General features: G+C 64.3%; 50 protein-coding genes and 5 tRNA genes (2 of these 55 only partly in view). 24 read left to right on the plus strand and 31 right to left on the minus strand.

Annotated elements, in window-relative coordinates; translation table 11 throughout:
• The 6 genes from AB5Y95_RS03645 to AB5Y95_RS03670 form a co-directional block, all read left to right on the plus strand.
• Positions 1–679 carry the 3' portion of an MATE family efflux transporter gene (locus AB5Y95_RS03645; protein ID WP_017764378.1) on the plus strand. It extends 701 nt beyond the left edge of the window, so only the last 679 of its 1380 coding nucleotides appear in the window; its start codon lies beyond the left edge, outside the window; it ends in the stop codon at positions 677–679.
• 161 nt (positions 680–840) lie between these two features.
• Positions 841–917 (plus strand) — tRNA-Val (locus AB5Y95_RS03650).
• Between the two features lie 12 nt (positions 918–929).
• Positions 930–1006 (plus strand) — tRNA-Val (locus AB5Y95_RS03655).
• 16 nt (positions 1007–1022) lie between these two features.
• Positions 1023–1099: transfer RNA gene (locus AB5Y95_RS03660), tRNA-Val, on the plus strand.
• 37 nt (positions 1100–1136) lie between these two features.
• Positions 1137–1213 (plus strand) — tRNA-Val (locus AB5Y95_RS03665).
• 37 nt (positions 1214–1250) lie between these two features.
• Positions 1251–1327 (plus strand) — tRNA-Val (locus AB5Y95_RS03670).
• A 136-nt stretch (positions 1328–1463) separates the two neighbouring features.
• Here the strand turns inward: AB5Y95_RS03670 and AB5Y95_RS03675 are convergent.
• Positions 1464–3902: a DNA polymerase II gene (locus AB5Y95_RS03675; RefSeq protein WP_368159560.1), complete on the minus strand. Its 2439-nt coding sequence runs from the start codon at positions 3900–3902 to the stop codon at positions 1464–1466.
• Positions 3903–4097: 195 nt separating this feature from the next.
• Between AB5Y95_RS03675 and AB5Y95_RS03680 the strand changes: the two genes are divergently transcribed.
• The 3 genes from AB5Y95_RS03680 (at position 4098) to AB5Y95_RS03690 (ending at position 6571) form a co-directional block, all read left to right on the plus strand.
• On the plus strand, positions 4098–4592 hold the full coding sequence (locus AB5Y95_RS03680; RefSeq protein WP_017779720.1) for a prolyl-tRNA synthetase associated domain-containing protein: 495 nt from the start codon (positions 4098–4100) through the stop codon (positions 4590–4592).
• Positions 4593–4793: 201 nt separating this feature from the next.
• The gene (locus tag AB5Y95_RS03685) at positions 4794–6032 is read left to right on the plus strand and encodes a GGDEF domain-containing protein (protein ID WP_025201656.1); all 1239 of its coding nucleotides are present in this window, start codon (positions 4794–4796) and stop codon (positions 6030–6032) included.
• Positions 6029–6571 carry a GNAT family N-acetyltransferase gene (locus AB5Y95_RS03690; RefSeq protein WP_215269107.1) on the plus strand — a complete coding sequence of 181 codons (543 nt, stop codon included), beginning with the start codon at positions 6029–6031 and terminating at the stop codon, positions 6569–6571. Before AB5Y95_RS03685 ends, AB5Y95_RS03690 begins: the two co-directional genes overlap by 4 nt.
• Positions 6572–6623: 52 nt before the next feature.
• Here the strand turns inward: AB5Y95_RS03690 and AB5Y95_RS03695 are convergent, their stop codons facing one another.
• The 4 genes from AB5Y95_RS03695 to AB5Y95_RS03710 all read right to left on the minus strand — a co-directional run bounded on the left by AB5Y95_RS03695 (position 6624) and on the right by AB5Y95_RS03710 (position 10984).
• A complete protein-coding gene (locus tag AB5Y95_RS03695; RefSeq protein ID WP_017782756.1) occupies positions 6624–7484 on the minus strand; it encodes a PA4780 family RIO1-like protein kinase in 861 nt (286 codons plus the stop codon).
• A gap of 110 nt (positions 7485–7594) precedes the next feature.
• Positions 7595–8590, minus strand: coding sequence for a lauroyl-Kdo(2)-lipid IV(A) myristoyltransferase (locus tag AB5Y95_RS03700; RefSeq protein ID WP_192897156.1), 996 nt, complete (start codon positions 8588–8590; stop codon positions 7595–7597).
• 170 nt (positions 8591–8760) lie between these two features.
• Positions 8761–9750 (minus strand): lauroyl-Kdo(2)-lipid IV(A) myristoyltransferase, encoded by a 990-nt coding sequence (gene lpxM / locus AB5Y95_RS03705; protein WP_010633861.1) that lies wholly within the window; start codon positions 9748–9750, stop codon positions 8761–8763.
• 253 nt (positions 9751–10003) lie between these two features.
• Positions 10004–10984 carry a TDT family transporter gene (locus AB5Y95_RS03710; RefSeq protein ID WP_019840565.1) on the minus strand — a complete coding sequence of 327 codons (981 nt, stop codon included), beginning with the start codon at positions 10982–10984 and terminating at the stop codon, positions 10004–10006.
• Positions 10985–11083: 99 nt separating this feature from the next.
• Here AB5Y95_RS03710 and AB5Y95_RS03715 point away from each other — a divergent pair, with 99 nt between their 5' ends.
• A complete protein-coding gene (locus AB5Y95_RS03715; RefSeq protein ID WP_123246210.1) occupies positions 11084–11992 on the plus strand; it encodes a LysR substrate-binding domain-containing protein in 909 nt (302 codons plus the stop codon).
• A 114-nt stretch (positions 11993–12106) separates the two neighbouring features.
• Here AB5Y95_RS03715 and AB5Y95_RS03720 read toward each other — a convergent pair whose 3' ends face one another.
• The 3 genes from AB5Y95_RS03720 to AB5Y95_RS03730 form a co-directional block, all read right to left on the minus strand.
• Positions 12107–13096 (minus strand): Gfo/Idh/MocA family protein, encoded by a 990-nt coding sequence (locus AB5Y95_RS03720; protein WP_368159526.1) that lies wholly within the window; start codon positions 13094–13096, stop codon positions 12107–12109.
• A gap of 33 nt (positions 13097–13129) precedes the next feature.
• Positions 13130–13975, minus strand: coding sequence for a deoxyribonuclease IV (nfo, locus tag AB5Y95_RS03725; protein WP_368159527.1), 846 nt, complete (start codon positions 13973–13975; stop codon positions 13130–13132).
• Positions 13976–14135: 160 nt separating this feature from the next.
• Positions 14136–15089: a LysR family transcriptional regulator gene (locus AB5Y95_RS03730; protein ID WP_042889003.1), complete on the minus strand. Its 954-nt coding sequence runs from the start codon at positions 15087–15089 to the stop codon at positions 14136–14138.
• Positions 15090–15214: 125 nt separating this feature from the next.
• Between AB5Y95_RS03730 and AB5Y95_RS03735 the strand changes: the two genes are divergently transcribed.
• Positions 15215–15970 (plus strand): SDR family NAD(P)-dependent oxidoreductase, encoded by a 756-nt coding sequence (locus tag AB5Y95_RS03735; RefSeq protein ID WP_368159528.1) that lies wholly within the window; start codon positions 15215–15217, stop codon positions 15968–15970.
• Here the strand turns inward: AB5Y95_RS03735 and AB5Y95_RS03740 are convergent.
• Positions 15967–17277: an HD-GYP domain-containing protein gene (locus tag AB5Y95_RS03740; RefSeq protein WP_368159529.1), complete on the minus strand. Its 1311-nt coding sequence runs from the start codon at positions 17275–17277 to the stop codon at positions 15967–15969. The genes AB5Y95_RS03735 and AB5Y95_RS03740 overlap by 4 nt on opposite strands.
• Positions 17278–17520: 243 nt before the next feature.
• The gene (locus AB5Y95_RS03745; RefSeq protein WP_368159530.1) at positions 17521–18954 is read right to left on the minus strand and encodes a glycoside hydrolase family 1 protein; all 1434 of its coding nucleotides are present in this window, start codon (positions 18952–18954) and stop codon (positions 17521–17523) included.
• Positions 18955–19111: 157 nt separating this feature from the next.
• On the opposite strand from AB5Y95_RS03745, the gene AB5Y95_RS03750 reads away from it, so the two are divergent.
• On the plus strand, positions 19112–19984 hold the full coding sequence (locus tag AB5Y95_RS03750) for a LysR family transcriptional regulator (RefSeq protein ID WP_219325676.1): 873 nt from the start codon (positions 19112–19114) through the stop codon (positions 19982–19984).
• Between the two features lie 44 nt (positions 19985–20028).
• Here the strand turns inward: AB5Y95_RS03750 and AB5Y95_RS03755 are convergent, their stop codons facing one another.
• The 4 genes from AB5Y95_RS03755 to AB5Y95_RS03770 are packed head-to-tail and all read right to left on the minus strand — an operon-like array spanning position 20029 to position 25152.
• On the minus strand, positions 20029–21198 hold the full coding sequence (locus AB5Y95_RS03755) for a glycosyltransferase family 4 protein (protein WP_368159531.1): 1170 nt from the start codon (positions 21196–21198) through the stop codon (positions 20029–20031).
• The gene (locus tag AB5Y95_RS03760; protein ID WP_368159532.1) at positions 21195–22460 is read right to left on the minus strand and encodes a glycosyltransferase family 4 protein; all 1266 of its coding nucleotides are present in this window, start codon (positions 22458–22460) and stop codon (positions 21195–21197) included. The genes AB5Y95_RS03755 and AB5Y95_RS03760 overlap by 4 nt, the downstream gene beginning before the upstream one ends.
• Positions 22457–23845 carry an O-antigen ligase family protein gene (locus AB5Y95_RS03765; RefSeq protein ID WP_368159533.1) on the minus strand — a complete coding sequence of 463 codons (1389 nt, stop codon included), beginning with the start codon at positions 23843–23845 and terminating at the stop codon, positions 22457–22459. Before AB5Y95_RS03765 ends, AB5Y95_RS03760 begins: the two co-directional genes overlap by 4 nt.
• Complete coding sequence (locus AB5Y95_RS03770) at positions 23833–25152, minus strand: lipopolysaccharide biosynthesis protein (RefSeq protein WP_368159534.1); 1320 nt, start codon at positions 25150–25152, stop codon at positions 23833–23835. The genes AB5Y95_RS03765 and AB5Y95_RS03770 overlap by 13 nt, the downstream gene beginning before the upstream one ends.
• Positions 25153–25471: 319 nt before the next feature.
• On the opposite strand from AB5Y95_RS03770, the gene AB5Y95_RS03775 reads away from it, so the two are divergent.
• The 4 genes from AB5Y95_RS03775 to AB5Y95_RS03790 all read left to right on the plus strand — a co-directional run bounded on the left by AB5Y95_RS03775 (position 25472) and on the right by AB5Y95_RS03790 (position 30538).
• On the plus strand, positions 25472–26248 hold the full coding sequence (locus tag AB5Y95_RS03775; protein WP_201989136.1) for a DapH/DapD/GlmU-related protein: 777 nt from the start codon (positions 25472–25474) through the stop codon (positions 26246–26248).
• Positions 26245–27444 carry a glycosyltransferase gene (locus tag AB5Y95_RS03780; protein ID WP_368159535.1) on the plus strand — a complete coding sequence of 400 codons (1200 nt, stop codon included), beginning with the start codon at positions 26245–26247 and terminating at the stop codon, positions 27442–27444. The genes AB5Y95_RS03775 and AB5Y95_RS03780 overlap by 4 nt, the downstream gene beginning before the upstream one ends.
• Before the next feature lie 89 nt (positions 27445–27533).
• Positions 27534–30023 (plus strand): hypothetical protein, encoded by a 2490-nt coding sequence (locus tag AB5Y95_RS03785; protein ID WP_368159536.1) that lies wholly within the window; start codon positions 27534–27536, stop codon positions 30021–30023.
• Positions 30024–30034: 11 nt separating this feature from the next.
• Positions 30035–30538 carry a hypothetical protein gene (locus AB5Y95_RS03790; RefSeq protein WP_368159537.1) on the plus strand — a complete coding sequence of 168 codons (504 nt, stop codon included), beginning with the start codon at positions 30035–30037 and terminating at the stop codon, positions 30536–30538.
• On the opposite strand, the gene AB5Y95_RS03795 is transcribed toward AB5Y95_RS03790, so the two are convergent.
• Together AB5Y95_RS03795 and AB5Y95_RS03800 are read right to left on the minus strand one after the other, a co-directional pair.
• Positions 30513–30965 (minus strand): hypothetical protein, encoded by a 453-nt coding sequence (locus AB5Y95_RS03795; protein ID WP_211050248.1) that lies wholly within the window; start codon positions 30963–30965, stop codon positions 30513–30515. The two genes, AB5Y95_RS03790 and AB5Y95_RS03795, sit on opposite strands and share 26 nt — an antisense overlap.
• Positions 30949–31770: a hypothetical protein gene (locus tag AB5Y95_RS03800; RefSeq protein ID WP_042006394.1), complete on the minus strand. Its 822-nt coding sequence runs from the start codon at positions 31768–31770 to the stop codon at positions 30949–30951. Before AB5Y95_RS03800 ends, AB5Y95_RS03795 begins: the two co-directional genes overlap by 17 nt.
• A gap of 94 nt (positions 31771–31864) precedes the next feature.
• Between AB5Y95_RS03800 and AB5Y95_RS03805 the strand changes: the two genes are divergently transcribed.
• Complete coding sequence (locus AB5Y95_RS03805; protein ID WP_368159538.1) at positions 31865–32713, plus strand: DUF1194 domain-containing protein; 849 nt, start codon at positions 31865–31867, stop codon at positions 32711–32713.
• A 140-nt stretch (positions 32714–32853) separates the two neighbouring features.
• Here the strand turns inward: AB5Y95_RS03805 and AB5Y95_RS03810 are convergent, their stop codons facing one another.
• From AB5Y95_RS03810 to AB5Y95_RS03825, 4 genes are all read right to left on the minus strand, one after another.
• On the minus strand, positions 32854–33282 hold the full coding sequence (locus tag AB5Y95_RS03810) for a hypothetical protein (RefSeq protein ID WP_368159539.1): 429 nt from the start codon (positions 33280–33282) through the stop codon (positions 32854–32856).
• A gap of 140 nt (positions 33283–33422) precedes the next feature.
• Positions 33423–34079, minus strand: a complete 657-nt coding sequence (locus tag AB5Y95_RS03815; RefSeq protein ID WP_368159540.1) for a hypothetical protein — start codon at positions 34077–34079, stop codon at positions 33423–33425.
• Positions 34080–34375: 296 nt separating this feature from the next.
• The gene (locus AB5Y95_RS03820) at positions 34376–34879 is read right to left on the minus strand and encodes a hypothetical protein (protein WP_203976382.1); all 504 of its coding nucleotides are present in this window, start codon (positions 34877–34879) and stop codon (positions 34376–34378) included.
• Positions 34880–35191: 312 nt separating this feature from the next.
• Positions 35192–36595, minus strand: a complete 1404-nt coding sequence (locus AB5Y95_RS03825) for a GumC family protein (RefSeq protein WP_368159541.1) — start codon at positions 36593–36595, stop codon at positions 35192–35194.
• Positions 36596–36755: 160 nt separating this feature from the next.
• Here AB5Y95_RS03825 and AB5Y95_RS03830 point away from each other — a divergent pair, with 160 nt between their 5' ends.
• The 3 genes from AB5Y95_RS03830 to AB5Y95_RS03840 are packed head-to-tail and all read left to right on the plus strand — an operon-like array spanning position 36756 to position 39726.
• Positions 36756–37856 (plus strand): glycosyltransferase, encoded by a 1101-nt coding sequence (locus AB5Y95_RS03830; protein ID WP_319870383.1) that lies wholly within the window; start codon positions 36756–36758, stop codon positions 37854–37856.
• A 44-nt stretch (positions 37857–37900) separates the two neighbouring features.
• Positions 37901–39094, plus strand: coding sequence for a glycosyltransferase family 2 protein (locus AB5Y95_RS03835; RefSeq protein WP_368159542.1), 1194 nt, complete (start codon positions 37901–37903; stop codon positions 39092–39094).
• Positions 39091–39726 (plus strand): sugar transferase, encoded by a 636-nt coding sequence (locus tag AB5Y95_RS03840; RefSeq protein WP_010633836.1) that lies wholly within the window; start codon positions 39091–39093, stop codon positions 39724–39726. Before AB5Y95_RS03835 ends, AB5Y95_RS03840 begins: the two co-directional genes overlap by 4 nt.
• Before the next feature lie 476 nt (positions 39727–40202).
• On the opposite strand, the gene AB5Y95_RS03845 is transcribed toward AB5Y95_RS03840, so the two are convergent.
• The 6 genes from AB5Y95_RS03845 to AB5Y95_RS03870 all read right to left on the minus strand — a co-directional run bounded on the left by AB5Y95_RS03845 (position 40203) and on the right by AB5Y95_RS03870 (position 46331).
• Entirely contained in the window at positions 40203–41204 is a 1002-nt protein-coding gene (locus AB5Y95_RS03845; protein ID WP_368159543.1) for a glycosyltransferase family 4 protein, read from the minus strand.
• A gap of 75 nt (positions 41205–41279) precedes the next feature.
• Positions 41280–42767 carry a SpoIIE family protein phosphatase gene (locus AB5Y95_RS03850; protein WP_368159544.1) on the minus strand — a complete coding sequence of 496 codons (1488 nt, stop codon included), beginning with the start codon at positions 42765–42767 and terminating at the stop codon, positions 41280–41282.
• Between the two features lie 10 nt (positions 42768–42777).
• Positions 42778–43446, minus strand: a complete 669-nt coding sequence (locus AB5Y95_RS03855) for a CpsD/CapB family tyrosine-protein kinase (RefSeq protein ID WP_005301417.1) — start codon at positions 43444–43446, stop codon at positions 42778–42780.
• 1 nt (position 43447) lies between these two features.
• On the minus strand, positions 43448–45553 hold the full coding sequence (locus AB5Y95_RS03860) for an SLBB domain-containing protein (RefSeq protein ID WP_201880760.1): 2106 nt from the start codon (positions 45551–45553) through the stop codon (positions 43448–43450).
• A gap of 17 nt (positions 45554–45570) precedes the next feature.
• Entirely contained in the window at positions 45571–45987 is a 417-nt protein-coding gene (locus AB5Y95_RS03865; protein ID WP_010633832.1) for a hypothetical protein, read from the minus strand.
• Positions 45984–46331, minus strand: coding sequence for an STAS domain-containing protein (locus tag AB5Y95_RS03870; protein WP_005301420.1), 348 nt, complete (start codon positions 46329–46331; stop codon positions 45984–45986). Before AB5Y95_RS03870 ends, AB5Y95_RS03865 begins: the two co-directional genes overlap by 4 nt.
• Before the next feature lie 341 nt (positions 46332–46672).
• Between AB5Y95_RS03870 and AB5Y95_RS03875 the strand changes: the two genes are divergently transcribed.
• Complete coding sequence (locus tag AB5Y95_RS03875; RefSeq protein WP_005301421.1) at positions 46673–47164, plus strand: molybdopterin-dependent oxidoreductase; 492 nt, start codon at positions 46673–46675, stop codon at positions 47162–47164.
• Positions 47165–47172: 8 nt separating this feature from the next.
• Entirely contained in the window at positions 47173–48996 is a 1824-nt protein-coding gene (locus AB5Y95_RS03880) for an ATP-binding protein (RefSeq protein WP_226008529.1), read from the plus strand.
• Positions 48997–49104: 108 nt separating this feature from the next.
• Here the strand turns inward: AB5Y95_RS03880 and AB5Y95_RS03885 are convergent, their stop codons facing one another.
• Together AB5Y95_RS03885 and AB5Y95_RS03890 are read right to left on the minus strand one after the other, a co-directional pair.
• Positions 49105–50133: an MBL fold metallo-hydrolase gene (locus AB5Y95_RS03885; RefSeq protein ID WP_226008530.1), complete on the minus strand. Its 1029-nt coding sequence runs from the start codon at positions 50131–50133 to the stop codon at positions 49105–49107.
• A gap of 119 nt (positions 50134–50252) precedes the next feature.
• On the minus strand, positions 50253–51236 hold the full coding sequence (locus AB5Y95_RS03890; protein ID WP_226008531.1) for an aldo/keto reductase: 984 nt from the start codon (positions 51234–51236) through the stop codon (positions 50253–50255).
• Between the two features lie 193 nt (positions 51237–51429).
• Here AB5Y95_RS03890 and AB5Y95_RS03895 point away from each other — a divergent pair, with 193 nt between their 5' ends.
• Entirely contained in the window at positions 51430–52410 is a 981-nt protein-coding gene (locus AB5Y95_RS03895; RefSeq protein ID WP_368159545.1) for a LysR substrate-binding domain-containing protein, read from the plus strand.
• Positions 52411–52457: 47 nt separating this feature from the next.
• Here the strand turns inward: AB5Y95_RS03895 and AB5Y95_RS03900 are convergent, their stop codons facing one another.
• The 3 genes from AB5Y95_RS03900 to AB5Y95_RS03910 are packed head-to-tail and all read right to left on the minus strand — an operon-like array spanning position 52458 to position 55042.
• The gene (locus AB5Y95_RS03900; RefSeq protein WP_139397125.1) at positions 52458–53096 is read right to left on the minus strand and encodes an SDR family oxidoreductase; all 639 of its coding nucleotides are present in this window, start codon (positions 53094–53096) and stop codon (positions 52458–52460) included.
• 49 nt (positions 53097–53145) lie between these two features.
• Positions 53146–54075, minus strand: coding sequence for an alpha/beta hydrolase (locus AB5Y95_RS03905; protein WP_139397127.1), 930 nt, complete (start codon positions 54073–54075; stop codon positions 53146–53148).
• A 49-nt stretch (positions 54076–54124) separates the two neighbouring features.
• Positions 54125–55042 (minus strand): alpha/beta hydrolase, encoded by a 918-nt coding sequence (locus AB5Y95_RS03910; RefSeq protein WP_258119444.1) that lies wholly within the window; start codon positions 55040–55042, stop codon positions 54125–54127.
• Between the two features lie 123 nt (positions 55043–55165).
• Between AB5Y95_RS03910 and AB5Y95_RS03915 the strand changes: the two genes are divergently transcribed.
• On the plus strand, positions 55166–55498 hold the beginning of the coding sequence (locus AB5Y95_RS03915; protein WP_368159546.1) for a LysR family transcriptional regulator. 588 nt of this gene lie beyond the right edge of the window; the window shows 333 of its 921 coding nt (coding positions 1–333); it begins with the start codon at positions 55166–55168; its stop codon lies beyond the right edge, outside the window.

Here is a 55498-nt window from a genome sequence, read left to right on the forward strand (position 1 = left end):
CTGGCGCCTGTTCAGGTTGGGTTTCCCCATCGCCATGGCCATCTTCTGCGAGGTGACCCTGTTTACCGTGGTGGCCCTGATGCTGGCCCCCTTTGGCGCGGAGACGGTGGCGAGTCACCAGATAGCGCTCAACTTCTCCAGCCTGGTGTTCATGCTGCCGCTCTCCATCGGGGTGGGCGTCACCATCCGGGTCGGTCACAGCATCGGCGAAGGGCTGCCTGATCACGCCCGGGTCGCCGCCCGCACCGGCCTGATGCTGGGCATGACGGTGGCCGCCGCCACCGCCGCCCTCACCGTGCTGCTGCGCGAGCAGATCGCCACCATCTACACCGAAGACCTGCAGGTGATCACCCTCGCGGCCACCCTGCTCTTCTTCGCCGCCATCTACCAGATCTCAGACTCGGTACAGGTGGTGGCGGCGGCGGCCCTGCGCGGTTACAAGGACACCAAGGCGATCTTCTACGTCACCATCGTCGCCTACTGGGGACTGGGGCTGCCCACCGGCATGATCCTGGGCCTGACCGACTGGGTGGTGCCGCAGATGGGACCCCAGGGGTTCTGGGTCGGCTTCATCGTCGGCCTCACCTCCGCCGCCCTGATGCTGGGTACCCGGCTGCGCTACATCTATGGTCGCTTTGCCAGCCCGGAGGCATGCAGCGCCCTCTCCAAGGCGCAATAAGGGGAAACTCGCCTGCAAAATCAACAGGCTGCGCAAGAACTGGGCAAACAGTCTCCTTTGTGCGTGCGGCCTGTTGACAGCCTTGGGGGGCATGGGTAGTATGCCGACCACGCCAGCAGTGCTGGCGGGATAAAACGGGTTTTCAATCCGGTTTATGAAGTGGGTTTATAGCTCAGTTGGTTAGAGCACTACCTTGACATGGTAGGGGTCGTTGGTTCGAATCCAATTAAACCCACCACTTTTCCGCGATGCGTCCTTAGCTCAGCTGGTTAGAGCACCACCTTGACATGGTGGGGGTCGGTGGTTCGAATCCACTAGGACGCACCATCCGGAACACTGTTATGCGTCCTTAGCTCAGCTGGTTAGAGCATCACCTTGACATGGTGGGGGTCGGTGGTTCGAATCCACTAGGACGCACCATAACAGTTTGAATAAATTGCAGATATGAATTTGATGTGGGTTTATAGCTCAGTTGGTTAGAGCACTACCTTGACATGGTAGGGGTCGTTGGTTCGAATCCAATTAAACCCACCACTCCCCTGCAATCACACAAAGTCGCCTTGCGCACCCTGCGTCCTTAGCTCAGCTGGTTAGAGCATCACCTTGACATGGTGGGGGTCGGTGGTTCGAATCCACTAGGACGCACCAGATTAGAAAAGCCCGCTCCTCGAGCGGGCTTTTTGCATTTCTCTTCTCTGATTATCCCTTCTCTCCCCTCTCATCTGCCTCCTATTGACCCGCTGCGGCCATTGTCGGGCCATGGCCGCAGCGTTCCCTTGCCCAGTCAGAAGAGATCGAGCTGCTGGCCGCAGATCCGCTCGAACGACTCGCCGATAAAGGGGAGGATGGCATCGGCGATGGGTTTGAGCTGCTTGTCGATGTAGTGCTCGTAGTCGATGGCGCTGCGCCGGTATTCGAGCGGCTCGGGGCCATTCAGGGTCACCAGGTAGGCGATGGAGCCCCTGTGCTGGTAGCGCTGGGGCAGACCGCGGCGCAGGTTCTCCTCGTCCGCCAGGCGCGCCGCCCGCACGTGGGGTGGCACGTTCTTCTGGTACTCCTCGAGTTTCTGGCGCAGCCGCTTGCGATAGACCAGCAGCTCGTCGTGAAGGCCGGCGCGGGTCTCGTCCACCATGGTGCGCACATAGCCGCTGGGATCCTGGTCGTGAAACACCATCTCGTAGAGGCGGGTCTGGAATGCCTTGGCAAGGGGCGTCCAGTCGGTGCGCACCGATTCTAGCCCCTTGAACACCAGCTGCTCCTCTTCACCTGCCTGATGGCCTGCCACCAAGCCCGCATAACGCTTCTTGCTCCCCTTCTCCAGCCCGCGGATGGTGGGCATCAAGAAGCGGCGATAGTGGGTCTCGTACTGGATCTCCAGATAGCTCGGCAAATCGAACTCCCGCTTGATCAGCGCAGTCCAGTTGTCGTTGATCATACTGGCCAATCGCCGGCCGATCTCGTCCGCCTGGGCGGGGCTGGTCTCGCGCCCCAGGTGGACGAAGGTGGAGTCGGTGTCGCCATAGATCACCTCGAAACCCTCCCCTTCGATCCACTCCCGGGTCTGCTGCATGATGCCGTGACCGCGCAAGGTGATGGAGGAGGCAAGCCGCGGGTCGTAGAAGCGGCAGCCCCCCGAGCCCAGCACCCCGTAGAAGGAGTTCATGATGATCTTGATGGCCTGGGAGAGCGCCTTGTTGCTGGCCGCCTTGGCTCTATCCCGCGCCGCCCACAGGGTGGCGATGAGATCCGGCAGGAAGTGGCGCTCGCGGGAGAACAGGGCGCCGCGAAAACCCGGGATGGCATGGTCGGGATGCTGCAGCCCCTCGATGAGCCCCATGGGGTCGATGCAGAAGGTGCGGATGATGCTGGGATAGAGGCTCTTGAAATCGAGCACCAGCACGTGGCGATAGAGCCCAGGTTTGGAGTCCATCACATAGCCGCCAGGGCTCGCGAGCCCCCCATCGGCGGGCAGGTTGGGGGCCACGTAGCCGCCGCGGTGCAGCCGTGGCAGATAAAGATTGGTAAACGCTGCCACCGAGCCCCCTACCCGGTCGAGCTCGAGGCCAGTGAGGGAGGCGCGCTCGATGGCAAAGGGGATGAGGTGGCAGTAGTCGAAGATCTCCCACACCAGCTTGCAATCCTCCAGGTTGTAGCGGGCCAGCGCCTCCTTGTCGGAGTGGAACAGCTCGGTGATCTTCTCCCCCCGGTTGGCCACGTCCTCGATGTCCTTGCCCCGGCCGAGCAGCTCGCTCGCCACCGCATCCAGGCTGTAGCTGGGGAACTGCCAGGTGGCGCTTTTGAGGGTGTCGATGCCATCCAGCACCATGCGCCCCGGGATGATGACGCTGCCGCTCTGGGGGTCGTTGCGCGATGAGCGCCAGAAGCAGAGCTCGTGGCCACGGCCGAGTCGCAGCCGCCGCTTGTTGAGCTCGGCACGGCGCAGCAGCAGGCGAAAGTCGAAGTTCACCACGTTCCAGCCGATCACCAGATCCGGGTCGTGCCGCACAAACCAGCGCTCCAGCGCACTCAGCAGGGCGCTCTCGTCCGCCACCCACTCGACCTGGGTCCCCCAGCTGTCGGCATCGGCCTCCGGCACGCCGATCATGATGACCCGCGCATCCTCGGGGCTGTAGAGCCCCACCGAGAAGAGGGCCCCGTCCATGGCGCACTCCACGTCCAGCGACACCCAGGAGAGGGTCGGCGTCACCGCCTGGGGCGCGCAGCGCGCCTCGTTCACCTCCCAGTAGCCCTGCTTGCCCCCCTTCTTGCGCGCCCGCCCCTCGAAGCGCACGCCGGCGGTGATGAAACGCTCCATCAGGAAGCGCTCAGGCAGCCGGATATCCGCCTCGAAGTGCTCCAGCCCGCGGATGAGCAGCAGCTCGATGGCGCGGTGAAAGGCGCTCAGGGTGGCAAAATAGCAGCCCACCACGGCACGGCCGTCGAAGGTGTGCATGGGCAGGCGGCGAAACCGCCCGCTCACCCCGGCCCCCTTGAACAGCTCCGCCGCCTCCGCCATATGGCTCTGCGGCAGGAAGAAGACCGGCTCCTGCCCCGGCACCACCACCCGCACCGGCCCCTGTTCGCTCCAGAGCCACATCACGATCTCGGTGCGCTCCGGCTGCTCACCGCGGCCGCGCACATCCCGCCCGTGACGGGTCAGGATAAAGCCGTCGCGCGGCGGGGTAACGGGAGGGATGGGGGGGTGGTCGGTCATGCCAGTCATCGGGATCAACATAGGTGTGGGACTATTGTACGTTCATACAGTGCTTTACTGCAATTGGCACGCCAGGCTGCCATTGCCACGCAGGCTGCCAGGGGCAGCGCAAACTGGTATGCTCGGCCAGACGGGCACGCACTGCCGGTGGCAGTGGTGTTCGCCCATCGACTCACCCCGCTTGTCAGCCAACATCAGGAGGTCATGGTGGCGCTTTATTCTCTGCTGGATCAGCTGGCCATTCCCTATCAGCGCATCGATCACGCCCCCGTCTTCACCTGCGAGGAGGCCAGCCGGCTGTTGCCCAACCTACCCGCCGCCAAGACCAAGAACCTCTTCCTGCGCGACCCCAAGAGCGAACGGCTGTTTCTGGTGGTGACCCCTGAGCAGAGCAGAGTCGATCTCAAGGCGCTGGCAAGCGCCCTTGGCGTCAAGCGGCTGAGCTTCGGCTCGCCCGAGCGACTGGAATCCGTGCTTGGCCTCACCCCGGGCTCGGTCACCCTGCTCGCCATGGTACGCGACAGAGAAAGCGCGGTGGAGCTGGTGGTGGATGAGACGATCTGGCAGGCCGAGCGGGTGCAGTGCCACCCGCTGGTCAATACCGCCACCTTGCTTATTCGCCTCGACGACGTGCGCCGTCTGCTGGCCCACCTCGGCCGGGAAGCCACCGTCATGCGGCTGCCGGTGGTGGTCGACTGAGGTCGACGTGTGGGGGGATGGCCCTTCGTCACTCCCCGTCCCTGATTAATCGTGTCAGCCGCCGGCAACTGGGGGTGTTGGCACTATCCTGCCCAGACCATCCAAGCCATTGCTCAGCGGCACAATTCATGCTGTGATCCGCCCCACTCACCCGGCCCTGAGACCACAGCGCCGTTACCGGCAGGAAGAGCCCACCCCTTGATGCAGAGTCTGTTTTCCTCGGCCCAGTTGCTGAGCCTGGTGCTGTTTGTCAGCCTGTCCCACGTCGGGGTCGCGGCCATTTTCGCCTACCTATGGCATACCCAGCGACCGCTGCGCGCCCTGCTCTACTGGTCGGCCAGCGAGCTGGCCATCGCCGCCGCCTTTGGTTGCCTGCTGCTGCGCCCCCTCACGGGGGAGACGTCCCTTGCCAATATCCTGCTCACCAACCTGCTGATCATCGCCACCCCGCTGCTCTATGAGCGGGGCCTGCGCCACTTTTTCCGGCGCGAGGCCGACCGCTTCGGCTGGCTCTGCCCGCTCCTCGCCCTCGCCGGCTTCCTGCTGTTTGCCCTGGTGGCCTCGCAGCAACCGCTGGCCGATGTGCACAGCCGGATCATCACCCTCTCCGGCGTGCTCTCGCTGCAGATTGGCCTGCTGCTGTGGCAGCTCTGGCGCTACCAGCGCCTGGCCCCCGCCTACCGGGTGCTGCGCTTCGCCATCCTGCTGCTCGCCCTGCAACTGGCCCTGCAGCTGCTCAGGATGGCCAAGCATCAGTGGTGGCCGGAGTCGGCAGCCTCCAGCCTGACCGACCCCCTGCTCGGCCCAGTGATCCTGCTCAGCCTGCTCTTTACCATTGCCCGCAGCTTCATCCTGCTGAGCCTGGTGCACACCCGCCAGCAGCAGGCCATGCTCGCCACCCAGCGCGAGCTGGAGCGGCGCGCCAACCAGGATGCCCTGACCGGGCTGGACAGCCGTCACCATTTCGAGCAGCAGCTGGCGGCGCGGGCCTGCCGCAGCGCCCGCCCCTGGCAGCTGCTGCTGATCGACCTGGACAACTTCAAGCAGATCAACGACCGCCACGGCCACCCCGCCGGCGATGCCATGCTGCGGGCGGTGGGGCGAGTGATCCGGGAGAGCCTGCCACCGGCGGCACTGGCCGGGCGCCTCGGCGGCGACGAGCTGGCGCTGCTGGTGATGGAGACGCCGCAGACGCTGCCAGGCTACTGCCACGCCCTGCAGCTGGGGGTCACCGAGGCCACCCGCCCGCTGGCGGGCGGCCCCATCGGCCTCAGCATGGGGCTGACCTCGCTGCAGACGGGAGAGAGCTTCGAGCAGGCCTATCTGCGGGCGGATCAGGCGCTCTATGCCGCCAAGCAGAGCGGGCGCATGCGCGCCTGCATCCGCGAGGCCCACCACAGCGAGCCACGCCTGCTGCAAGCGGCAGAGCTGCACCCGTGACAGCCGTCATCGAGTGTCGGGCCGCGCAACCTGCCGATGGCCCGGCCTACCGCCGCTATGTGGCCGAGTGTGGCGCCGCCGGCCTGCCCCTCTATCAGGTGGCGCAATTCGACCCGGATCAGTGGCTGCAAGATCTGCTCGCCCATGCCGCTGGCGAGCGCCTGCCGCCGGATTACCCGCCCACCACCACCTACTTTGCCCTCGAGGGAGCAGAGATCCTCGCCACCTTGCGCCTGCGCCACGGCGACACCCCGGCAACCCGCCAATGGCTCGGCCATATCGGTTACGAGACCCGCCCCTCCCGCCGCGGTGAAGGGGTGGCCCGCACCCTGCTCGGCTGGCTGCAACGCCATGTTCTGAGCGGCCCCGTGCTCATCAGCTGTGACGAGGCAAATTCCGCCTCGCTCAAGGTGATCGCCAGCGTCGGCGGGCAATGGCTGGATCGCCGCTACCATGCTGGCGATCGCTGCTGGGTGAACTTTTACCAGATCCAGCCCCACCCCGCCCGCCAGCAAGGCGCCGCTGACTCGCAGCCATAAAAAAGAGCGCCCGCAGGCGCTCAGTCGTCTCTTGGTTGCAGGAGCCTGGGCGTCAGTAGCCCTCCTCCTGCTCCGCCTTCAGCCGCGCCTGGCGGGCCAGGGCCTCCTCCTCGGCGCTCTCGATTTCGTGCAGTACGGCGTCAAGATCCACCCGCTCGTTGCTCTCTTCGAACAACCCGGTCAGTTCGCTGTCGGGAGTGAGCTTGCCATCTTCATAGAGGGCCCACATCTCCCTGGCGTAACGGGTCTTGAGCAGCTCGGGGGCATACATGCCGTAGTAGTTGCGCATGTTGTCGACGTCCCGCTCCAGCATGGCCTTCGCCTGGTTGTTGGCGGCGGCATCCACCACCTGGGGCAGATCGATGATGACGGGCCCCTCTTCATCCACCAGCACGTTGAACTCCGACAGGTCGCCGTGAATGAGGCCGGCGCAGAGCATGCGCACCACGTAGCGGATCACCCTGGCGTGGTCGGCCAGCGCCTGTTCGCGGCTGAGGGCCACGTCGTTGAGGCGGGGCGCCACGTTGCCATCGGCATCGGTCACCAGCTCCATCAAGAGCACGCCGTCGAGGCAGACATAGGGCCGTGGCACCCGCACGCCGGCGGCGGCCAGCTTGAACAGGGCATCCACCTCGGTGTTCTGCCACACCTCTTCGTGCTGCTTGCGGCCGTACTTGGAGCCCTTCTCCATGGCGCGGGCATCGCGGCTGCTGCGCACCCGGCGCCCTTCCTGATAGACCACCGCCTGCTTGAAGCTGCGCTTGGCTGCCTCCTTGTACACCTTGGCGCAGCGGATCTCGTCGCCGCAGCGCACCACGTAAACATCGGCCTCTTTGCCGCTCATCAGCCGGCTGATCACCTCGTCAACCAGGCCGTCGTCAACCAGAGGTTGGATTCGATTTGGAGTTTTCATGCCCGCCCTTTCACCCTGTGTGCGCCCCCGAAGATAGCCTCTTCCGGTGCGCTTGCCTATTCCAGATTGTGCCGTGTCACCGGCGCCCGGGCGCCGGTCCTTCCATTGCGTCAGTTTTCGGGGGGCAGGTCGCCGCGGATCCGCTTAATGCCCTCTTCGTAGAAGCCCTCGTGCCCCTGAGGATGCTCCATGGTCTCGAAGATCTTGAGGAACCACATGTACTGCTCCGGGTGCTGGCGCAGCTGCTGCTCCACCATGTCGTTCATGGCGCGAACGTCGGCCTCCAGATCGGTGCCTGGGTAGGGATCAAAGGGGGCCTCGATCTCCAGCCGGTAGCAGCCCTCCTCCTCGTCATAGCAGGCGAGGATGGGCACCGCCTTGGCGCCGGTCAGCTTGACCAGCTTGGGCAGGGCCGGCAGGGTCGCCTTGGGGTGGCCGAAGAAGGGCACGAAGATGCTGGCCTCACGGCCGTGATCCTGATCCGGCAGGTAGAAGAAGCTGGCGCCGCCGCGGATCGCCTTGATGGCCGGCTTGATGCCGGCACTGCGCTCATACACCTTGCCCCCCTTGGCCCGCTCGCGGTTGATGTACCAGTCGAAGACCTGATCCTTGGCGCTCTTCATCATGGTGCACATGGACATGCCCCGGATGGCGAAGTAGCGGCCTATCATGTCCACCGCCCAGGTGTGGGGCACCACCAGGATCACCGGCCGGCCGGCGGCCTGCTCTGCCTCGATGTGCTCCCAGCCGCGCACCTTGATGCGGCCGGCCAGGTGATCGGCGCTGCGCAGGGTCAGCTCGGCAAAGCCCATGAAGGTCTTGAGCCCCACCCGGATCGATTTGAGCAACAGGGCCTGACGGCCCGCCTCGTCAAGCTCGGGAAAGCAGATCTTGAGGTTGGTGTCGGCGATATAGGCCTGCTTCCTGGACAGACGCAGCAGGGGGGGAGCCAGCCGGTCGGCCAGCCGGTCGCGCAGACCATGAGGCAGCAGCCCCAGCAGGCAGAGCAGGCCGAGCGCCAGCCAGCTGCCCCACCAGCGCGGATGGAGCAGACGGGGATGAAATGAGGTGTCGAAAACCGGATCGTGTGAGGACATGGCCGCCATCAAGTCATAGAAAATAAACGGTTATTTTAATTATCCTGACAAAATTTTCCACTTTGGGCTGGCGCGGGCCCGGTTGGGGCAGGCGCCGGCTCGACGCCTCGCCCAGCCAACCGGCAGAGTGCCAATAAAAATGGCCCCGCAGGGCCATAGTTCCAACAAGGAATTGCTCATCAGGAGAGCGGCTGCAACCCGCGGCGGATCCGCTGGATCCCCGCCTCGTAGCGGCCATCCAGCCCGACCTGATCCTCGCGGGTATCGAAGATCTTGAGAAACCACATGTACTGGCCCGGATCCCGGCTGAGCTGCTGCTGCACCATGTCGTTCATCCGGCAGGTGTCGGCCATCACATCGTCGGTGGGATAGTTGTCAAAGGGGGCGTCTATCTCCAGCCGGTAGCAGTGATGCGCCTCGTCATAGCAGGCCAGCAGCGGCACCGCCTTGGCGCCGCTCACCTGCACCAGTCGCGGCAGGGCCGGCAGGGTTGCCTTGGGCTGACCGAAGAAGGGGGCGAAGATGCTCTTCTCGCGGCCATGATCCTGATCCGGCAGATAGAAGAAGCTGTTCCCCTCCTTGATGGTGCGGATCACCGCCTTGATGCCGGCGCTGCGCTCATAGACGCGGCAGCCATTGCGGGCACGGGCACGGTTCAGATGCCAGTCGAACACAGGGTTGCGCGCCCGTTTCATCATGGTGCACATGGGCACCCCGCGTTGTGTGAAGTAGTAACCGGCCGCGTCCACCGGCCAGCTGTGGGGCACCACCAGGATCACCGGTCTGCCGGCCGCCTGCTCCGCCTCGATATGTTCCCAGCCAGTGACCCGCATCCGCTTCATCAGATAGGCGGGGCTGCGCACCGAGAACTCGCCAAAGCCGAGCAGGCTCTTGAGGCCGACCCGGATCGAGGTCATCAGGATGGCGTCGCGCTCGGCCTCGCTCTTTTGCGGGAAACAGAGGGCCAGGTTGGTTCTGGCGATGTAGACCTGCTTTTTCGAGATGCGAAACACCAGCGGCGCCAGGGCGGCGGCCAGCCGATCGCGCAGCCTCACCGGCACGAAGGCCAGCAACATCAGGACGCCAAGCGCCAGCCAGCTGAACCAGTAACGCGGATGCAGGAATCGGGTCTCGAAACGAGAGTCAAACACGGGATCATGGGAAGACATGGATGGGGTCAAGCATGGGAAAGGGAGCTGCATTGTATTCATCCTGACAGGTAATACCAGTTAAATTCATCATGGCTTTGGCGAGAGGGCCACCCCAGTCGGGGCCAACAAAGCGGGCAGGTTTGCGCAGGCAAGCCCATAAAAAAAGCGCCCCACCCGAGGTGGAGCGTCTTGTCGTCATCTGTTCGGTGGCGTCCGTCTTGTGCGGACCTGCTCACCGGACCCTTTATCCCGGCCCTCTTGCGGCCATTTCCTAGCGACGAACCATGCCGGATGCCAGCTCGTCGCTGCCCAGCGGCAGGAAGAACATCAGGTAGCGCAGGGCCACGTAGCCGACGATCAGGGTGGCGGCGCCCAGTTCGAAATGGGCCAGCAGCCGGATCTGCTCGACGTACTCGGCTGCCTGGGGCCACTGCTCGACAAGATGGCTCACCTTGAACAGGGCGGTGGCACCGATCACCAGCGGGAAGGTGAAGGCGGCATAGCCCGGCGAGAACGGCAGACGCAGCAGCTTGATGAAGGCCAGGTAGATGATGCCGGTCATCAGCACGGCGATCCCCAGCAGCACGGCTACCAGCAGCAGAGACGGCTGCTCGCTCACGGTCAGGTAGCCGGCCAGTGACAGGCTGGCGGGTGCCGCCAGGATGGCGATGGTCGGTTTGGCGGCATCCGGTACCTCATGGCTGAAGATGAGGCGATAGAGCATCAGCGGCAGCATCAGACCGTAGCAGAGCATGCCGAACCAGAGCAGGCCGTTGGCCAGCGCGGCATATTGGCCGCCCGGGAAGGCGACGTCTGCGACTATTATCCCCACCGGCGGCACGAACCAGCTCGGCACCATGTGGTGGATCTCAAACTGTTTGGCCCGATGCCAGACGAAGGTGGCCAGGAACCCCAGGTGCAGCAGCACCGCAAACAGCCAGAGCCCCTCCCCCAGACCGGCGTTGAGCATGCCGACCGCCTTGGAGACCACCATGGTGCCCATGGCATAGGTGGGCACCACGCTGCCGACCACGGGGTGAGCCAGATCCTGCCACAGCAGGCGCGGGTGCAGCAGAAACTTGAAGGTCAGGATCACCAGCAGCACGGCGGCAACGGCGGCACCCAGCAACTGCAGGCGGCCATCGAAGTGACCGGCATTTTCCCAGCACCAACCGAGACTGGCGATCCCGAGCGCCAGTCCTGCCATGGGGGTCGGAGCAGCGGCCAGGGATTGACGGGTTCTTGCGATCATGTCTGAAACCTCATGTGAGAGACGATGGGCATAGGATAATGAGCGGCCATCGTTTACGATATCTAAATGAATTAAATCAATCGTTCAGAATTTCCAAACATGAAGCTGACCCTGCAACAACTCAAGGTCTTTGCCACCATCGCCCGTTACGGCAATCTGGGGCTGGCCGCCAATGAACTGTGCCTGAGCAAGGGCGCCGTCTCCCAGTCGTTGCAGGAGCTGGAGCGTCAGCTCGCCACCCCGCTGTTCGATCGCATTCACCCCAGGCTGCAGCTCAACAACGAGGGGCGCCTGCTGCAACCGGCGGCCGAGGAGCTGCTGACCCGGATGCAGGATATCGAGACCCTGTTCAGCCCGGATGCCGAACCGAGCGGCCAGCTGCGTCTGGGCGCCAGCCAGACCATAGGCAACTACCTGCTGCCGGCCCTGCTCGCCACCAGCAAGCAGGAGCTGGGACAGCCGCCCAGGGTCACCATCACCAACACCCACCAGCTCTGCCACCTGCTGGCCAACTTCGAGCTGGATCTGGCGCTGATCGAGGGGGAGAACCACCACCCGGACCTGGTCAGCGAGCCCTGGCTCCACGACGAGATGCTGATCGTGGCCCAGCCCGCTCACCCCCTCGCCGGCCGCCATCGCCTCTCCCTCGCCCAGCTGAGCGATGAGACCTGGGTGCTGCGCGAGCCCCAGTCCGGCAGCCGCGAGCAGTTCGAGCAGCAGATCCAGCCCGAGCTGCCGCGCTGGCAGGCGGGGCTAGAGCTCAACACCCTGGAGGCGGTGATGCTGGCGGTCGAGAAGGGGCTCGGTATCTCCTTCATCTCCCACCTGGCGGTGTCGGATCGGCTGCAGGCGGGCCGTCTGGTGGCCCTACCCCTCGCCCGCCGCTTTCCCCGCCAGCTCTCCCTCATCTGGCACCGGCAGAAGTATCACTCCGCCGCCCTGCGCCGCTTTCTGCAATTTTGCCGCGCCCAAGAGGATGTGTTGTCCAGCCAGATCAGCAGCACCTGAGCCAATGGGATGATCGGGCAGCCTATTGCCCGGCATGGCCCTTGCCGCCAGGTATCGGCAGCAATGGAAGAGGGAGAGCCCTGGCTCTCCCCCTTGGTCATTCTGCCTTGTGACTCAGCGTTTCGCGGGCTGCAATCCCCGCTCGACCCAGCCCAGCACCTGTCTGGTCAGTGCCTGCGGCACCCAGGGGGAGTCGGTGATGCCCGCCCTCACGCAGGCGGCAAAGTGATCCGCCTCGTGCTGCATGCCACCGCCCGCCACCGGCAGCGCGATGTCCTGGGGCCAGGCCGGCAGAGGTTCACCACCAAGCCAGACGATCTGCTGGGGGTTCCACCACTTGCCCACCAGCTCCAGCGCCCAGCCGGGCCCGGACAGCCAGGCCGACTTGTCGAGATCCTCGACGATGGAGGCCACCAGCTCGGCCTTGAGCGGGCCGGCAAAATCAAAGCGGGCGGCTTCATCCACCTCGCCCTCACGGCGAGACAGCGTGACCTCGGGCTCACCCGCCGCCAACCCCAACTGGTGACAGAGGGCGGCATAGAGCCAGAGCGGGTAGACCCCCACATCCCAGGCGGCGCCGCCATCCAGCGCCGGATCGAACAGCTTGCCGTCCCGCGTCTGCACCGAGCCGAAGGCCGCCTTTAGCCTGTCGGGGGCTGGCATGGCCGACAGTCGCCCCAGCAATGCGCGCATGGCGGGGAAGCACATCACCTTCATCGCCTCCATCAGCAGCAGGCTCCGCTCGGCGGCGAGCCGCACCAGCCGATCCCAATCTGCGACGCGAGTCACCGCCGGTTTTTCCACCAGCACGTGCTTGCCCGCCAGCAGCATGCGTTCGATCAGGGCAGCGTGCTCCGGGTGGATCACCGCCACGTAGACCGCCTCCACCAGGGGATCCGCCGCCAGCGCCTGATAGCTGCCATGGGCGTGGGGCAAGCCCTGCTCGTCGGCAAAGGCCTGCGCCCGCGCTTGATCACGGGCGGCGATCGCCACCACCCGGCTGCCACTGGCGTGTCCGTTCACATCCTGACAAAAACGGCGGGCGATCGCCCCTGCGCCGGCAATACCCCAGCGCAGCGGCTGCTCGCTTGTTCTCTCTTGCATCCCTGTCTCCTTATGCGCTCTGCCGGTCAATCATCATGCCTGCGCCAGGCTGCGCAACCAGCGGATCTCGTCGCCCCAGATGGACTCGTCAATGGTCTCCAGGATCAGCGGAATGCCGTCGAAGCGATGGTCATTCATGATGTGATGGAACACCGCCTCCCCCAGGTTCCCCTCGCGCAGGCTGTGGTGACGATCGACCCGGCTGCCGAAGGTGCACTTGGCGCCGTTGATATGCATCCCCTTCAGATACTGGAAACCCACCGCCCGGTCGAACTCGGCAAAGACGGCAGCACAACTCTCCGCGGTGCGCAGATCGTAGCCGGCGGCAAAGGCGTGGCAGGTGTCAAAGCAGATGCCGACCCGGCTCTTGTCTTCCACCCCGTCGATGATGGTGGCCAGGTGCTCGAACGACCAGCCGAGGTTGGTGCCCTGGCCGGCGGTGTTCTCGATCACCGCCGTCACCCCTTCGCTACGCTCCAGCGCCCAGTTGATGGATTCGCTCACCAGCTTGAGGCTGGCCGCCTCCGGGACCTGCTTCAGATGGCTGCCCGGATGAAAATTGAGGTAGCAAAGCCCCAACTGCTCGCAACGCTTCATCTCGTCCAGAAAGGCATCGCGGGACTTGGCGAGGCCATCGGGGTCGGGATGACCCAGATTGATGAGGTAGCTGTCGTGGGGCAGGATCTGCTCGGGGCGAAAGCCCCCCTTCTCGCAGGCCAGCTTGAAGGCGCGAATGCTGGTCTCGGAGAGCGGCGCCGCCTGCCACTGGCGCTGGTTCTTGGTAAACAGAGCGAAGGCGTTGGCCCCGATGGCCTGAGCGCGGGCGATGGTGTTCTCCACCCCGCCGGCCGCACTGACGTGGGCTCCGATAAATTTCATCACATCTCCTCTGCACTGTTGCTGGGTCTGGCCGCGCAGCAAAGGGGCGGCCAACCCGTGTGGGGCGCCATTATGCCAAGCCACCCGGCCGGCGCCAAACCGGGATTGTCGATGGCAGCCATAGAGAGACCCGCCGCAGGTGGGGATTAGCGTCAAGCCATCAATCGGCTGCGTCCATCCCTGCCCGCGTCGCCAGGCCATCGCGCGGGCCGTCAGGGCCCAGCGCTGACGCCAGGATGCCGCTCAGCCACTGGATGAAGGCCTGCACCCGGGGGGCCAGCTGACGGCGATGGGCATAGAGGGCGTGAATGGGCAGCGGCGGCGCCTGCCACTTTGGCAGGATGGCCACCAGCTCGCCGCTGGCCAGCAGTGGCTCCACCCCGACTCGCGGCTGCTGGATGATGCCAAGCCCGGCCAGCGCCGCCGCCAGATAGGATTCGCTGTCGTTCACCGTGAGCGCCCCGCTCATCGCCAGCACGGCGCGCGAGCCATCCGCCTGCAGATACTCGAAACCGCTCTCTCTGGGCCCGCTGCTGCTGCCGTAGTGCACCAGCCGATGGCCGCTCAGCTCGCTCAGGCTGCGGGGCGTTCCGTAGCGGGCCAGGTAGGCGGCGCTGGCGCAATTGATCTGGCGGTAGTGGCCGAGGGGGCGCGCCACCAGACTTGAGGGCTCGAGCGCCCCGACCCGGATCACGCAGTCAAACCCCTCTCGCACCAGGTCGACCCGCCGGTCCGTGCTGCTCAACATCAACTGCAAGGCGGGATGCGCCGCCAGAAAAGTGGGTAGCGCCGGCATCACCAGATGGCGGGCCATCCGGCCCGGCATGTCCACCCGCAGCTGGCCGCTCAGCTGCCCCTGCTGGCGAAACAGCCCGTTGAACTCCTCCATGTCCGCCAGCAGATCCTGACAACGGGCATAACAGAGCCGGCCATCCGTGGTCAGCTGCACCCGCCGGGTGGTGCGCTGCAGCAAGCGGGTGCCCATCTGCTCCTCCAGCCGGCGGATGGCCGCCGAGAGCGTCGCCTTGGGGACTCCTAACTGTTCGGCACTGCGGGTAAAGCTCTCCAGCTCCGCCACCCGTACAAACATCCTCATCGCATCCAGTTGATCCATGGCGCCATTGTCTCGCTAATCGGAACAGTGCATTCATTATCGCCTTATTTATCCAATCAACAACGGGCAATAGAGTGATCACACCGGCTCATCCCGAGCCCATGACCACAGACAGGAGTCCTCTCATGACCCATCCCATCGCACTCATCACCGGCGCCAGCCGCGGCCTTGGCAAACAGGCGGCGTTGGCCCTCGCCGCCCGCGGCGTCGACCTCATCATCACCTATCGCAGTCAGGCCGATGAAGCGGCGGCCGTAGTGGCCGAGGCGACCGCCCTCGGCGTCAGGGCCTATGCCCTGCCCCTCGATGTGGCCGACAGCAGCAGCTTTGCCGCTTTCGCCAGCCAGGTGCGCGAGCAGCTGGGCGCGTGGCAGCGGGATCGGTTCGATTTTCTGGTCAACAACGCCGGCATCGGCATTCACGCCAGCATCGAGCAGACCAGCGAGCAGCAGTTCGACACCCTGTTCAACGTTCACCTCAAGGGGGTCTTCTTTCTGACCCAGCAGTTGCTGCCGCTTCTGCGCGATGGCGGGCGCATCCTCAATCTGTCGAGTGGCTTGACCCGCTTCGCGCTGCCCGGTTATGCCGCCTATGCAGCCATGAAGGGAGGGGTCGAGGTGCTGACCCGCTATCTGGCCAAGGAGCTGGGGCCGCGCGGCATCGCCGTCAACGTGGTGGCGCCGGGAGCCATCGAGACCGATTTTGGCGGGGGTGTGGTGCGGGACAATCAGGCGGTCAACGACTTCATCGCCAGCCAGACCGCGCTGGGCCGGGTGGGCCAGCCGGAGGACATCGGTGGCGTCATCGCCGCCCTGCTCTCCCCCGACAGCCGCTGGATCAATGCCCAGCGCATCGAGGCCTCCGGCGGCATGTTCCTCTAAGGCGTCCGCTCACCGATACCGAGGTCTCTCTGGGCCGCCTGGGTCTGACCGCTGGCGGCCTGGTGAGCCTCGGGCAGGTGCGCCGCCAGGGTAGCCACGGCGTCGACATCGACCCGCCCCTGGCTCGCCAGCTGTTGCAAGAATGCGAGCGCCGCGTCGGCGCTCAGCCCCGCCCGGTAGGGTCTGTGCTGCACCATGGCCTGGAAGATGTCGGCCACCCGCAGGATCCTCGCCTCCAGCGGCATCGCCTCGGCGGTCAGGTGGAAGGGGTAGCCGCAGCCATTGGGCTCCTCGTGATGATAGGAGGCCCACAGAGCAATCTCCTCGAAACCGTCAATGTGGCGCAAAATCTGATAGGTTTCAAAGCTGTGGGTGTTGATGATGGCCCGCTCCCGCTCATCGAGTTTTCCCGCCTTGTCGAGGATCTCGTCGGGTACCCGCAGCTTGCCGAGATCGTGCAGCAGCCCGGCGATCTCCAGCTGCTCACAGCGCCCCTCCTCAACCCCCATCCATTGGGCCAGCCGCCGCGCCAGCCTGGCCACCCCGAGGGAGTGGGCCACGGTGAAGGGGCTCTTGGCATCGACGATGGCCGAGAAGATGCGTGCCAGCTGCTTGAGCTCGCCGTTGCTGGTGAGGCAGGGCTCCCGCTCGCTCAGCATGCCGCGCATGTAGTCGGTGATGGCGCGCCCCTCCAGCTGCAGCCAGAATGCCTCCGGCAGGGAGGCCCGCAAAAATGCCGCCACCAGTTCGGGGTCGAAGAACTCGCCGGCGCACGCCTCGATCCGCTGCCGGATCTCCTGGGTATGCATCAGCAGGGAGCCGTCCCCATAATGCGAGGCCGCCAGGGCATCGACCCGGTCCACCAGAAAGATGAGGTTGGCCTGGCGCCGCACCGTGGCTGTCACCCCCTGCTGCAGAACAAGTTGATGCCAGTGGGTATGGTGATAGCGGATGGGCTCCGCCAGCGGGGCCAGCGGCGGGAAATCCTTGAGCAGATCGTAACCGACCTCGCAATGACGCTGGGAAGACTCCCAGTCGAACTCGCTGACCAGATGGCTGTGGATAAAGGTGGAGGAGACGCCGATGTCGTGCAGCACCCCCAGCTCGAACAGGCAGGCCTGCTCGCTCTGACCGGCCCCCAGAGCCTTGCCACACTCGGCGGCCATGATGCCGACCCGCTTGCCGTGTGCCACATCGCCGATGCCGACCAGATCCAGCGACGCCGACAGGGCATATACCAGCTGGCGCAGATCAACCTGCTGGGCAACCAGCCCGCCGCAGCGGGGATGAGAGCTGTTGTGGTGCATGATGCGCTTCCACCTCTGCCAAGGTGATAGATCCCTCTTCGGGGCCGCGTAAACATATTGAATCTAAACCAGATTGCCCCTCCCGCCGGTTTGCAGCCGCCATCCGCACACGCTAATTGACAAAAAGATGAGTTGGATCAATCCGGCAAGTGCCATGCCCGGATGCGGCGCGGGTCGGCCCGGCAGACGGACAAAAAAACGGGCCCCGCCAGTTGGCGGGGCCCGTCGAGGCGATGGATTGGGTTACAGTGTCTTGCCGCCCGAGCTTATCACCGTCTGGTACCAGTAGAAGCTGTCCTTCTTGAGGCGGCGCAGGGAGCCCCCCTGCTCGTCCCGCTCAACATAGACGAAGCCGTAGCGCTTCTGGTAGCCGTTGAGCCAGCTCAGGATGTCGGTGAACGACCAGGCGCAATAGCCCAGCAGCTCGACCCCGTCCTGCAGCGCCTCCTGGCACGCCTTGACGTGGCTGCGCAGATAGTCGATGCGGTAGTCGTCGTGCACCCTGTCCCCTGCCGCCAGCTTGTCGAACTCGCCGAGGCCGTTCTCGGTGATCATCAGCGGCAGGCCGTAGCGGGAGGAGAGCCGGCGCAGAGCGATGCGCATCCCGGTCGGGTCGATGGCCCAGTCCCAGTTGCTGGTCTCCAGGTGCGGGTTGGGGGCCGTCTTGTAGAGGCCGGGAATGCCGCTTGGCGGCGTAGTGCCCTTCTTGCCCGTGGTGTTGATGCGCTGCATCGTCTGGCCGCCGAGCGGGTTGTCGGTATAGGTCAGGGTGTAGTAGTAGTTGACGCCTATGTAGTCGGGGGTTCCTTCGCGCAGCAGCTCGAGATCGCCCGGCAGGATCTGGGGCGCCTCGCCGGTCTCCCGCAGGTAGGCGAGCGCCGCCTGGGGGTAGCGGCCGAAGCAGTAGGCATCCAGCCACCAGAGGTTGGTGAACTCCTCGGCATTCTCGTAAGCCAGCATGTCTTTGGGATCGCACGAGGCCGGATAGGCGGGAGAATAGGCAAAGCTTGGGCCGATCAGCCCCCCCGGCACGTGCTGGCGAAACGCCTTGATGACCCTGGCGTTGGCCACAAACGCGATGTGGTTGGCGGCAAAGAAGCGCTTGCGGTCTTGCACTGCAGGCGGATGGGTGCCGAGCTGATAGGCGTTGGTCAGGTTGTAGTTCTGTTCGTTGAGCGACACCCAGTACTTCACCTTGCTGGCAAAGCGTTGGTAGAGGGTCACGCAGTAGCGCTCGAAATCGGCGATGATCCGTCTGTCTTCCCAGCCGCCGTATTCGTCCTGCAGCGCCTGGGGCAGGTCCCAGTGATAGAGGGTGAGCACCGGCTCAATCTGGTGGGCCAACAGGGTGTCGATGAGTTTTTCATAGAAGGCGAGCCCCGCCTCGTTCACCTCGCCACGGCCGGTCGGGTAGATGCGCGGCCAGCTCACCGAGAAGCGATAGGCCTTGAGCCCCATCTCGGCCATCAGCGCCACGTCCTCCTCCATGCGGTGGTAGTGATCCACCGCCACGTCGCCGTTGCTCCCCTCAAAGGTCTTGCCCGGCAGCTTGGTGAAGCGATCCCACACCGAGGGCCCCTTGCCATCGGCGTCCCAGCCCCCTTCCACCTGATAGGCGGCAGAGGCGGCGCCCCACAGAAAATCTTGCGGGAAGTCGTTGAACTTGTGGTGATGCATCTGGGGTTGCTCCTTCTGCGGCGGTGGCGCTGGCCACCTTGATCGCACCGACTGGCGGTGCCCAATGGAATTGGCATTAGCATCGAACAGTTCTAAAATTCCGTCCAATGACAAATTTAACCATTTAACATTCCAAACAGGAATCACAGGAGCCGACATGGAGTTGCGGGATCTGAAGGCCTTCGTCACCCTGGGGGAGGTATTGCACTTCGGTCAGGCGGCGGTGCGCCAGCACGTCACCCAGTCGGCGCTGAGCAAGCAGATCCGCCGGCTGGAAGAGGAATTTGGCGGCGAGCTGTTCGAGCGCAATGCCAGCAGCACCCGTCTCACCGTGCTGGGGCGCGCCCTCTATGAGGATGCCCGCGCCCTGGTGGCGGCCAGCGAGCAGCTAGCACGCAGCGCCCGCGACGTGCTGGCTGGCAACAGCGGCACCCTGCGCATCGGCTTCGGGGTCGCCACCAAGCTGCTGGTGCCCGCCGCCATCGCGCAATTTCGGGCCGAACGCCCCCAGGTGACCATAGAGCTCAACGATCTCTCCACCCACCATCAGTTGCTGGCCCTGAGCGAAGGCAAGCTGGATCTCGGCTTCTGCCGCCTGCCCGCCCCCAAGGGGTGGCCGTGTCTGCCGGTGGTGCGGGCCCATTTTGTCGCCGTGCTGCCCGCCAGTTACGCCGGCGTGAGCAAGCTGGCTGATCTGGTGGACAAACCGCTGGCGATCCTGCGCCGGGACAAGGCCCCCTCGTTTTACGATCACCTGATGCACTACCTGGCCCAGAGCGGGCTGCGTTTTCGCGATATCCAGTACGTCAACGACTTCGCCGCCGGGGTCGCCACCGCCGCCGCTGATATCGCCTGGACCCTGGTGCCCTCCTCCACCACCATAGAGCACCCGGACGTGCTGACCCTGCCGCTGACCGAGGGGGAAGCCTGCTGGACCATAGGCCTTATTCGCCCGCCCCACAGCAAGGGGCCGCTGATCGACGCCTTCTGGCAGACAGTCGCCAGCATGAGCGAGCCGGACCTGCCATAAGGTCAAAGCCCGGGCAAGGTCGCGATGCAGGGAGTGACGCGCCGCTACAGCGCCGGGCCAGGACGCTTCGCGGCGCACTCAGGCCCGGCCCGCTCAAGCAGTCGTGCCAACCCCGCCACCATCTCTCTGCCCGTCTCGCTCGCCTTGTAATGCGCCGCCGCATGCAACCTGGCATTGTCCCCTATGGCCATGGCCACCGCAGGGGCCTCCTGCAGCGCCGCCAGCACGCGCGCCAGTTCATCGGCGCTGTCCGGTTGATATTTGCGGCAGTTCACCCCGTCGGTCAGGTGGCGATCCCACCAGGCGCCATCCGCCGGAATGACCACGCACAGGCCGGCGGCCATGGCCTCCAGGATGGAGAGGCCAAAGGGCTCCTGATGGCTGGTGGAGACGAAGATGCCGCAGCCGGCCCTGATCTCGTCAAGGTTGCCGGGGTTCTCATGCCAGCGGGTATCGGGCAGATCTGGCCGGGGTTCGCTGCAAGGCTGCAGTATGTTTCTCGGTTGCAGATAGCAGACGGTCAGCGGCGCACGGGGCTCGGCAAGCTGCTGATGCGCCGCCAGCATGGTCTCCAGCCCTTTCCACTTGAGCAAGGAGGCGGCCCACAAGATGCCGGATCCGCCGGTCGTGGCCGTGGGCCAGCTCGCCTCGCACAGCCCGTTGATGAAGGGCTGCCAGCGGGGCGGAAAGTCGCGCTCGCCAAGGCGGGCGATCAGGGCCGAGAGCGAGGGGCGGGCGGCCTCCAGATAGAAGACCTGGCTGGCGCGCCACAGGGCCCTTGCCGACATGCCGGAGCAGCCCACCGGGCCGTGAATAAGCTGCACCACCGGGATCCCCGCGATCCGAGCCGCCCAGTAACAGCAGAGATCCACCCCGGGGCCGGAGGCCGCCAGCAGGCCGCGCACCTCCCCCAGCCGCCATATCAGCCAGAGGATCATCAGGGTCTGCCACCCCTGTTTGAGCAGATACCCCAAGCCCGACTCGCGCCCCCGCAGCAGGGCGGGCACCCAGAGCGAATGGTGACGACATCCGGGCCAGGAGTCCAAGTCCGGCGTCAAAACATGCAGCGCCAGGGCCGGCAGGCGGTCGGCCAACCCCGCCAGGATCACCTCGGTGGCCACCTTGGAGCCGCCGCGAAAAGAGATGGGATCCACCACCAGCAGCGTCTCCCCCTGCCCGGCCTTGCCAGCAGTCGACTCATGGTGCGACTTCATGATGGTGCTCCTTCATCCGACCCGATCGCCGCCCTGCGCCCGCCAAGCAGCTCCCCTTCCCCCGCCAGACCCACCCTGGCCAGCAGCCGCTGGCCGAGCCAGCGCACCATGCGCCCATAGGGGGGGAGCGCGGGATTGTCCCAGCGCCCCGAGAGGGTCGCCGACCAGAGCTCGCTCACCTTCTCCACATAGCGTTTGACCGTGAACAGCTGGCTGGCGCGCAATTGCCCCGCCCGCCCCAGCCGGTAGCGCAATCCGGCATCGCCCAGCCGCTGCCAGTGGGCAGCCATCTGGCGCCAATCACCAGGGTCGGCCAGAAGGCCCGTCACCGTGTGTTCCACCACCTCAGGGATCCCCCCCACCCGATAGGCACTGACCGGCAGCCCCAGGGTGCCGGCCTCGGCCAGGGTCAGGCCGAACACCTCCTCACGGGCACCGGAGACCAGCAGATCCACCCCGCCGCGCAGGATGGCGGCGCTGTCAGGCCGCTCGCCGAGAAAGTGCACCCGCTCGGCCACTCCCAGTTCAGCGGCCAATGCCGTGAGCGCGGCCAGCTCGGGGCCGCTGCCAATCACCAGCAGCTGCGCCTTGCCCCCCTGAGCGCAGAGCTCGGCCAGGGAGCGGATCAGCAAGTCCACCCCCTTGCGCTTGATCAGCGACCCTATGGTGGCCAGGATCAGCTCCCCCGCCGGCAGCCCGGGCAGGCTGCTGACGGGCCAAGGCGCGTCACGATTGAGCCGCCCCCCATCCACCCCGTTGGCGATGTGAACCAGCCGTCTGTGCTCGCAGCCATCCTCCCGCCAGGGGGCCAGCACCGGCTGGCTCACCCCGATCAGCACGTTGGCCTGATGCACCCGCAGGGTAAACCTGTCTCTGGGCTGATAACGGGCGTGCAGATGGCACACCAGCGGCACCTTCATCTTGCGGCACACCCCGGCCAGCCACTGGCAGGGGGCGGCGCTGTTGGCGTGCACCAGGGTGATGCCGTGCTCGCTTATCAGCGCCTGCGCCCGCTGGCACAGGGCCCGGTGGGCGGCCAGATCGAAGCGGGGGGACTGCCAGCCCAGCAGCAGGGCAAAGGGCTCGACCACCGCCTTCACCCCGAGCAGGGCGGCCTCCTCTGCCAGCTGCTGGCTGTTGCACCAGAGCAGGGGGGCAAAGCGGCTGCGATCGAGGTGGGCCAGCAGATCCAGCAGGCAGCGCTCGCTGCCACGGATCCAGTTCTCGCCGTAATGCACCAGCAAAATGGGGGTTGCGCTCATGACTCTGCTCCCTTTTCCTGTTTATCCCGCTCCGCCTCGGCCATGGCCATTTCCGCTTCCCTGGCCTGCCGGACATATTTGATGGCTGCCACCGCCAGCGACAGCTCCAGATAGATGGGCCAGGTAAAGCCCTGGGTCAGGAAGGACCCCGAGATGACGAACCCCACCATGCTCGCCATCACCCCCTGCATGGCTGTGACTACTGCAGGAGGCATGCCATCCAGGCGGCAGTGCCACGCCCGGTAGAGGGTCACCGCCACCATGCCGACAAACAGGGTCAGCCCCACGAAGCCGGTCTCCGCCAGTACCCCGAACCAGGTGGAGTGCACCGCGTGGTTGAGGCCGTCCCAGTGGGGGCTGTAGAAGAAGTAGTTGTAGTAGAAGTTGGAGAGCCCCACCCCGATGAGCGGATGGGCCAGCGCCATGCCCCAGGCGGCCTGCCAGGCATAAAGCCGCCCCATGGCCGAGGCATCCACCCCGCTCTCCGCCGCCCCGCCGGAGGCCCTGTCGCTTATCCCGGCGGCGGCGAACAGCACCAAGAGCGCCAGGGTGCCGCACAGGATCAGCACGGTTTTCGACTGCACCCGCTGCCAGGCAAAGAGGCCGCTCACCGCGCAGATCCCGAGCAGGCCGCCTCGACTCTGGGTGGCGATGATGGCGGCGGCCACCAGCACGAACCCCACCGCCCCCAGGATGCGCCCGGCCAGACCGTTGCCCCGGTTGAGCAGCAGGCTCAGGGAGAAGCCGGCGGGAAACAGCAGCACCAGCGCCAGATCGTTGGGATCCCCCAGCACAGAGCCGAGCTCGCGCCCTATAGTGACCCGGGTCCCCTCCACCAGCCCGATGCCGCTGCTCTTGTTGTAGAGCGCCACCAGCGCCACCATGCAGCCTGCCACCACGAAGGCCCGCACCGCCAGGGCGAAGTCCTCTGGCCTTCTCACCAGCCAGGCGGTGGCCAGCGTCATCAGGTAGATCTTGCTGTAGCTGCCGGTCCAGGTGGCGATCGCCTCCCCCCGGTTGCTGGCAAACAGCACCCCGATGGAGACGACGATGAAAAAGGCGGTCAACCAGCTGAGGGGCTGGCTCCAGTAGGGCCTGATGCGGCCGGTGAGCAGGGTGTGCCAGATCAGGGCGCCGATCGCCGCCAGCGAGAAGAGCAGCGGGATCTTGAGGGGATAGAGCTGGGGAAACACCTCGTGCAGCCGGAAAAACGAGAAGGTAACGAACCCCAGCACCATCAGAAACGGCCAGCGCAGGGCAAACCAGATGGCGGGAATGGCCAGCCCCAGCACCGGCAGTAGCAGCGGGTGCGGCAGCCGCCACCAGAGCCCGGCCACCAGCAGGGTGGCGGTCAGCCCCCAGAGGGCGTGGCTCAGGCGGCCCATTGCCCTGCCCACCACTGGCCGAGCCACATCATGGCAAGGGAGCCGGCACCACTCGCCCACAGCGCCGAGAGGCGGTAAGGCAGCGGCAGCAACCGCTGGCTCACCAGATAGAAGGCGAGCGCCCGCACCAGGTAGACCAGCAGCAGGGTCCAGATCACCCCGGCCACCCCGAAACGCGGAATGGCAAGCAAAAAGCCAAGGACGCCGAGCAAACTGCATCCCAGATTGATAACCATCTGGGCCTTGCTCTCCTCCCCGCTGAAGCAGCCGACGTTGAGCAGATCAGAAACGTTGCGCACCGCCATCCCCAGCACCAGCAGCGGGATATAGGCGATGGCCCCGTGATAGCTCTCTGGAGTGAGCCAGCGAATAAGTAGGGGGGCGGTGAGCCCCACCACCCCGGCGGTGGCAAACCCCAGCACGGAGCCCAGCACGCTGTAGTGGGCGTTGAGGCGCAGGCCGTCCGGCTCCTTGAGCAGCATGAAGCGGCGCGGATACCACCAGAGGGCGAAGGGCTGCAGCAGAAGCCCCACCGCCAGCGCCAGCTTGCCCGCCACCGCGTAGTAGGCCAGCAGCGCCTCGCCGACGTGCTCGGCCAGCAGCCAGCGATCCAGCCCGCTCAGGGCAAAGCCCGCCAGCCCGCTCACCACCAGCGGCAGGCCGTAGCGCAGCAGGGGGCGGTAGTGTTGCCAGTCAAAGCGGATGCCGCCATCGCGCCACTGCCAGAGGCTCAGCAGCAGCGCCAGCGCGACACAGGTGAGGGTGCCGGAGGCAAGCACTCCGCTCACTCCCCAGCCAAGCCAGAGCCACCAGGCGGTCAGCAGGGACTGGATCACCGCCTTGCCGGCGGTGGCCATGAAGAAGAGACGGGCCTGATTGCGCATCCGCAGCCAGGCCAGCGGCACCCCGATCACCCCCTCGAACGGCAAAGCGCTGAGCACCCAGCGCACATCGGCAAGGCGGGTTTCGGTTGGCAGCAGCCGCTGCACCAGGGGCGCCAGCCACCAGAGCAGCACCAGGCTGGCCAGGGCGATGAGCCAGACCAGGCCAAACACCCGCGCCACCACCTGCTTGCGCTCGCCCTCATCTGCTGCCATCCCGGCGAAACGATAGAGGGCGTCCACCAGCCCGAACCCCAGGATGAGGGAGCCCAGGTTGATGATGGTCAAGAGCACCTCCAGCTGACCATACTCCCGCGGCGCTAGCAGGTGGGTCAGCACCGGCAGCATCAGCAGGGAGATCCCCTTCATCAGCAAGAGGCCGGCGGCGTAATAGAGCATGGCTATCTGGTTTACTCCGAGTCTCATAGGGCCTCCCAGCCACCAGGCAACGGATCTTGGGTCATCTGTGGTCAGCCAATGCAAGGGGCACGCCAGCCGGTGCAATTCCCCGTGCTGCCCTGCATGTCGCGCTCTCGACCTTCACAGCAACGCACATCAGGCCCAAAATGAATCTGATTTTTGCGTTTTGCAGCCCGGCCGGCGCAATTTGCACAGCGCCTTGCCATCCCACCCCCTTGCTGGCGGCCGGCGCGAGCCGGCAGCGTGCTGAGCGTCAGTTGGCCCGATCCCTGCTAGTGCCTGACTGGTCGGCCATGACGGCAGCAGAGCCAAGGGAGAGCACACCATGAACAGCATCAGCCTGTACCGGATGAAAACCTGGGCCAAGCAAGGGGAGACGCCGCTGGCCCGCCTGCTGTGGCGCCTCGCCAAGGGGGCCCGCAGCTGGAGCTTTCCGCTCATCCCGCCCCTGCACGGCCTGCTCTATCGTCTCTATCGGCTGGCAAGCCAGACACTCGCCACCCTGACCCGCACCCTCTGGTGGACGCCGCTGTTCCAGTCCCGCCTGCGTGCCCCCGCCCCCCGCCTCTACCTTTACGGCGGCATCCCCTTTATCAGCGGCCCCGTGTCAATCGAGGTGGGGGAGGATTGTCGCCTCAGCGCCGCCATGACCATCAGCGGCCGCCCCTCGAGCAAGGGGCCCGCTCTCAGGATTGGCAACAACGTCGGCATCGGCTGGCAGACCACCATCGCCGTGGGCAGCCAGGTGGTGCTCGGCGACAACGTGCGCATCGCCGGGCGCGCCTTTCTCGCGGGCTACCCTGGCCACCCGCTGGATGCCCAGGAGCGGGCCCGGGGGCTGCCGGATCGGGACGAGCAGGTCGGCGATATCGTGCTCGAGCACGATGTCTGGCTCGGTACCGGCGCCATGGTGATGGCAGGGGTCACTATAGGCGCGGGCACCGTGGTCGCCGCCGGCAGTATCGTGACCCATAGCCTACCCGCCGGGGTGCTGGCCGCCGGGGTGCCGGCCCGGGTGCTGCGCGCCCTCGATGCGCAAGATTGCCGCGACGCGCTGGCAGAGAGTGCCGCCAGCCGCCTGAGTGAGGAGAAGCAGCCATGAAGCCGTCGAGCGCACAGCCCCAACTGGTGGTACTGGGGGAGGACTGGGGTCAGCACCCCTCCAGCACCCAGCATCTCATCAAGCGCCTGCTGCCGGACTATCGGGTGCTCTGGGTCAACTCCATCGGCCTGCGCCGCCCCCGCCTCAATGTGCGCGACCTCGGCCGGCTCGGCCGCAAGCTGGGGGCCGTGCTGCGCCGCCCGGCCAAAGGCGAGGCGCAGGCCGCCGCCATCCAGAGCGGGCCGACCCCCCAGGTGATGCCGCCGCTGGCGCTGCCCCTGCCCGGCAGCCCGTTGGCGGGGCGGGTCAACGGCCACTGGCTGGCGGCCCAGATCCGCCGCCAGCTGCCCGAGCTCGACAGGCCGCTGCTCTGGATCTCCCTGCCAAGTGCGGTGGATCTAGTGGGCAAGCTCGGCGAGCGGGCGGTGATCTACTACTGCGGTGACGACTTCTCGGCCCTGGCGGGGGTGGATCACGCCGCCATCGCCCGCTGCGAGGCCAGGCTGGTAGAAAAAGCGGACCTTATCCTGGCCGCCAGTCCGGCGCTGGCCAGCCGCTTCCCCCCCCACAAGACCCGGCTGCTGAGCCACGGGGTGGATCTCGGGCTCTTTATGCCCCCCCAAGCCAGGCCGGCGGATCTGCCGAGCGGGCGCCCCATCGCCGGGTTTTACGGCAGCCTGAGCGACTGGATAGACGTCCCCCTGCTGGCGGAGACCGCCCGCGCCCTGCCCCACTGGGATCTGGTACTGATAGGGCCCAGGCAGACTGACCTGAGCCCGCTCGCCGGATTGCCGAACGTGCACCTGCTCGGCCCCAGACCGCACCACACCCTGGCCGCCTACGCCCAGCACTGGCAGGTGAGCCTGCTGCCCTTCGTCGACAACGCCCAGATCAGGGCCTGCAATCCGCTTAAACTGCGCGAGTATCTGGCGACCGGCCGGCCCGTGGTCAGCACCGATTTTCCGGCGCTGGACGGCTATCGGCAGCTGGTGCATCTACCCCGCCCGGGCGACAGCCTGGCCCAGGCCATCCAGCGTGCCGCCCTTGACGCCCCCGCCCAGGACTGGTTCCAGCGCTACGAGTGGGAAGCGCTGACTCGCAGCGAAGGGCGCCAGAGTCGCCAGCAGGCAGTGGCGCAGCAGAGCTGGGATCACAGGGCCGACGAGCTGAAAAACTGGCTGGCGGGGCTGCTCTGATGATCTGGCTGGCGGCGTATTTGCACAGGGCATGCTGGCTGCAGGTACTCGGCCTGCTCACCCTCAGCCTGCCGGCCCTCTGTTTGACAATGGGAAGTTTGGCAATAGGAAGCACTGTGCTGGCGGCGAGCCGCCTTGATGGCCCCACCCCCTTGCCACTGAGTGGCGAGCAGACGCCCCAGCGGCTCACCTTCGAGCGCCTGCCCTGGCCCGTCGAGGCGGATGACGAACTGGTGATCGAGGGTCACAATCCCGCGGCAGGCCCCCAGACCCTGATCCTGCGGGTCGATGACGCCGCCTCGGTCAACTACCGCAGCCGGGTTAATCTGGAGCGGATCATCCCCCCGGGCCCTTTTACCCTGCGCTTTTCGTTAAGCGACTGGCGCACCGCCCAGCCCAGGGCCCTGGCCCTCGACCAGCTCACCAGGCTCTATCTCTTTATGGCTGACGGGGCGACGCCGCTCACCCTGACACGCTGGTACTGGTCCCCCGGGCTGACCCTGCCCGCCGGCACCATTGCCTTCGATCTGGGGGCGAGCGATGCCCCCCGCTTCACCGGTTTCGAGACCCTGGCACCGGGGGATCAGCGTCTGCTTGGCCACCCCAGCCCCATCTTGCGCCCCTCCGGCGATGCGCTGATCCGCGACGGGCTGCGCAACCTCGACGGCGTCAGGCTGGAGGTGCCCAAGGGGCGCTACCAGCTCACCCTCTGGCTCGACGATCCGGGCGAGTGGGAGTACCTGCCCCACCCCCTCGAGCGCAGCGTGTTGATCGATGGCGAGCCGGTCTGGGCCGAGCGGTGGCAGCCGGACGAGTGGCTGGCCCAGCGCTATCTCGCCGGCCAGCAGCAGGAGGCGCTGCCCAATCCCGACCCCTGGCTGCTGTTTGGTGCCCGTCAGGGGGGGCCGGTCAGCCTGGTGCTCGAGCACCCGGGCGGCCCGCTCACCCTCACCCTGGGGGGCAATTCGCCGGATGCGAAATTTCTCGCCGGCCTGCTGCTGGCCCCCTATCCGGCGGCGGACAAGCAGGCTGACGCCAAGACGGGCGCTCCTGCGCTGGCCGAAGCCACCCGGTTGGTGCTGGCCAAGCAGCGCCAGCTCTTTACGGAAAAGTGGGCCCTGGCCCCCTATTCGCTGCCAGAATCCCCCGCTCGTCTCACCTTGACCCCCATCGCGCCGGGGCAACCGACCTTGAGTACCAGGGCCAGCCCGGCAACCCCCGCCACTTCCGTACTGGCCGCCCGGGGCAGCCAGCTGCTGCTGGAGTTCGTCATCGAGACGCCCGAGGATGACGCAGCCCCGCTGCTGGTGATCCAGCCGCCGGCGGCCAATGGCGTTACCCTGCCGCTGACCCCCTACCACAGCCAGTGGCATCTGGTGCGCCCCCAGGCGAGCGGCACCCTGCTGCTCCCCTCGGATCAGGATCTGGTGGAGGGGGTGGCGGGGCTCACCCTCAAGCGCCGGGTGCCAAGGCGCCTGGTGCTGCATCTTCCCATCCCGAAGGATGCGCCGGCTGGGCGCTATCAGGGCAATATCCAGCTGCTCAGCCACCAGCAGCTGGTGCAACTGCCATTGGACGTCGAGGTGCTGCCCCTGATCCTGCCCGCCGCCAGCAAACCGGTCGGCATCTACCTCGACACGCCCCCCTACCTTGGCTGGTTCGGCCAGGGCCCGGAGCTGGCCAACGCCCAGCTGGCCGCCAGTCGCTGCGATCTGACGCGGCTTGCCGGGCTTGGGATAAGCGGCGTGGCCCCCGCCCTGCCCCAGGATGAAGCCGGGATGCGCACCACTCAGGAGGAGGCCATCGGCCTTGGTTTTCACATGCCGCTGCTGGCCTACGCTTCGCTTAAGCGCTGGGGCAGCGACGCCAACAGCCGGCTCGATGCCTGGCAGCAGCGCCAGGCCGCCTTTCGCGCCCAGGGGCTGCCGCCCCTGGCCTGGAGCCTGTTTGACGAGCCCGATCTCGGCGCCCTGCCCGCCATTCAAGCCATGGCCCGCGAGATGAAACACAGGGATCCTGCCGTGGTGCGGGCCGGTCACTTCAACCACCCCGCCCAGGCGCCTTTGCTTGGCGAGGTGGAGATTGCCCTGATCAACGCAGGCTTTGGCGCCGACAAGGCCGATGTGGAACGAGTGAGGGCCGCCGGGGCCGCCCCCTGGTTTTACAACCTCGGCACCCCGCGTGCCGCCGGCTTCTACCTCTGGCAGAGCGGGGCCGAGGGCTATCTGCAGTGGCACGGACGCATGCCCACCGCCCTGCCCTACGACCCCACCGACGGGCGCGAGAGCGATTTTCTGCTGCTGGGTCCGCAGGCCTGCGAGGCTCATCGCCTCTCCTACGATCTGCTGCTGCTGCAACAGGGCATCGAGGATCTGCGCTGGCTCGCCTGGCTCGAGCAGGCGGCACGCCAGCAGGTGGAGGCGGCCCTGCTGCTGCAGCGGCTGCGCGAGGCGGTGCCCACCCGCTGGCAGCAGGCCGAAGCGCTCCCCGCCAGCCGCTGGGCCAGCTTTCGCGGCGAGATTGAACAACTGGCCAAGCGCTTGAAAACATTGCAAACTGGAGCCAATTCATCCCCCTGACTGGCCAGCTTATGCCGCATCAGAACGTCACCAACATAAAGGCTTACGGGCGCCAGCGTGCCGCGTGCCGCCCCCGCCAGAGCGGGCTCGCCGCAGGCTTGTTGCTCTCTTTGCTACTTGGCGGTTGTGCCCGCCAGACGCCCACCGAGGATCCCCTGCCCATGCTGGCACAGCTGCGCCAGCAGCAGCTGGCCGAGCAGGCCCAGCTGTCGCTGACTTATCAGGAGGAAGCGGTGATGCTGGCGGCGGATCAGGAGCAGCAGCTGCACCAGTTTCTCGGCCAGCGGGATCCGGCGAAGATAGCCCTTATCAGCGGCCCCGGGCCGCAGACCGACCTTCTGGAGAGTGCGCGCCTCGCCAGCAGCCGTCTTGGCAAGCTGACCGGCCTGCTCAGTGCCCGCGCCATCGAGATAGAGCCGCGCTACGACCCCATGCTGGCCCCGAACAGCCTGCTGATCCGGGTGTTGCCCGTCGACACGGCGAGCCCTCTCAGCGAGGCTCGCCAGGCGCAATAAGGGCAAGACAGGCCGCAGGCAGCGCGACCCGATAGAGGGGGGCCGGCGCGTCGCCCCACAGCTTGTGCCAGCCCTGATTGAGCCGATACGCCAGCAGTGGCGGCTCCGGGTGCCACTGCCCCCGAAACATCACCCCCTGCAGCTGGCCAGCGCCTGCGAGTCTTACCGACATGGCCTCCCGATCCGGGGCCACCGCCATCGCCTGCAAGATCCCGTCACAATCGGGGTGGCGCAGCCGGTAGCCCACATAGGTGCCCCCCAGCAAGGGGCTGGCCCCCTGCCGCTGCCAGCCGAGCTGGCGGAGCTCCTGCAGCATCTGGCGCGCGCCATCCACCGGTTGGCGGTGCTGATAGCGCCACCCCATGGCGCCGGTGGAGGCCAGTGCCAGCAGCACCAGCCAGAGATAACCCCTAATCGGTGGTGACATGGCGCCCCCTGTTAAACAGCAGTGTCATCAGCAACAGCAGCACCAGCCACTGGTAGAGCTGGGCGAGCGTGCCGGTATGCAGCCAGCCGTACCAGCGCAGATCCAGGCTCATCAGCACCAGCCGCAGCTGGTTGCTGCCGATATAGAGCAGCAAGACCAGCCCCAGCAGGGGCAGCTGACGGTGCAGCGCCCGCCCGGGGGCGAGCCAGCAGGAGGAGACCAGCCAGGCCAGCGCCACCAGATAGAGCTGGGAGAACGAGGAGCAGCCCTTGAGCACGATCAAGGCATGGCCCCCCACCCGCTCGATGCGGTTGCCGCTTTGCACCGTCTCCCACCCCAGCAGTTGCAGCCACTGGCCCACTCCCCAGGCATCGAGCGCCAGCACGGGGCCGGAGCAGAGGGCAAAGAGCTGCTGCCCCCACAGCACGGCCAGGGTGAAGGCCACCACTATCTGTAGTGCGGCGCGCTCGTCCCAAGGCTGCTGGCGCCGCCACAGGCTCGCGGCCAACAGCAGGCAGGCCAGCGCCTTGCAACTTGCGCTCGGGATCAACAGCAGCAGCGAGAAGAGCAGCAGAGCGGCGCGGCCAGGTTGCCAGGCTGGCGCAACCCGCGATGCAATTTGCCACCAGATGGCAATCAGCAACACCACCAGCAGGTTGAAATGGCCCGTGTTGAGCCACACCATGGCCCACTGATTGAGCAGCCCCAACAGCAACCAGTTGGGCGCCCACTGCCAGGGACGGATCTCCATCGCCTCACCCCGCACTTGTTCGTTTTCATCCTGTGCGAAGACCGCAAATTTCATGCCCGCTGCTGATACCTGCAAAGTGGCACGCTTTATTCATTCTCCCCATCGGCACTGAGGATCAGGGCCAGGCCCCAAAGAGAAGGAGTGAATTATGAGACTAAAACCGTTGGCTGGGCTGGTGGGGATGCTGCTGGTCAGCGCCCCCGCCTACGCTTTGACCGAAGTGGATACCGAGCTGCAACTGCTGATGGACGTGTCAGGCAGCGTCAGCGCATCCGAATTCAACCTGCAGTTGCAGGGTTATGTGGATGCGTTTTACAGCCAGGCGGTGCAAGACGCCATCCTGGACACCAGCGACGGCAAGCTGGGCACCATCGCCGTGCAGATGGTGATGTGGAGCGGCTCCACCCAGCAGGCGGTGATGACCGACTGGTTCTACCTCTATGACATGACCTCCATCAACGAGTTTGCCGCCACCCTGGACGCCCTGACACGCCCCTACTCGGGGATGACGGCGCCGGGCTCGGCCATGCAATTCGGTGCCCTGCAGTTCGATACCAACGATTTCACCGCGACGCGCCAGGTGATGGATGTCTCAGGTGACGGGATCCAGAACGCCGGGCTGGATACTTCCACGGTGCGGGATCAGCTGCTCGCCTCCGGCATCGATACCATCAACGGCATCACCATAGGCCAGGACTACCCCGATGGGGTGCTGCAGGATTGGTATCTGAACAATATCGCCGGCGGCGAGGATGCCTTCGTCATCAACGCCACCACCTTCGCCGATTTTGGCAGCGCCCTGGAGCTGAAACTCGCGGCCGAGATTGAGGGGGGGATCATTCCGGAAGGCGCGCTGGCCGCCCCCATCGAGGAGATCCCGCTGGCGGCACAGCTGCTGCTCGGCATGCCCCTGCTGCTGGCCTGGCGCTATCAGCGCCGGACTCAAGGTCACAACCAGCAGAACGCCGGATGGCAACGGATACCGGTCATCGGATAGTTAATCACCCCTTGTGCAGAGATTAGGGAGCGGATGCTCCCTGATTTATTGCTGCAACCATGACGCTGCGGACCATGGTGCTATGACCAACTGGTGTTAACGGTCCCTCTTATGCATTTGTTATATGAATGGTGGCACACTCAAACTTTATTTTTTATTGCTAAAGTAATCAGAGCCGATGACACCCCCACAATAATACTAATAAATGCAGAAAATACTCTCTCATTTCGCTTCGCTCTCAGCTCATCAAAGTAAAGCTGGGTTTTTGCTGTCATAGTAAAAATTTTATCTGTATATCCTTTTTTACCGCTTTGGTTATGGAAGTTGTTGACCACTTTTTCACCAGAAACTTTTGCATAAAATATTGATGCAAGTAATCGTTCTTCATATGGCTCACCTGATGAGCTGCGAACCTCACAAGCTACATATCCACTTACAACAAGGCTAGCTAATGGAAAGTAATCGCGAGAATCACCATATTTATATTCTATAACAGAGCTAAGATCTTCAAGACTAGCCTCACGGTTAGTTATTACCCGTTTAAGTAACTTATGACCACTTGATTTCAAAATAAAACCCTTAAGCTAAATATATAACACCACCTTAAGAAAGGCAGGCACGTAATATAAAATGACAGCATCACACCTTAGTCACTAAAAGCTGCAAACTGAACATGTCATGTACGCCGAGTCTTTTCTTGAAAACTTTATCAGGAGAATAATTTCCATTGTTCTTCATGCCTTAAATTTACAGAGTACATATCTTTAAAGCTGTCGATAGCATCGATATAAGGCCATGCATCAAAAATCATAGCCATAGAATCGATAGCTGATTGATAAGCCCACAAGGCAAAGGCCTTCGTATTAACCACACGTTCCCAATCGAAAGGGTCATCGGAAACTTTGAAGCCATTCGAACGTAATTTATTTACTAATTTCATTTCCTTTGGTGGTAATGAAATACCGTTTGGAGACAATTTTATTGTTGATGCTTTAGGGTGAGTTAATTCATTTCTAACATCTATGACTATTTGTAGCCTTTGGATTGGTTTGGTAGCTTTAACATTGAAACCACTACCTTTAAGTGCACGATAAGCAATATCGAATTTACATAATATTGGCTTTCGTTCAGCCCTTTCAAGGTCAACAGCCATTCGCACAAGAGGATTTTTTAATCCATGTCTGAGGGCTTTGTACCCATTGCCAATTTGAACAATTTCATTTAAAAAGGCCTCAACAGCCGAAATAGATGTTGATATGGCATATAGACCATCTCTGTTAGAATCATCTATTTTAGAAATTAAACGCCGCGTATCATTAAGTAATGCAGGCGCTTTAATCATATACGCGTGTGCAGATTGACTCATTCTTTCTCCATTGCCTAACAGGGCCGTAGGTTCGATTAGCAAAGCGTAGTCGGATATTCGTGGCTTTTCAATAATATGCTTCTTTACTCACCCAAACATCCATCTTATATTGCCACTTATATGCCTCGAAACCCACTCTCTAACAAGCAGTAAAAATCACCGTTATGGACGTGCTTATCACATTATCTGAAAGTATTACCACAAGCGTCCGCTTATGCTTTGCTAATCGAACCTACGAGCTACTCCCTGAACCGACCGAAAAAGCGCAGCTGTTTTGTGACGGCTGGATATGATTATTATGTTGCCGTGTAGTTTATATAGCGCATTACAAATGAGACCAGCAGGGCCAGAAAACCGAGACCAGACATTGGTCCTTTTTCAGTACTTGTAAGGAATGTGGTAATACCTCGGAATACACCGCCAACTCCCAAAGGAACCAGTAATGGCATAATGATGTTGAGCAGCGTCAAAAAGCCTCCAGCTACCAATAATAGGTAAAGAAAACCAGTAATGAGTACAACCTCTGACTTAAAATCACCAGAATATGCGCTGCTCATTTTAAGCAAAAGGTAAGCTAGGCCAAATGAAAATAATGAAATCACAATCTTGGTCATGGAGTCTTTAAGAAATGACCATGCGCCGACTATATCTTTATCGACGTTTTGCTGAACACCACCGAAATAGCGTCCAAGAAATTCATCCATTTGCTGGCGCCATGACTTAGGAGTGAAGTAATCCCAGCCCATCAATGCAGCAGCAGCCATCTGGAAGTAAAGAATTGTTAAATCACTAAATGGCACCTACGTTCTCCTTGCAACATAAAGTAGTTAGATAGAAAGCGTGATTAATTTGTTAGTAGCGCCCTCTATTTAACTCCGCCCTACCACTCGTCACCACAACCAATAAATCATTTTAAAAATCACTGCATTGCCAACCAGCTTCTGATTTATGAGTGTATTATCAACACCCTATATCAGCCCCATTTGTACCACTGTATAAAATCACAGTCAAGAAGCTATCTGATCGGCATGAAAAAGGCCTCATCACGAGGCCTTGCTTGGAAATATTCGAGTTCAAGAATGGTGGCCTGCCTTGATGGCGGCTGGCAAATATCAACCCGGCACCTCTACCAGTGACGGCTGGGCATGGGCTGCCTGGCCGCTGTGGGCATGCACCGGCTCGCAATAGGGAATGCGACTGAGCACCGGCGCCTTGATAAGCGCTGCCAGCTGATCGGTGCGGCGCAGGCTGGTATCCGCCAGTTCAATCAGCAGGGCCAGGCCGCAGCCGAGCCCGAAGCCTCCCACCATGCCGGCGATCAGAAACAGCCAGAGCGGGTAGTTGCTGGGTTTGCTCGGGGCGAAGGGCCTGTCGATCACCTTTATCCGCTCGCCGGGCTCGAAGCTGCCGAGCGCCCCGGTCACCTTGGCCTTTTCGTAGCGCAGCAGCAGATCCTGATAGAGGGAGCGCTTGACCTCGAGATCGCGCTCCAGCTCCGCCAGCTGGCTCTCCGTTTCGCCCTGGGAGGCCACCACCTTGTTCAGATCGTCGAGCTGGGCCTGCAGCGCGGCGGCATTCTGCTCGGCCTCGGCCAGCTGGGCCCTGGCCTGATCCCATTCGGGCCCGACCGCCACGCCGGGTTGGCTCTTCTGCTGTTCCAGCTCCTGTTGCAACTGTTCAATCTGGTAGCGCAGGCTCTGCACCTCGCTGTGCTGATCGCTGTAGCGCACCCGCAGCAGGGCCAGCTCGGTTTGCATCTGCTGCAACTTCTCCTCCAGGCGGCGGGTCGTGGCCCCCTCCTGGCCGTGGGAGAGCTGCTCGACCCGGGTCTTGGCCTGCTGCAACTGAAGCAGGCTCTCGGCGTGGCGATCTTTCAGGCCGTAGAGCCGGGCGGCGTTGGCATTTTGCTGATCCGGCAGGGCGCTGGCATGTTCGCGCTTGAAATCCGCCAGCAGCTGTTCGGCCCCCTGCAGCTCGCTGCGCCGGCTGTCGAGCTGGCTTTGCAGGAAGCGCTCGGAGGACTCGGCCGACTGGCGCCCCTTGTTCAAAAGGTTGAAAAAGAAGCGACGCGAGACGGCCTCCAGCAGGCCGGCACTGCTCTCTGCCGAGTCGGCTTTGACCTTCAGCTCGATCACCTCGTCCCCGATAAGACGGATGGAGACGGACGCCGAGAGCCAGTCCATGATGGCGTCGCGCTTGGCCGGCGGGGTGTTGTCATCCACCAGCTTGCGGTCCCGCGCCACCCCGTCCATCACGTAGCGGCTGCGCAACATGGCCTCCAGCACCGCGAAACGATCCTTGAGGCTCTCCTGGGTGATCAGATCCTTGAGGGTCGGCGTCTGGTTGGAATCCTGCGGCACCATGAAGGTGGTGCGGCTCTCGTACACCTTGGGGCTCAGCACACCGATCGCCATCCCCACCAGCGGCATGACCAGGGCCGGCATCAGGATGAGATAACGGCGCCGCCAGGCGGCGAAGAGGATGATGTAGAGGTTGTAGTAGAACTGGACCGGCATGGTGTCACTCCCCTCAAGGCAGGTATGGCATTCCACGAATAGTTGGGGAAATGCAAGGGTAATGCCAGCAAGCGGGCCAATATGGCAGACGTTGTGGTACAGGATTCGCATAGTCCCGCCAAGGGGCCCGGGAAGGGCCGACAACCGTGAGGAGAGCGCCATGCCCACCACCGCCCGGTCAGCCAGCACCGCCATCGTGCAAATCGTCCAGCACCTGCAGCCAGGAGGGCTGGAGACCATGGTGCTCAACCTCAGCCAGGCCAATGAGTGCCACCAACCCATGCACATCGTCTCGCTGGAGGGGAGCAAGGAGGCGCTGCTCGCCGCCTGGCCCGCCCTGCATCCGTTCGCCGGGCGGATCCACTGTCTGGACAAGCCCGCCGGCTGGTCGCTGACCACCCTCTATCGCCTCATCCGCTTGCTGCGCCAGCTGCGCCCGGCAGCGGTGCACACCCACCATCTGGGCCCGCTGCTCTATGGCGGACTGGCTGCCCGGCTGGCCCGGGTGGCGAGCCTTATCCACACCGAGCATGACGCCTGGTATCTCGACGATCCCCGCCAGCGCCAGCTGGCCGGGCTTGGGCTGCGCACCTTGCGGCCCACCCTGGTGGCAGACGCTACCCCGGTGGCGCACCAGCTGCAGGCGAGGCTCGGCGCCATCCAGGCCCAGGTGATCCCCAACGGCATCGACGAGGGGCGCTTTGTCCCCGGCCCAGCCGAGCTGGCGCGCCAGGCGCTGGGCTTGCCCCTCGGGGTCAGGCTCATCGGCTGCGCCGCCCGCCTTGAGACGGTCAAGGGTCACCACCTGCTGCTGGAGGCCGTGGCGCGGCTCTCCCCCGAGGTGCATCTTGCACTGGCCGGGGTGGGCAGTTTGCAAAATGCGTTGCAGCAGCAGTGCCGACTGCTGGGGATTGCCCATCGGGTGCACTTTCTCGGTCTGGTGGAACAGATGCCCCGCTTCTATCAGGGGCTGGATCTCTTCTGCCTGCCGTCGCTGGCGGAGGGGATGCCATTGTGCGTGCTGGAGGCCCAGGCCTGCGGCGTGCCGGTGGTGATGAGCGCGGTGGGGGCCGCCGCCGATATCGTCTGCCCGGCCAGCGGTCAGCTGCTGGAGACGCGAGATCCGGCTCTGCTGGCGCAACTTCTGGCACAGGGGTTGCTCAACTCTCGTGGCCTGCGCACCGTCACCCGTGAATTTGTCTGTGAACAGGGCAGCCTGAGCCGGATGGCTCAAGCCTATCAGGCGCTGTACGCCCGCTGAGGCGATGCCATCGACACGCGAAGAGACAGCAAAAGGAGCCTCCCATGGAATGGATCATGATCGTGTTCTGGCTGTGTGCAGCCCTGGTGGTGTACCACCATGTGGGTTACCCCCTGCTGCTAAAATGGGTCGGCAAACGGGCCTGTTCGCGCCAGCACCAACCGACCCCGCACCAACGGGGTTTTCGGGCCGAGGTCGGCGATGAGCAGCTTCCCGCCATCACCCTGGTGATGCCCATCTACAACGAGGCGACCACCCTGGCGGCCAAGCTGCAGAATCTGGCCAGCCTCGACTACCCGGCCGACAAGCTGGCGGTACACCTGCATTTTGATGGCTGCACCGACGACAGCTATGCCATTGCCCTCTGCCAGCTCGGGGATCCCGCCTTGCTGCAGCTGCAGATCCGGCTGTTCGAGCACCCACGCAATCGCGGCAAGGTGGCCGTGCTCAACGAGGCGATGACCCATATCGACACCCCCCTGGTCGCCTTCAGCGATGTGTCGGCTCTGCTGCCCATCGACAGCCTGCTGCTGGCCGCCGCCCACTTTCAGGACCCCGTCGTCGGCGTGGTGGGCGAAGCCTATCGCTTCTGGCAGCCAGGCTCCCAGGGTGAGGCCAGCTACTGGCGCTATCAGAGCCAGATCAAGCTGTGCGAATCCGCCCTTGGCAGCATGCTGGGGGCCCACGGCGCCTTCTACGTGATGCGCAGTGACTGCCTGGCGCCGCTGGCGCCCGATACCATCAACGACGACTTCATCCTGCCGATGCAGGCCATCGCCAGAGGCTACAAGGCGGTCTATGACAATCGCTGCGCCGCCCTTGAGCTGGAGGTCTCCGATGCCCAGCTGGAGTCCAAGCGCCGCAAGCGCATCGGTGCCGGCAACACCCAGCAGTTGCTGCGTCTGCTGCCGCTGCTGCACCCCAGATTCGGCTGGGTGGCGTTCAACTTCGCCAGTGGCAAGGGCTTGCGGGTGCTCATGCCCCTCTGCCTGACCCTGATGTGGCTGTGCGCCATTCCGCTGGCCATCCACTCGCCCCTGTTCGCGGCGCTGCTGGCCGCTCAACTGCTGGGCTACGCCCTGGTGCTGCTGATCCAGCTCACCCCGCTGCACAACTGGCCCGGTCTGTTTCGCAAGATCCACTATCTGGTCCTCGGACACTGGTACAACGGCATCGGCTCCCTGCGCTACGGCCTGCGGATGCTGACCCGCCCCACCTCACAGGAGAGAGCAGCATGAAACACCCCATCCCCAAAGCGACCCAGGTGCTCAAGCGCATCATGGATCTGGCCGGTGCCAGCCTCGGCCTGCTGCTGACCCTGCCCCTGTGGCCACTCATCATGCTGGCCATACGGCTCGACAGCCCGGGCCCGGTGTTCTTTCGCCAGCTGCGCATTGGCCGCAGCCACGCCAGCCACACCGAGCTCTTCTTCATGATCAAGTTTCGCACCATGCGCGCCGATGCCGAGGCAGGCACCGGGCCGGTCTGGTGCGGCAAGGCCGACAGCCGGATCACCCGCAGCGGCAACTTTTTGCGCAAGACCCGGCTCGACGAGCTGCCCCAGTTCCTCAATGTGCTCAAGGGGGAGATGTCGCTCATCGGGCCGCGGCCGGAGCGCCCCGGCATTGCCAACCGGCTGGAAGATGCGGTGCCCTTCTTTATCGAGCGCACCTATGAGATCGCCCCCGGCATCACAGGGCTGGCCCAGGTCAATCAGGGCTATGACGAGTCGCTTGACGATGTGCGCAGCAAGCTCGCCTTCGATCTCGCCTACTCGGTGACCCTGCTCCACCCCTGGCGCTGGCTGCTGCAGGACATGCAGATCATCGGCAAGACGGTCGCCATCATGGTGGGCAAGAAGGGGCGCTGAGCCTCCCCCGCTGCCGGATCTCGGGCCACTGCCTTGGCGGCGGCCCTCTGCTTTTCCCCCTCAGCCACGCCAGCCTGTCGGGCCTGCAGCCCCTTTTCATCTTCTTGCTGACAGCGGGCCGCGCCAACGCTGCCCTCACTCGCATCTCTTACCAGAACGACGCCCCTCGCCATCCCGAGCGGTTTGAACCACCCCCTTTCCCCGGCGCCTGCTCTGGCTCCCTGCCAGGGGGAGCCAGAGGTCGCGGTCTGCTTCTTTAGCGAGGTGTTCGTGGGCAAGCGGATTCGCGCTGCTGTTCAGGAGCCTGGCGGACTGAGGCATCCAGCCGCACCATCTGGCCGGCGCCAGATAGGCAGAGCAGAGAGCGCGAGGCTGACAGGGAGAAGGGTTGACCGAAGGTGCGTCGCACAGCCATAAAAAAAGCGAGTGGCCTGGCCACTCGCTGCGCTTGCTGGCGGTGTGCCGGCGGCTCGGGATCAGCCGCCATAGACCGCCAGGATATCGCTCACCCTGTGGTTGACGCTGTAACCCCGGGCGATGGTCTGGCGGGCAGCCAGGCTCATGGCGCCCCGCGCCTGCTCGTCGCGGCTCAGCCAGTAGTTGACGATGGCCGCCATGTCCTGCACCTGGCCCGGCTCCACCAGCCAGCCGTTGGACTTGTGGTCAATCAGCGACACCAGCCCCCCTACCGCGAAGGCGCAAACCGGAATGCCGTGGGCCATGGCCTCCAGCGCCACCAGCGGCAGCCCCTCGAAGCGGGAGGTGATGCAGAGCAGATCGATATGCTGCCACTCGTCGACCATGCGGCGAAAACCGTGAAACTCGACGCGATCTCCATACTGCATGCTGAGATCCCCCATCAGCGGCCCCTCACCATAGAGATGAAAACTCCCCTCCGGGCAGAAGGCAGCCAGTTGGCAGAACGCCTGGGGCCCCTTCTCGGCAGAGAGGCGGCCGACGAAGGCGATGCGATTGCCCGCCACCGCCACCGGGGCGGCAGGCATGGGGACAAAATTGCTGATGACGGTGCTCGGTACAGGCAATCTGCGGGCGATGGGCTCGCTCACTGCGATGCACTTCGCAAAGCGGGCCGTGAACCGGTCGAGCCAGCTGTAGAGTTTCAGCCAACCCTCCCCGTCATCCCCGCTGTGAAAGGTGGAGACCACGGGCTTGCCGCTGCACCAGGCGGTGAGGCGCCCCAGGATCCCGGCCTTGTAGCCGTGGGTGTGCAGCAGCACGAAGCCGGGCTGGCCTGCCAGCACCCGCACGAAGTCACGGCTGTTGCGACAGACCCGGTATGGCAACCCCTGTTGCCTCAGCAGAGTGACAAAGGGGGTCATACCGTGATCCGCCACCAGCACTATGGTGGTGTTCAGACCCCGCGCCAGCAGATCGCGGGCAAGGTGGGTGATGTGGATCTCTATCCCGCCGACCTGACGGGCATCGATGGCGAGCCAGACCTGATGTGTTGGCAACATGGGCAACCTCCTCTGGTGGCGTCGGGCCACCTGCAGCGGGGGTTTTGCATAGAGTGTGCCAGCAGTTTGGGGGCCTCAGTCGGCAGGAAATGCCACCAGCAGCAGGGTCATGTCATCCGGGGCCTTGTCGGCCCGCTCGTCAAACCAGGTGGCAATGGCCAGGGCCAGCTGCTCCAGGCCGGGTGCGGGGGTGAGACAGATCTGCTGCAGCTGCGCCTGCCACAACTGGCGCTCGGCGGGATCCCGGCTCTCCAGCAGACCATCGGTCCAGAACAGCAGGCGCTCGCCCGGCTGCAACTGATGCTCGCAGGTCTCGAAATGGGGATCCGGCCGCAGACCGGGCAAGGGACCGGTCACGCCGAGCGGGTGCATTCCGTCCGCCCCGATGAGCCAGGGGGCCGGGTGCCCGGCACTGGCCCAGCGAACGCGGCCCGCCTCCCCCAGCTCGATGCAGAGGGTGGTGAGCAGGGTCGCCCCCAGCAGGGGATCGCTGTGCACGGCGGTGGAGAGGGTGGTCAGCAGGCTGGCAGGGGATCGCTGCTCGCTCTGGGCGGTCAGCAGACCGCGCAGATAGCCCACGTAGGCGTGGGCGAAGAACTTGGCCTCGGCATCGTGCCCCATCACGTCCCCGAGCCACAGCACCCGCTCCTTCACCAGCAGGAAATCCCCGCCCCCCACGGCGGCGGCGCGGGTCTGCAGCGCCAGCTGATAGCCGTGCAGCTGATTGGCCGGCAGCAGGGGGCGCAGGGCCGAGGTCATCCGCTGATCCAGCTGATCCCCCCACTGGGCCTTGAGCTGGGCCGACCGCTTGAGCACCCGGGCGACCGCCAGCTGCAGCGCCTGCTTGGTGATGGGCTTGATCAGGAAATCATCGATGCCAAGGGCGCCAGCCCGGCTCTGGGTCCATTGATCATGGTGGCCGGTCAGAAAGATGAAGGGGACCCCGCGCATCTTGGGATCCTTCATCAGCTGCTGGCGCAGGGCGAAGCCGTCGATCCCCTCCATCTCGATGTCGGAGAGCACCAGATCCGGCGGCTGGCGTCCCAGCGCCTGCAGGGCCGCCAGGGGATCGGCAAAGCTGTCGACCTGATAGTTGTCGTGCAGATAGCCGGTGAGCAGGGTGCGCATCACCTTGTCATCGTCGATCACCGCCACCATGGGCATCCGCCGAGGAGCGTGCCGGGCCCGCAGGATCACCCGGTTGCGCCCCTGCTGATGGCTGAAGCTCACTTCCTCAAACAGGCTGTGCACCAGCGCCAGACCATAGCCCCCCTCCTGCGGCTCTGCCGGCAGGGGGTTGGCCGCCAGCGCAGGCTGGGGCCCGCCGTCGTCATCCAGTTGCAGACTCAAGCCCGACTCATCCTGCTGCAGGGTGAGCCAGAGCTGGCTCGCCGGCGGCTCCCCATGACGCACGATATTGGTGGCGAGCTCGCTAAAGCAGAGCAGCCAGTTGGCCTGCTCCTCGGGGGGAACCTGAAACAGCGCCAAACCTTGCGCCAGACGGCCGCGCAGCTCGCGTACCGACTGCAGGGTGGCGGGGGCGGATCGCAACCACTCTTTCATATCGTCTCCCTCAGATCCGGAAGTTGAGCAGCATGCTGCGCCGGCACCAGCGTTTGAGCCACTCGGTCAGCCGGTTGCTCGGCAGCCGGTTGAGTTCGCGCAGGATCTCGCTGGCCAGCCCCGGATTGACCCTGTCGTTGAACACGGCCCCCAGCAGATTGGCCTCGGCCCGGGTCAGCTTCTCCACCGCGCTCTGCACCATGGTGGTCGGCGTCACGCCGGCCAGCACCACCAGCAGGGCCCCCTCACAGGCGGCGCACACCTGATCCGCCGGGATATTGCCCCGGTTGAGGGCATTGAGGGGGGAGGTATCGAACAGCACAACATCATAGTGCTCGAGCCAGCGCACCAGCAGGGCGCGCAGGGTCTCCTTGTTGCGAAAGGCCATCAGATCCTTGCCCGGCGCTGGCAGCACCGCCAGGGCGTGGCCCTGGTGCTGGGGCTCGGGCACGTCGTTGGGCCCCCAGGCCTGGCCGGCCGGCCGGCCCGGGTGATAGAGGTTGAGATCCACCAGCAGGGTCTTGAGGCCGTCCGCCTCGGCGCGCCGGGCCAGCGCCTCGCAGATGGTGCTGACCCCCTCGCCCCCCTCGGCCGAGGTGACCGCCAGGGAGCGGATCCCCCGCGCCAGGGTCGAGGCGTAGAGCGACTCCAGTTCCAGGTACTGGATCGGGATGCTCACGTTACAGGGTTCCCACCAGGGCGACCACCGAGATGGTGGTGAGAATGTCACGCATCCCGTCCATGAAGATGGCCCAGTTGCTGCTCTTGCTGTCGGGGATGAAGACGGTGTCCCCTGCCCTGAGTACCGGCAGCTGGCTGAAATCGGGCTCCTTGGCAAAGCCGTCCAGATCGAAGGTACGGGCCTGATCCCCCTGGCCGCTGACGGCCATGTTGATCACCACGATCTTCTTGATGTAGGCAGAACTGGTGGGCCCGCCGGCTTCCGCTAGCAGATCCAGCAGGGTCATGGAGGAGTTGAAGCGATAGCGGCCCGGCCGGGCAATGGCCCCCAGCACCCGTATGGTGTTCTCCTTGGGCTCGTCGAGCCAGGGGCGGTTCTTCTCCGGCAGGTAGATGGAGTCCCCCGGCAGCACCTTGGGCAACAGTGTCTCGTCGCCGGTCTCAAAGTAGAGGGAGAGATCCAGCTTGCTCACCCGCGCCGTGCTGCCGTTGCGATGGGCGATGCGCACGTTGCGCAGGTCCGCCGCCTGGGTCGGGCCGTCTGCCGCCGAGAGGATGTCGATGAAGCCCATCTCCTCGTTGAAGGCGTAGCGACCGGGGGCGCCGACCTGGCCGAAGATGTAGATGGAGCTGTCCGGCGACTGGCGTACCCACTGGGACTTGTTGTCGCTGGGATCGGTGGGCAGCTCGGGGATCATGATGGTGAAGCCGGCGTGGATCCTGGGCAGGCTGCCAAGGGCCCCCCCCTGATGGAGAAACTTGTCGAGATCGAAGATGGTCGGGGTCGCCATGCCCCCCTCCGAGGTCAGGATCTGTACCTTGGCGATGTCGGCCCGCTCGTTGGGGCCACCGGCATGGGCGATGAGATCGAGCAGCGACATCTCGTCAGACCATTCATAGCGGCCGGGAATGCGTACCGCCCCCATCACCATCACAGCCCGCCCCGGCGCCACTTTGAGCCAGGACTTCTCGTTGATGTCGGTCTTCTCCGGCACGAAGATGGCGTCCCCCGGCCTTATCTGCGGCAGGTTTTTCTGCATGCCCTCGGTATAGGCCTGCAGATCGATGGGTTCGACCGCGCCATTGGTGCGCAGCAAGCGGATCTGGCGGCTCTCGGCATAGCGGGTCGGTCCGCCGGCGTTGGCCAGGATGTCGAGGAAGGTATCCCCCTCCCGTCCCTCATAGGCGCCGGGCTTGAACACCTCCCCCATGATGTAGATGGTGCGCGCCCCGCGCTTGATCTGCTCCTCGTCCTTGGGCACGAAGATGGTGGCGCCGGGGGCCAGCGCCGGCAGCAGCTTGTTGTTGCCCGAATCGAGGTAGGCCTTGAGATCGAACAGTTCGGGAGCATCCCCGTTGATCACCCGGATCCGCTCCACCCCGGCAAAGCGGGTCACCCCGCCGGCCCGCATCAGCAGATCGACGATGGAGTTGCCGCTCTTGAAGCTGAAGGCGCCCGGGCTGTTCACCTCGCCAAACACCTTGATCGCCTTGCCGGTGTCGCCATCCCCGCCGGCTGCCAGGGTGGCGGCATCGAAGTCAATCTGGACGTTGCCGATAAGGGGGGATGCGGGCACGAAGACCACGTCGAGGGATTGCAGCGGGGGCAAGAGACCGGCATCGCCGGTATCGAGATAGCGTTTGTAGTCAAAGCTGGAGACGGTGTCGCCACGGCGTACCTGCATGTTGTTGAGCTGGGCCCCCGGCACCAGGCCGCCGGCCGCATCCAGCGCCATCTGCACGTTGCCATCGGGGGCCAGATCATAGCTGCCGGGCTTTTTGACATAGCCCATGACGCTGATGAGCAGCCGCTTTTCCAACAGGGTGATGGTCAGCTGGGAGAGGTTGTTGTAAACGGGCTTGAGGGCGGTGCGAATGATGGCGTCCGCCTCTGGGAGCGTCTTGCCGCCCACCACCACTGAGCCCACCTCGGGCAGTTTGATTTCACCCTGCTTGTCGATCTGGAAGGGCTTGTCGAAGGCGGCCTCCCCCGGCTGCACGATTGAGAGCCGATCACCCGGCGCCAGCAGGGTGCTTGCCAGCAGCGGACAGGTAAACAAAAACAGAACAACCGCGATAAATCCCTTGATAGCGCCCCGATCCATAGACATCCTTTTTATTGTTACGTTTGCCTCCACTGACGCAACGGAAGTCCAGACCAGCTCCGGCTACAACCACCACTGGTGGTCTTTTCCAGCTGCAAACGCACCTGCTTCAACGACTCGGCCAGCATGGCCTGACGCCAGGCTACGTCGGCCCAGAGTCGGCCATGTACATCCCGTACTATATCAACTCGTTGAGATTGTAGCTGTTTTAGCCCAGCCGGCATGCAGTCGCGCAGACCCGCCTGCTGCAGGCTGACCAGTTGCTGATCGAGCTTCTGTTGACGCTCATCATAACCTGACAGCAGGCGTTGTTCATCCTCATTTAACGGTAACCAGGTGGGTCTCAGCTCGGCCATTCCCCCCTTGCCCTCGGATGGCCATTGCGCGCAACCCGCCATCAGCAGCGAGATCCCGAGCACAAGCCAGTGCTTCATGATGCCACCACCATGCCGGATGACTGCATGTAGGCTTTCACGTTCTCATGACAGGGAATAACCCGGTTGATGTGCAGCATGTCCAGCAGATCGCGGGGTTGACCCGGACCACAGATGATCTCCAGATGATGCCCGTTCATCACCAGCCGCTTGTGGAGAAACACCAGGGCACCGATCCCTGAGGAGTCGATGAAGTGCACGTCTCGCAGATCCGCCAGCACATCACCTGTGTACTCCGACAGCTTTTCAAATAAGGGGCGCAATTCACTGACGGCCATCGCATCAAACTCGCTTTCCAATGCCACAACCTGAGTGTCGTTAAGGGTGTAGGTCATGCTTTCCATGTTGAAGCTCCTTGTCTATGCCAGGACGGTTTCGTTCCATGCCATACCCAGTAAAGCAAGAGCCGTGCCTGGCAAGAAAAAGACCCAAAGAAACCCTGTTTTTCACCTTAACTAGAGAAGCACATCGGCCAGGGCAAGGGGAACATTCTTTGCCAATTTGCAACATGGCTCATCCTTCTCATTGCAAAATGCGATGAAAAGACACTCTCACCCCCTCTTCACCCCCGTCTAAGCCACGCCAGCTGCCGCTTTCCACTATCAGGCACGCTTATTGCCTTGCCTCTATGCCAGGCCCGCCGTTGCCCTGGCATCTGCTTCTCACGGTTCCATGGAGGAAGGTTATGAGACTCAATTTTTATATGGCTCCCCTGCTGGCCATTCTTTGCGCTACCGCCCAGGCGACTCCCGATCCCGACAGCGCCCAGCTCAGGGTGGAAGGCGCCATTACCCAGCCCAATTACCAGCAGGACGCCCTGTGGGACACCGCCATGCTGGATCAACTGCCCGAATACGAGATCAAGACTCACACCCCCTGGTATGACGAAGAGAAGACCTTCCGCGGCCCCCGTCTGAGCGATCTGCTGGCCAAGGTGGGCGCCAGCGGCAAGCAGCTGACCATCACGGCGCTCAACGACTACTCGATCCAGGTGCCCACCAGCGATGCCGCCCAGTATCAGGTGATCCTGGCCCGCAGCATCGATGGCAAGCCGCTCTCGGTGCGCGACAAGGGGCCCCTGTTCCTCATCTACCCGTTTGATCAATACCCCGAGCTTCGCAACAAGCTCTATTACGGTCGTGCCATCTGGCAGATCAACAAGATCAAGGTGGAGTGAACCGCATCATGCAATCCATGGCAGCCAGTCAGCGCTCCCTGTTCGTCGTGCTCTGCGTGCTGTTGCTGGCGTTTGCCGGTATCGGTACCGTCCAGTACCGGCAGTTCGAAGAGCTGCAGCACAGCACCAGTCAGGGTGAAGACAACGTCATGTGGAACTATTTCCAGCTCTACAACGAGGCGCTGCGCTTTCAAAATGCCCTGAAAAATGAGCCGCGGGTCAAGTTCCAGCTCAGATACGACATTCTGGTCAGCCGGATTGAGCTGGTGCTGGAGAGCAAGGATCGCAACCTGCTGCAACATACCCAGATTTATCAGCAGGCCAGTAAGGAGATGCGCCGCTTCATCGCCCTGGCCGATCTCTGGCTCGGGCCGGTCCAGCACAAGCCGCTGGATCAGGCGGCCCATCAGCAGCTTGATCAACAGCTGGCCGCCCTGCTTCCCCAGCTCCACCAGCTGACCCTGGAGGTCAACGAGCAGGCGACCCTGCTTGACGTCGCCCGCCGCGAGGGGGTCCGCCAGCAGATCATCACTACCAGCCTGATCGCGGCCCTGCAGTTTGCCCTGCTGTTCGTGCTGGCCCTGCTCATCTGGCGGCAGATGAATATCTCGTTCCTGCAGCACAAGCTGATGCAGCAGCTCAACGAGAAGCTGGTGCGGGCCAATCGCGAGGCCGAAGCGGGTCAGCGGGCAAAAAGCAGCTTTCTGGCCAACATGAGCCACGAGATCCGCACCCCCATGAACGGCATACTCGGCATGTTGTCGCTGCTGGCGGATCGCACCATGGCCCCCAGAGAGCGGGAGTACCTGGAGACGGCCCGGGAGTCAGCCAACCATCTGCTGGGGCTGCTCAACGACATTCTGGATATCTCGAAACTGGAAGAGGGGCGCATCGAGCTGCAGCTCGTGCCCCACCATCTGCCCAAGCTGCTGGAGGACATCCGGGCCCTGATGCAGAGCAATTGCGATGCGAAGGGGATCAAGCTCAGCCTGACCCTGGCCCCCAACACGCCGGAATGGCTGATGATGGATCCCCTGCGGGTGCGCCAGATCCTGTTCAACCTGCTCAGCAACGCCATCAAGTTCACCCACCAGGGCGAGGTGAACATCAGGGTGGACAGCCAGCCGCTGGACAAGGAGCGTCATTCGATTCGGATCGCGATTCAGGACACCGGCATCGGCATGAGCAAGTACCAGATGGGCAACCTGTTCCAGCGCTTCTCCCAGGCCGACATCTCCATCACCCGCCAATATGGTGGCTCGGGGCTGGGCCTCGAGATCTCCCGCAACCTCGCCCGCCTGATGGGGGGCGACATCTCGGTCGAGAGCCACGAGGGATTCGGCAGCACCTTTACCTATCTCTGGCCTGCCCAGGCGACCACCCCGTCGATGACCAGCCTGCCCAGCAAGCCGATCAGTCAGGAGAGCTATCGCATCTTGCTGGTGGACGACAACGCCACCAATCGCAAGGTCATCGGTGCCATGCTCGCGTCTGCCGGCCATCGGGTGACGCTGGCGCTGCAGGGGGAAGAGGCGCTGACCAGACTGGCGCAAGAGACCTTCGACATCGTGCTGATGGATGTGCAGATGCCGGTGATGGACGGGCTGGCGGCCACCACCCATATTCGCGCCTCGCGCCAGAGCTGGGCCGACATTCCCATCATCGCCCTGACCGCGGATGCCATGCCCGAATCGAAGCAGTACTATCTGTCTCACGGCATGAACGGCTACATCACCAAGCCCATCAGCAAGGAGACGCTGCTGGGGGAGATCAACCGTCACCTGGTGCGCGAGCAGCGCAAGCGCACCATGACTCTGGGCAATCAGGCTTGAAGCGGCGCCGTGCGCTAGAACGCAGCGGCGTGAAGGTAGCAGGCGCTGGCTCGACGATGCGGGCGCCCGGCATGGGCGCCCGTTCTCACGCTTGAGCCAGACCCAGGTTCACTCCCGCCACCAGGGGCTGCCACCATGGGGGGCCTGCAAGGTCAGCGGTTCCCCCATCATGGGGGTGGTCAGCGGGATTTGCTGCTCGGCCGCCAGCCGGGTGATCTGCTCCAGCGGCTCATCCCATGGGTGCATGGCGAGATCGAAGGTACCGTTGTGGATGGGATAGAGCCAGGCTGCGCGCAGATCGTGAAACGCCTGCGCGGTCTGGGCCGGAAACATGTGCACATGGGCCCAGCGCTCGTTGTAGGCCCCCGTCTCGAGGAAGGCCATGTCAAACGGGCCATGGCGCTCCCCTATCTCCTTGAAGCCGGCGAAATAGCCGCTGTCGCCGCTGAAGAACAGCTTGCAATCATCGCTGCGAATGACCCAGGAGGCCCACAGGGTCTGGTTGCCATCGCTCAGGCCGCGGCCGGAGAAGTGCTGGGCCGGCGTGGCGATGAGCTCGATGCCATCGACCCGGGTCTGCTGCCACCAGTCCAGCTCCCTGATCTTGTGCGCCGGCACGCCCCAGGCGCGGAGCCTGGCCCCGACCCCGAGCGGGGTGATGAAATGCGCCACCCGGCCCTGCAGCGCCACTATGGTGGCGTGATCCAAATGGTCATAGTGATCGTGGGAGAGGATCACCCCGGCCAGGGGCGGCAGATCCTCAAGGGCCATGGGCGGGGCGTGCCAGCGCCTGGGGCCCAGCCATGAGAGCGGTGAGGCGCGCTCGCTGAAGACGGGGTCGGTCAACCAGAACTGGCCGCGCAATTTGAGCAGCAGGCTGGAGTGACCCAGCCGCCAGACGCTGAAATCCGGAGCCGCCATGACATCCGCAAGGGTCATGGCCTGCACCGGGATGGCGCGATCCGGCAGGGTGCCGGCGGGCTTGCCAAACAGGAAGTCACGCCAGATCCCGATCTCTTTCCAGACACTGCGCGCGGGAGGCGCCACCAGATTGTGAAACCGGCCCGCCCGATACTGGGTTGAGTCCTGGTGTTCGGGCAGACCCGATTGCAATACAGACGAGATAATACCGGCCATCGCGGCTCCTGTGACTCATAACAACATAACGGCCCCGGCGAACCGGGGCGACACGAGCGTTGCCAAGACACGCGGCAGTGGCCGGGTGCCTTGCACGGCTCGCTTTCAAACAGGGCGCCTCAGCGCCCCACCAGTTTTCCCAGGTGCGCCGGGTAGCGCCCCCCTTCCAGCTCGATGCCTGCCACGGCGACGTCAATGTCGGCCAGCTCGCGGCTGCCGAGCCTGATGGCGGCGGCCCCCAGGTTCTCTTCCAGCCGGTGCAGCTTGGTGGTGCCCGGAATGGGCACGATCCAGGGCCGCTGGGCCAGCAGCCAGGCAAGCGCAATCTGGGCCGGCGTCACCCCCTTGCTGGCGGCCAGATCCCCCAGTACCTCCACCAGGCGCAGGTTGGCGGCGCGGGCCTCCTCGGCAAAGCGCGGCACTATGCTGCGAAAATCGTTCGCCTCGAAGCGGGTATCGGCCTTGATGGCCCCGGTCAGAAAGCCCTTGCCAAGCGGGCTGAACGGCACGAAACCTATCCCCAGCTCGTCGAGCAGCGGCAGGATCGTCTGCTCGGGCTCACGCCACCAGAGGGAATATTCGCTCTGCAGCGCCGCCACCGGCTGCACCTTGTGGGCACGGCGGATGGAATCGACGCCGGCCTCGGACAGACCGAAGTGGCGCACTTTCCCCTCGCGGATCAGATCCTGTACGGTGCCGGCCACCTCTTCCATCGGCACCTCTGGATCGACGCGGTGTTGATAGAAGAGATCGATGACATCGGTGTTGAGCCGGCGCAGGGAGGCCTCGGCCACGGCGCGGATATTCTCCGGCCGGCTGTCCAGCCCATCGGGTACCTTGCCGTGCTTGAAGCCGAACTTGGTGGCGATCACCACCTTGTCGCGAAACGGGGCCAGCGCCTCCCCCAGCAGCAACTCGTTGTCGCCAGGGCCATAGGCTTCGGCGGTATCGAAGAAGGTGACCCCGAGCTCATGGGCGCGCCGGATCAGGGCGATCGCCTCCGCTTTGTCGGTGGCGGGGCCATAGCCAAAGCTCAAGCCCATGCAGCCCAGACCGATGGCGGATACCGTCAGCCCGCTGTTACCCAATTGACGTGTTTGCATGCTTGCTCCTTTTCTCACAATGCAGCCGAAACTGCCCTGGTAACCATGGATGCACAGACCCTTGTCTCAACCAACCCGAAGGGGAGTCAAGCGCTAAAGGCTGGCGCGGTCGATGGACGCACTATAGAGATGGGATAAACATCGAACTAGACGGTAAATGACGGAATCAGTTACAACCAAATGATGTAAATCCATGAGCCAGACCATGATCAACGAATTGCGCTCCATCACCACCTTCGTGCACACGGCCGAGCTGGGCAGCCTCAGCAAGGCGGCCGAGGCCCAGCAGATCTCTCCCCAGGCCGCCAGCAAGGCGCTCGGGCAGCTGGAAAGCTATCTGGGGGTACGCCTGTTTCATCGCACCACCCGCAGCATGTCGCTGACCGAAGAGGGGCAACGATTTCTGGAGGCGGCGCAGCCTGCCCTGCTCGGCCTGCAGCAGGCCCTGACGGCGGCGCGCCAGACCCGTGAGGAATTCGCCGGCCCGCTGCGAATAGTGGGCCCGCGCTCCGTGGTGCAGACGGTCATAGGGCCGCTGCTGGAGGAGTACTGCCGCCGCTATCCCGATGTGCAGCCGGATATCCGGCTCGATGACAGGGTCGGCAACTGGGTGGAGGAGCGGGTCGATGTGGGGCTGCGCATCGGCATCTCGCCCCAGGAGGGGCTGATCGCGCGCCGCCTGTTCCCCATGCAGCTCATCATCTGCGCCGCCCCCGCATATCTGCGCAAATATGGCGTGCCCCTCACCCTGCACGACCTTGCCCTGCATCGCTGCAGTGCCTTTCGCCACGCGGGCAACGGGCGCCTGATCCCCTGGTACGTCAAGATGGGGGACGAACTGCAGGAGCTTCCGGTGCGCCCGGCACTCTCCACCAACGACGAGATGGTGGAGCTGGGGGCCGTGCTGGCCGGCGATGTCATCGGCCAGCTGGCCGGGCCGACGGCGGCGGCGCATATCCGCGCCGGCCGCCTGGTGCCCTTGCTGCTCGAGCACATGACCCAGAGGCTTGGCCTGTTTCTCTACTACGGCAGTCGCGCCGCCCAGCCCGCCCGGGTACGCCACTTCATCGATCTGGCGATAGCCAGCCTCGCGGACAACCGCGCCTATGTGCTCGACCTGGATGAGCTGGAGCAGGCCCATCGGGCCGGCATGGCGTCGCTGCAAGCGACATGACGCCCGCGCCCCGTCCCGGCGCCGCAGACCAGCGCCCTCGCCTCCCCTTACATGAAGTACGGCTTGTCGCCCTCGCTGCCGGGTTGGTGGATGCCAAGGTTCTCGCTCAGGTGCAGTTCGGGCGAGACCAGGATCCGGGTGATGAGATCCCCTACGCTCCTGCGCGACACCACTGTACCCTGGAAGTGCTGGCCCTTGGCGGTCAGCTCGTAATCCACTTCATCCTCATCGGTCAGCCAGGCCGGGCGCAAGATGGTGTAATCCAGCCCCGATGCCTCGATGGCGTCCGCCGCCCGCCGGTAGGGTTTAAGCTCCTCGCCGATGATGCCGCGATTCCACTCGCCGAACTTGCCGGGCACCTCGTCGTAGATCCCGAGGGACAGCACGAAGACCAGGCGCTTCACTCCGGCGGCCTGCATGGCGGTGATGACCGCCTGGGCCTGTTTGTCTAGGTTGTCGCCACTGAGGTTCGCGTAGACGATCTCTTGTCCTGCCATCACCTCCTTGAGCAGCGGCTTGTCCAGCACGCTGCCGATCACCACCCTGGCGTTGGCCGGCTCACGGCCGCTCAACTTTTTGGGGTCGCGCAGCAGCAGGGTCTGGCGGAGGTCGCCCTGCCCGGCGAGCCCCTTGACCACCCACCGGGCTATCTGGCCGCTGGCGCCGAGGATCAGTACGTTTCGCATATCGGTTTACCTTGTCGCTTGAATGGGCGGGGATGCCCCCACCGCGGGATCACAGGGTGCGCTGGAAGAAGGGCACGAGGCTTGCCATGGCGATGGCCACCGGCTCGGCTTTGTCGTAGAGGTCGTAATGGGACCAGCCTTCGGCCACGACAATGTGCTTGTCGGTGGAGGCGGCGCGGCCGTAGATCTCCCAGCCATCCCGATAGGCGCCAAAACCCCCCGCCTTGTCGCCAATGACCACCATCAACGGCTGGGTCAGCAGCACCTCGGCATGGAGGAAGGCATCCCACCCCATGGCGGCGCCGGTGAAGGACATCAGCTGGCGGGTCGCGCCATGGGGCTGCTGGCCGCGCGCCGTCTTGTAGTACTCGGTGGCCTCCAGCACGTCGATGTCGGTGAAGCCTGCCGCGGTGGCCGCCGCCACGGACGCTGGCAGCAGATCGGCGGGTTCCGTAGAGCTCCCTTGCGCCTGCGCCGTGCGCATCCGGGCGATGCCCTGGGCCAGCTCAAGAGGTTTGAACTGGGCGAAGCCTTCGCGGATCAGGCGGCCATAGTTGACCCCTGTGATGGAGACCAGCGCCTTGAGGCGGTGATCCGTGATGCCCGCATGGATGGTGTAGGCGCCGCCGCCGCACACGCCGATGGCGCCGATGCGATCGCTGTCCACATAAGAGAGGGATTGCAGGTAGTCCACCGCGAAGCGGATGTCGGAGACCCGAATGGCCGGATCCTCGATAAAGCGCGGCTCACCGCCGCTGGCGCCCTGGAAGCTGGCGTCGGGCACCAGCACCACGAACCCCGCCTCGGCCAGCCCTTTGGCGTAGACATTGCCGGCGGTCTGCTCCTTGCAGCTGCCGATGGGGTGGGTGCTGACGATGGCCGGGTAGCGCTTTTGCTCGTCGAAATCGGGCGGCAGGTAGAGGTCGGCCGCCGTCTGCCAGCCCAGGTTCTGATAGGTCAGGTTCAATACATGGCTCATGATGATGCTCCTCGATAAGCGAGAGGGGCCTCCCCCTCTCGCGGGCCGATTAGTTCAGGGTCCGCAGGAAGAAGGGGACCAGCTGGGCGACGGCCTCGTCGACATGGCGGGGCACGTCGTAGAGGGACATGTGATTGGCACCCTCCACCACATGCAGGGTCTTGTCAGTGCTCGCGGCGCGGGCCAGCAGGTCGTCGCTCATCCACTTGCTACCAGCCACACTGCCAGCCACCGCCAGGATCGGCTGGGTCAGGAAGGCCTCCGCCTTGTGATAGGCGTCGTAGGTGATGATCTGGTTCAGGTTGCGGGTCAGGGCAAAGCCCGGTGCGTTGGGGTGCTCGCAGCGCGGGGTGTGGTAGTACTCCCAGGCTTCGCGCAGCTCCTCGTTGGGGGCATCCTCTTCACGCAGGGGCGCCAAGGGGATGGTGGCGTAGCCGCTACCGGCCGCATCCGTGGTGCGCGCCTGGGAGCCGAACGCCAGATACCCCATGGCATCGGCATCCTTGACGCTGTTGTCCCAGCCATTGCGGAACATCTGGCCGATGTTGACCGCGCTGACCATGCCGAGCGCCTTGATGCGGCGATCCTGGATGGCGGCATTGGCGCTGTAGCCGGCACCGGCGCAGATGCCCATGGCCCCGATCCGGTTCTCATCGACATAGGGCAGCGTGGTCAGGTAGTCCACCACGGCGCTGACGTCCTCGGTGCTGACGTGGGGATTCTCCAGCTGGCGCGGCTCGCCCGAGCTCTCGCCCTGATAGGAGCGGTCAAAGGCGATGGCGATGAGGCCCTGCTCGGCCAGCTTGCTGGCGTACAGGCCCGCAGTCTGCTCCTTCACCCCGCCGCCGGGGTGGGAAACCACGACCGCCGGGTACTGCTTGCGCTCATCGAAGTGCGGCGGGAAGTGAACGATGGCAGCCAGGGTGATGCCTTGGCCGTTGCGATTGGGGAAGGTGACGTGGGACATGGTCGGGCTCTCCGTTAGGTTCAGGGGCGTCATGCTTGACGCGAGTTCGAGCTAATAGTAGTAAGTCTATTGAGCTAGATATACGCACCTATCAAGACATGACTGATTAGCAAGGCTAAACAAATGCCCATAGAACCTTCACTCGTCGCGTCACTGACGTGGTTTGCCCACATCGCCCGCCACCGCAGCTTCACCAAGGCCGCCACCGAGATGGGGGTGACCCGCGCCGCCCTCTCCCAGCACCTCAAGGGGCTGGAGCAGCAGCTGCAGGTACGGTTGCTCAACCGCACTACCCGCGACATGTCGCTGACCGAGGAGGGACGGCGCCTGCTGGACGTGCTGCAACCCTCCCTCACGGCCATCGAGCGGGTGGTGAGCGAGCTCAATGACTCCCACCTTGAGCCCTCGGGCCTTATTCGCATCAACAGCTCGCGCATCGCCGCCAGGTTGCTGATC

Source organism: Aeromonas sp. R5-3 (genome assembly GCF_040908225.1).
Classification (GTDB): Bacteria; Pseudomonadota; Gammaproteobacteria; order Enterobacterales; family Aeromonadaceae; genus Aeromonas; species Aeromonas dhakensis.

Bases quoted from the DNA above. Each gene is read 5' to 3' on its own strand.
- AB5Y95_RS03715 (WP_123246210.1), top strand. From the start codon at position 11,084: ATGAAGCTGACCCTGCAACAACTCAAGGTCTTTGCCACCATCGCCCGT.
- AB5Y95_RS03710 (WP_019840565.1), bottom strand. From the start codon at position 10,984: ATGATCGCAAGAACCCGTCAATCCCTGGCCGCTGCTCCGACCCCCATG.
- AB5Y95_RS03695 (WP_017782756.1), bottom strand. From the start codon at position 7,484: ATGAAAACTCCAAATCGAATCCAACCTCTGGTTGACGACGGCCTGGTT.
- AB5Y95_RS03830 (WP_319870383.1), top strand. From the start codon at position 36,756: ATGCCCACCACCGCCCGGTCAGCCAGCACCGCCATCGTGCAAATCGTC.
- AB5Y95_RS03685 (WP_025201656.1), top strand. From the start codon at position 4,794: ATGCAGAGTCTGTTTTCCTCGGCCCAGTTGCTGAGCCTGGTGCTGTTT.
- AB5Y95_RS03865 (WP_010633832.1), bottom strand. From the start codon at position 45,987: ATGAAGCACTGGCTTGTGCTCGGGATCTCGCTGCTGATGGCGGGTTGC.
- nfo (WP_368159527.1), bottom strand. From the start codon at position 13,975: ATGAAATTTATCGGAGCCCACGTCAGTGCGGCCGGCGGGGTGGAGAAC.
- AB5Y95_RS03805 (WP_368159538.1), top strand. From the start codon at position 31,865: ATGAGACTAAAACCGTTGGCTGGGCTGGTGGGGATGCTGCTGGTCAGC.
- AB5Y95_RS03900 (WP_139397125.1), bottom strand. From the start codon at position 53,096: ATGCGAAACGTACTGATCCTCGGCGCCAGCGGCCAGATAGCCCGGTGG.
- AB5Y95_RS03835 (WP_368159542.1), top strand. From the start codon at position 37,901: ATGGAATGGATCATGATCGTGTTCTGGCTGTGTGCAGCCCTGGTGGTG.
- AB5Y95_RS03765 (WP_368159533.1), bottom strand. From the start codon at position 23,845: ATGGGCCGCCTGAGCCACGCCCTCTGGGGGCTGACCGCCACCCTGCTG.
- AB5Y95_RS03745 (WP_368159530.1), bottom strand. From the start codon at position 18,954: ATGCATCACCACAAGTTCAACGACTTCCCGCAAGATTTTCTGTGGGGC.
- AB5Y95_RS03890 (WP_226008531.1), bottom strand. From the start codon at position 51,236: ATGCAAACACGTCAATTGGGTAACAGCGGGCTGACGGTATCCGCCATC.
- AB5Y95_RS03675 (WP_368159560.1), bottom strand. From the start codon at position 3,902: ATGACTGGCATGACCGACCACCCCCCCATCCCTCCCGTTACCCCGCCG.
- lpxM (WP_010633861.1), bottom strand. From the start codon at position 9,750: ATGTCTTCCCATGATCCCGTGTTTGACTCTCGTTTCGAGACCCGATTC.
- AB5Y95_RS03740 (WP_368159529.1), bottom strand. From the start codon at position 17,277: ATGCACCACAACAGCTCTCATCCCCGCTGCGGCGGGCTGGTTGCCCAG.
- AB5Y95_RS03895 (WP_368159545.1), top strand. From the start codon at position 51,430: ATGAGCCAGACCATGATCAACGAATTGCGCTCCATCACCACCTTCGTG.
- AB5Y95_RS03730 (WP_042889003.1), bottom strand. From the start codon at position 15,089: ATGGATCAACTGGATGCGATGAGGATGTTTGTACGGGTGGCGGAGCTG.
- AB5Y95_RS03815 (WP_368159540.1), bottom strand. From the start codon at position 34,079: ATGAGTCAATCTGCACACGCGTATATGATTAAAGCGCCTGCATTACTT.
- AB5Y95_RS03780 (WP_368159535.1), top strand. From the start codon at position 26,245: ATGAAGCCGTCGAGCGCACAGCCCCAACTGGTGGTACTGGGGGAGGAC.
- AB5Y95_RS03910 (WP_258119444.1), bottom strand. From the start codon at position 55,042: ATGTCCCACGTCACCTTCCCCAATCGCAACGGCCAAGGCATCACCCTG.
- AB5Y95_RS03790 (WP_368159537.1), top strand. From the start codon at position 30,035: ATGCCGCATCAGAACGTCACCAACATAAAGGCTTACGGGCGCCAGCGT.
- AB5Y95_RS03720 (WP_368159526.1), bottom strand. From the start codon at position 13,096: ATGCAAGAGAGAACAAGCGAGCAGCCGCTGCGCTGGGGTATTGCCGGC.
- AB5Y95_RS03885 (WP_226008530.1), bottom strand. From the start codon at position 50,133: ATGGCCGGTATTATCTCGTCTGTATTGCAATCGGGTCTGCCCGAACAC.
- AB5Y95_RS03905 (WP_139397127.1), bottom strand. From the start codon at position 54,075: ATGAGCCATGTATTGAACCTGACCTATCAGAACCTGGGCTGGCAGACG.
- AB5Y95_RS03785 (WP_368159536.1), top strand. From the start codon at position 27,534: ATGGGAAGTTTGGCAATAGGAAGCACTGTGCTGGCGGCGAGCCGCCTT.
- AB5Y95_RS03770 (WP_368159534.1), bottom strand. From the start codon at position 25,152: ATGAGACTCGGAGTAAACCAGATAGCCATGCTCTATTACGCCGCCGGC.
- AB5Y95_RS03850 (WP_368159544.1), bottom strand. From the start codon at position 42,767: ATGAAAGAGTGGTTGCGATCCGCCCCCGCCACCCTGCAGTCGGTACGC.
- AB5Y95_RS03775 (WP_201989136.1), top strand. From the start codon at position 25,472: ATGAACAGCATCAGCCTGTACCGGATGAAAACCTGGGCCAAGCAAGGG.
- AB5Y95_RS03735 (WP_368159528.1), top strand. From the start codon at position 15,215: ATGACCCATCCCATCGCACTCATCACCGGCGCCAGCCGCGGCCTTGGC.
- AB5Y95_RS03880 (WP_226008529.1), top strand. From the start codon at position 47,173: ATGCAATCCATGGCAGCCAGTCAGCGCTCCCTGTTCGTCGTGCTCTGC.
- AB5Y95_RS03700 (WP_192897156.1), bottom strand. From the start codon at position 8,590: ATGGCGGCCATGTCCTCACACGATCCGGTTTTCGACACCTCATTTCAT.
- AB5Y95_RS03840 (WP_010633836.1), top strand. From the start codon at position 39,091: ATGAAACACCCCATCCCCAAAGCGACCCAGGTGCTCAAGCGCATCATG.
- AB5Y95_RS03825 (WP_368159541.1), bottom strand. From the start codon at position 36,595: ATGCCGGTCCAGTTCTACTACAACCTCTACATCATCCTCTTCGCCGCC.
- AB5Y95_RS03845 (WP_368159543.1), bottom strand. From the start codon at position 41,204: ATGTTGCCAACACATCAGGTCTGGCTCGCCATCGATGCCCGTCAGGTC.
- AB5Y95_RS03795 (WP_211050248.1), bottom strand. From the start codon at position 30,965: ATGTCACCACCGATTAGGGGTTATCTCTGGCTGGTGCTGCTGGCACTG.
- AB5Y95_RS03870 (WP_005301420.1), bottom strand. From the start codon at position 46,331: ATGGAAAGCATGACCTACACCCTTAACGACACTCAGGTTGTGGCATTG.
- AB5Y95_RS03875 (WP_005301421.1), top strand. From the start codon at position 46,673: ATGAGACTCAATTTTTATATGGCTCCCCTGCTGGCCATTCTTTGCGCT.
- AB5Y95_RS03860 (WP_201880760.1), bottom strand. From the start codon at position 45,553: ATGGATCGGGGCGCTATCAAGGGATTTATCGCGGTTGTTCTGTTTTTG.
- AB5Y95_RS03760 (WP_368159532.1), bottom strand. From the start codon at position 22,460: ATGAGCGCAACCCCCATTTTGCTGGTGCATTACGGCGAGAACTGGATC.
- AB5Y95_RS03680 (WP_017779720.1), top strand. From the start codon at position 4,098: ATGGTGGCGCTTTATTCTCTGCTGGATCAGCTGGCCATTCCCTATCAG.
- AB5Y95_RS03800 (WP_042006394.1), bottom strand. From the start codon at position 31,770: ATGAAATTTGCGGTCTTCGCACAGGATGAAAACGAACAAGTGCGGGGT.
- AB5Y95_RS03750 (WP_219325676.1), top strand. From the start codon at position 19,112: ATGGAGTTGCGGGATCTGAAGGCCTTCGTCACCCTGGGGGAGGTATTG.
- AB5Y95_RS03755 (WP_368159531.1), bottom strand. From the start codon at position 21,198: ATGAAGTCGCACCATGAGTCGACTGCTGGCAAGGCCGGGCAGGGGGAG.